Annotated in this window: 51 protein-coding genes and 1 pseudogene (1 of these 52 only partly in view); 28 read left to right on the forward strand and 24 right to left on the reverse strand. The window is 37.0% G+C overall.

Translation table 11 applies throughout. The features are described from left to right. Positions 1-124 precede the first annotated feature (124 nt). The gene (locus tag PCY08_RS04900) at positions 125-1,405 is read left to right on the forward strand and encodes an O-acetylhomoserine aminocarboxypropyltransferase/cysteine synthase family protein (protein WP_301559621.1); all 1,281 of its coding nucleotides are present in this window, start codon (positions 125-127) and stop codon (positions 1,403-1,405) included. Positions 1,406-1,468: 63 nt separating this feature from the next. Further along, the gene (gene radC, locus PCY08_RS04905) at positions 1,469-2,149 is read left to right on the forward strand and encodes a DNA repair protein RadC (RefSeq protein ID WP_301559622.1); all 681 of its coding nucleotides are present in this window, start codon (positions 1,469-1,471) and stop codon (positions 2,147-2,149) included. A 23-nt stretch (positions 2,150-2,172) separates the two neighbouring features. Here radC and PCY08_RS04910 read toward each other — a convergent pair whose 3' ends face one another. The 7 genes from PCY08_RS04910 to PCY08_RS04940 all read right to left on the reverse strand — a co-directional run bounded on the left by PCY08_RS04910 (position 2,173) and on the right by PCY08_RS04940 (position 6,947). Beyond that, on the reverse strand, positions 2,173-2,862 hold the full coding sequence (locus PCY08_RS04910) for a gamma-glutamyl-gamma-aminobutyrate hydrolase family protein (protein WP_301559623.1): 690 nt from the start codon (positions 2,860-2,862) through the stop codon (positions 2,173-2,175). A 15-nt stretch (positions 2,863-2,877) separates the two neighbouring features. Next, positions 2,878-3,519, reverse strand: a complete 642-nt coding sequence (locus PCY08_RS04915; RefSeq protein ID WP_000660647.1) for a redox-sensing transcriptional repressor Rex — start codon at positions 3,517-3,519, stop codon at positions 2,878-2,880. 81 nt (positions 3,520-3,600) lie between these two features. Continuing rightward, positions 3,601-3,816, reverse strand: coding sequence for a DUF4649 family protein (locus PCY08_RS04920; RefSeq protein WP_070460469.1), 216 nt, complete (start codon positions 3,814-3,816; stop codon positions 3,601-3,603). A 9-nt stretch (positions 3,817-3,825) separates the two neighbouring features. Further along, positions 3,826-4,173 carry a DUF1831 domain-containing protein gene (locus PCY08_RS04925; protein ID WP_049526341.1) on the reverse strand — a complete coding sequence of 116 codons (348 nt, stop codon included), beginning with the start codon at positions 4,171-4,173 and terminating at the stop codon, positions 3,826-3,828. A 4-nt stretch (positions 4,174-4,177) separates the two neighbouring features. Then, positions 4,178-5,293, reverse strand: coding sequence for a cysteine desulfurase family protein (locus PCY08_RS04930; protein ID WP_301559624.1), 1,116 nt, complete (start codon positions 5,291-5,293; stop codon positions 4,178-4,180). A gap of 15 nt (positions 5,294-5,308) precedes the next feature. Beyond that, positions 5,309-6,253 carry a ribose-phosphate diphosphokinase gene (locus PCY08_RS04935; protein ID WP_049503350.1) on the reverse strand — a complete coding sequence of 315 codons (945 nt, stop codon included), beginning with the start codon at positions 6,251-6,253 and terminating at the stop codon, positions 5,309-5,311. Between the two features lie 124 nt (positions 6,254-6,377). Beyond that, a complete protein-coding gene (locus PCY08_RS04940) occupies positions 6,378-6,947 on the reverse strand; it encodes a CYTH domain-containing protein (protein ID WP_301559625.1) in 570 nt (189 codons plus the stop codon). A gap of 134 nt (positions 6,948-7,081) precedes the next feature. Between PCY08_RS04940 and PCY08_RS04945 the strand changes: the two genes are divergently transcribed. The 21 genes from PCY08_RS04945 to PCY08_RS05045 all read left to right on the forward strand — a co-directional run bounded on the left by PCY08_RS04945 (position 7,082) and on the right by PCY08_RS05045 (position 28,516). Next, positions 7,082-7,753, forward strand: coding sequence for a GTP pyrophosphokinase family protein (locus PCY08_RS04945; RefSeq protein WP_049529686.1), 672 nt, complete (start codon positions 7,082-7,084; stop codon positions 7,751-7,753). Further along, on the forward strand, positions 7,737-8,555 hold the full coding sequence (locus PCY08_RS04950; protein ID WP_025171265.1) for an NAD kinase: 819 nt from the start codon (positions 7,737-7,739) through the stop codon (positions 8,553-8,555). Before PCY08_RS04945 ends, PCY08_RS04950 begins: the two co-directional genes overlap by 17 nt. Next, the gene (locus PCY08_RS04955) at positions 8,552-9,451 is read left to right on the forward strand and encodes an RluA family pseudouridine synthase (protein ID WP_301559626.1); all 900 of its coding nucleotides are present in this window, start codon (positions 8,552-8,554) and stop codon (positions 9,449-9,451) included. The genes PCY08_RS04950 and PCY08_RS04955 overlap by 4 nt, the downstream gene beginning before the upstream one ends. Positions 9,452-9,466: 15 nt before the next feature. Further along, on the forward strand, positions 9,467-10,441 hold the full coding sequence (gene pta, locus PCY08_RS04960) for a phosphate acetyltransferase (RefSeq protein ID WP_049548636.1): 975 nt from the start codon (positions 9,467-9,469) through the stop codon (positions 10,439-10,441). A 104-nt stretch (positions 10,442-10,545) separates the two neighbouring features. Continuing rightward, the gene (locus PCY08_RS04965) at positions 10,546-10,839 is read left to right on the forward strand and encodes a hypothetical protein (protein ID WP_049509199.1); all 294 of its coding nucleotides are present in this window, start codon (positions 10,546-10,548) and stop codon (positions 10,837-10,839) included. Further along, entirely contained in the window at positions 10,832-11,170 is a 339-nt protein-coding gene (locus PCY08_RS04970; protein ID WP_301559627.1) for a type II toxin-antitoxin system RelE/ParE family toxin, read from the forward strand. Before PCY08_RS04965 ends, PCY08_RS04970 begins: the two co-directional genes overlap by 8 nt. Before the next feature lie 74 nt (positions 11,171-11,244). Beyond that, positions 11,245-11,937 (forward strand): YjjG family noncanonical pyrimidine nucleotidase, encoded by a 693-nt coding sequence (locus tag PCY08_RS04975; protein WP_301559628.1) that lies wholly within the window; start codon positions 11,245-11,247, stop codon positions 11,935-11,937. 561 nt (positions 11,938-12,498) lie between these two features. Next, positions 12,499-13,467, forward strand: a complete 969-nt coding sequence (locus tag PCY08_RS04980; protein ID WP_301559629.1) for a hypothetical protein — start codon at positions 12,499-12,501, stop codon at positions 13,465-13,467. Between the two features lie 434 nt (positions 13,468-13,901). Next, positions 13,902-14,813: a hypothetical protein gene (locus tag PCY08_RS04985; protein ID WP_301559630.1), complete on the forward strand. Its 912-nt coding sequence runs from the start codon at positions 13,902-13,904 to the stop codon at positions 14,811-14,813. A 117-nt stretch (positions 14,814-14,930) separates the two neighbouring features. After that, positions 14,931-15,584, forward strand: a complete 654-nt coding sequence (locus tag PCY08_RS04990) for a uracil-DNA glycosylase (protein WP_301559631.1) — start codon at positions 14,931-14,933, stop codon at positions 15,582-15,584. 9 nt (positions 15,585-15,593) lie between these two features. After that, positions 15,594-16,058 (forward strand): 8-oxo-dGTP diphosphatase, encoded by a 465-nt coding sequence (locus PCY08_RS04995; protein ID WP_001135775.1) that lies wholly within the window; start codon positions 15,594-15,596, stop codon positions 16,056-16,058. Positions 16,059-16,070: 12 nt separating this feature from the next. After that, complete coding sequence (locus PCY08_RS05000; RefSeq protein ID WP_301559632.1) at positions 16,071-17,342, forward strand: dihydroorotase; 1,272 nt, start codon at positions 16,071-16,073, stop codon at positions 17,340-17,342. A gap of 10 nt (positions 17,343-17,352) precedes the next feature. Beyond that, positions 17,353-17,613: a hypothetical protein gene (locus tag PCY08_RS05005; protein ID WP_301559633.1), complete on the forward strand. Its 261-nt coding sequence runs from the start codon at positions 17,353-17,355 to the stop codon at positions 17,611-17,613. Positions 17,614-17,624: 11 nt separating this feature from the next. After that, positions 17,625-18,965, forward strand: coding sequence for an MATE family efflux transporter (locus tag PCY08_RS05010; protein WP_301559634.1), 1,341 nt, complete (start codon positions 17,625-17,627; stop codon positions 18,963-18,965). 179 nt (positions 18,966-19,144) lie between these two features. After that, the gene (locus PCY08_RS05015; RefSeq protein ID WP_000105346.1) at positions 19,145-20,113 is read left to right on the forward strand and encodes a thiamine pyrophosphate-dependent dehydrogenase E1 component subunit alpha; all 969 of its coding nucleotides are present in this window, start codon (positions 19,145-19,147) and stop codon (positions 20,111-20,113) included. A gap of 17 nt (positions 20,114-20,130) precedes the next feature. Next, positions 20,131-21,123, forward strand: coding sequence for an alpha-ketoacid dehydrogenase subunit beta (locus tag PCY08_RS05020; RefSeq protein WP_301559635.1), 993 nt, complete (start codon positions 20,131-20,133; stop codon positions 21,121-21,123). A 552-nt stretch (positions 21,124-21,675) separates the two neighbouring features. Beyond that, entirely contained in the window at positions 21,676-22,719 is a 1,044-nt protein-coding gene (locus PCY08_RS05025) for a dihydrolipoamide acetyltransferase (RefSeq protein WP_045762932.1), read from the forward strand. Between the two features lie 39 nt (positions 22,720-22,758). Next, positions 22,759-24,462, forward strand: a complete 1,704-nt coding sequence (gene lpdA, locus PCY08_RS05030; RefSeq protein WP_301559636.1) for a dihydrolipoyl dehydrogenase — start codon at positions 22,759-22,761, stop codon at positions 24,460-24,462. A 195-nt stretch (positions 24,463-24,657) separates the two neighbouring features. Beyond that, positions 24,658-25,647, forward strand: coding sequence for a lipoate--protein ligase (locus PCY08_RS05035; protein WP_301559637.1), 990 nt, complete (start codon positions 24,658-24,660; stop codon positions 25,645-25,647). 608 nt (positions 25,648-26,255) lie between these two features. After that, positions 26,256-27,464 (forward strand): hypothetical protein, encoded by a 1,209-nt coding sequence (locus PCY08_RS05040; RefSeq protein WP_301559638.1) that lies wholly within the window; start codon positions 26,256-26,258, stop codon positions 27,462-27,464. Beyond that, positions 27,461-28,516 carry an AAA family ATPase gene (locus PCY08_RS05045; RefSeq protein ID WP_301559639.1) on the forward strand — a complete coding sequence of 352 codons (1,056 nt, stop codon included), beginning with the start codon at positions 27,461-27,463 and terminating at the stop codon, positions 28,514-28,516. Before PCY08_RS05040 ends, PCY08_RS05045 begins: the two co-directional genes overlap by 4 nt. 270 nt (positions 28,517-28,786) lie before the next feature. On the opposite strand, the gene xerS is transcribed toward PCY08_RS05045, so the two are convergent. Further along, positions 28,787-29,857, reverse strand: a complete 1,071-nt coding sequence (xerS, locus tag PCY08_RS05050) for a tyrosine recombinase XerS (protein ID WP_301559640.1) — start codon at positions 29,855-29,857, stop codon at positions 28,787-28,789. Between the two features lie 551 nt (positions 29,858-30,408). Between xerS and PCY08_RS05055 the strand changes: the two genes are divergently transcribed. Next, positions 30,409-31,431, forward strand: a complete 1,023-nt coding sequence (locus PCY08_RS05055) for a hypothetical protein (protein WP_301559641.1) — start codon at positions 30,409-30,411, stop codon at positions 31,429-31,431. Positions 31,432-31,946: 515 nt separating this feature from the next. Continuing rightward, a pseudogene (locus PCY08_RS05060) lies at positions 31,947-32,579 on the forward strand (IS982 family transposase); the annotation flags it as partial. Between the two features lie 529 nt (positions 32,580-33,108). Here the strand turns inward: PCY08_RS05060 and PCY08_RS05065 are convergent. The 14 genes from PCY08_RS05065 to PCY08_RS05130 form a co-directional block, all read right to left on the reverse strand. Further along, on the reverse strand, positions 33,109-34,659 hold the full coding sequence (locus PCY08_RS05065) for a ClC family H(+)/Cl(-) exchange transporter (RefSeq protein ID WP_301559642.1): 1,551 nt from the start codon (positions 34,657-34,659) through the stop codon (positions 33,109-33,111). Between the two features lie 15 nt (positions 34,660-34,674). Next, entirely contained in the window at positions 34,675-35,454 is a 780-nt protein-coding gene (locus PCY08_RS05070; RefSeq protein ID WP_301559643.1) for a ribonuclease HII, read from the reverse strand. After that, complete coding sequence (gene ylqF / locus PCY08_RS05075) at positions 35,441-36,292, reverse strand: ribosome biogenesis GTPase YlqF (protein WP_301559644.1); 852 nt, start codon at positions 36,290-36,292, stop codon at positions 35,441-35,443. The genes PCY08_RS05070 and ylqF overlap by 14 nt, the downstream gene beginning before the upstream one ends. Positions 36,293-36,460: 168 nt before the next feature. After that, complete coding sequence (imm40, locus tag PCY08_RS05080) at positions 36,461-36,793, reverse strand: Imm40 family immunity protein (RefSeq protein ID WP_301559645.1); 333 nt, start codon at positions 36,791-36,793, stop codon at positions 36,461-36,463. Between the two features lie 76 nt (positions 36,794-36,869). Continuing rightward, positions 36,870-38,882, reverse strand: a complete 2,013-nt coding sequence (locus PCY08_RS05085; RefSeq protein ID WP_301559646.1) for a glucosaminidase domain-containing protein — start codon at positions 38,880-38,882, stop codon at positions 36,870-36,872. Positions 38,883-39,096: 214 nt separating this feature from the next. After that, positions 39,097-39,543, reverse strand: a complete 447-nt coding sequence (locus PCY08_RS05090) for a hypothetical protein (protein ID WP_301559647.1) — start codon at positions 39,541-39,543, stop codon at positions 39,097-39,099. Further along, complete coding sequence (locus PCY08_RS05095; protein ID WP_070460418.1) at positions 39,524-40,435, reverse strand: phosphodiester glycosidase family protein; 912 nt, start codon at positions 40,433-40,435, stop codon at positions 39,524-39,526. Before PCY08_RS05095 ends, PCY08_RS05090 begins: the two co-directional genes overlap by 20 nt. After that, on the reverse strand, positions 40,432-41,475 hold the full coding sequence (locus PCY08_RS05100) for a bifunctional glycosyltransferase family 2/GtrA family protein (protein ID WP_045763879.1): 1,044 nt from the start codon (positions 41,473-41,475) through the stop codon (positions 40,432-40,434). The genes PCY08_RS05095 and PCY08_RS05100 overlap by 4 nt, the downstream gene beginning before the upstream one ends. A gap of 282 nt (positions 41,476-41,757) precedes the next feature. Beyond that, entirely contained in the window at positions 41,758-43,503 is a 1,746-nt protein-coding gene (locus PCY08_RS05105; protein WP_301559648.1) for an LPXTG cell wall anchor domain-containing protein, read from the reverse strand. Positions 43,504-43,711: 208 nt separating this feature from the next. Beyond that, positions 43,712-44,209, reverse strand: coding sequence for a YkgJ family cysteine cluster protein (locus tag PCY08_RS05110; RefSeq protein ID WP_301559649.1), 498 nt, complete (start codon positions 44,207-44,209; stop codon positions 43,712-43,714). Between the two features lie 127 nt (positions 44,210-44,336). Further along, positions 44,337-45,515: a hypothetical protein gene (locus PCY08_RS05115; RefSeq protein ID WP_301559650.1), complete on the reverse strand. Its 1,179-nt coding sequence runs from the start codon at positions 45,513-45,515 to the stop codon at positions 44,337-44,339. A gap of 16 nt (positions 45,516-45,531) precedes the next feature. Then, positions 45,532-49,173 carry a helicase-exonuclease AddAB subunit AddA gene (addA, locus tag PCY08_RS05120; protein ID WP_301559651.1) on the reverse strand — a complete coding sequence of 1,214 codons (3,642 nt, stop codon included), beginning with the start codon at positions 49,171-49,173 and terminating at the stop codon, positions 45,532-45,534. Continuing rightward, on the reverse strand, positions 49,170-52,421 hold the full coding sequence (gene rexB / locus PCY08_RS05125) for an ATP-dependent nuclease subunit B (RefSeq protein ID WP_301559652.1): 3,252 nt from the start codon (positions 52,419-52,421) through the stop codon (positions 49,170-49,172). Before rexB ends, addA begins: the two co-directional genes overlap by 4 nt. A 130-nt stretch (positions 52,422-52,551) precedes the next feature. After that, positions 52,552-53,223 carry a CPBP family intramembrane glutamic endopeptidase gene (locus PCY08_RS05130; RefSeq protein WP_301559653.1) on the reverse strand — a complete coding sequence of 224 codons (672 nt, stop codon included), beginning with the start codon at positions 53,221-53,223 and terminating at the stop codon, positions 52,552-52,554. A 179-nt stretch (positions 53,224-53,402) separates the two neighbouring features. Between PCY08_RS05130 and PCY08_RS05135 the strand changes: the two genes are divergently transcribed. From PCY08_RS05135 to PCY08_RS05145, 3 genes are all read left to right on the forward strand, one after another. Next, positions 53,403-54,212: a Cof-type HAD-IIB family hydrolase gene (locus PCY08_RS05135; protein ID WP_301559654.1), complete on the forward strand. Its 810-nt coding sequence runs from the start codon at positions 53,403-53,405 to the stop codon at positions 54,210-54,212. 269 nt (positions 54,213-54,481) lie between these two features. Further along, complete coding sequence (locus tag PCY08_RS05140; RefSeq protein ID WP_301559655.1) at positions 54,482-55,390, forward strand: ATP-binding cassette domain-containing protein; 909 nt, start codon at positions 54,482-54,484, stop codon at positions 55,388-55,390. A 10-nt stretch (positions 55,391-55,400) separates the two neighbouring features. Next, positions 55,401-56,159, forward strand: a complete 759-nt coding sequence (locus PCY08_RS05145) for an ABC transporter permease (protein ID WP_301559656.1) — start codon at positions 55,401-55,403, stop codon at positions 56,157-56,159. Between the two features lie 39 nt (positions 56,160-56,198). On the opposite strand, the gene PCY08_RS05150 is transcribed toward PCY08_RS05145, so the two are convergent. Both PCY08_RS05150 and PCY08_RS05155 read right to left on the reverse strand, forming a co-directional pair. Next, the gene (locus tag PCY08_RS05150; RefSeq protein WP_301559657.1) at positions 56,199-57,077 is read right to left on the reverse strand and encodes a sensor histidine kinase KdpD; all 879 of its coding nucleotides are present in this window, start codon (positions 57,075-57,077) and stop codon (positions 56,199-56,201) included. Then, a protein-coding gene (locus PCY08_RS05155) for a response regulator transcription factor (protein ID WP_301559658.1) crosses the window boundary here: on the reverse strand, positions 57,074-57,671 show its 3' portion. Its footprint extends 104 nt past the window's final position; only the last 598 of its 702 coding nucleotides appear in the window; its start codon lies off the right edge, out of view — the gene reads right to left on this strand; its stop codon occupies positions 57,074-57,076. Before PCY08_RS05155 ends, PCY08_RS05150 begins: the two co-directional genes overlap by 4 nt.

Here is a 57,671-nt window from a genome sequence, read left to right on the forward strand (position 1 = left end):
AAAGATTGCTATTTTTCTCAATCAGCCATAGCTATTTCTTATTCCAATATATAACAAAGTTGTATTTGTAACCTAGTGAAATAGGTGATACAATAAACCTAATGAAATCTTTGGAGGTCTGATGATGACTCGTGAATTTAAATTTGAAACTCTGCAATTGCATGCAGGACAAGTGGTAGATGCTACTACCAAATCTCGTGCTGTACCAATTTACCAAACAACATCTTTTGTATTTGAAGATACACAGGAGGGTGCAGACCTTTTTGCCCTTCAAAAAGCTGGAAATATCTATACTCGTATTACCAATCCAACAACTTCAGCCTTTGAAGAACGTATTGCTGCTCTTGAAGGTGGTGTAGGAGCCCTAGCCACAGCTTCTGGAATGGCGGCTCTTACTTATACTATCCTTGGACTTGCTCACGCAGGTGATCACGTGGTTGCAGCTTCAACTATCTACGGTGGGACCTTTAACCTTTTGAAAGAAACCCTTCCTCGTTACGGAATCACCACAACTTTTGTTGATATCGATCATTTAGAAGAAGTTGAAGCAGCGATTGGAGATAATACCAAACTTGTCTTGATTGAAACTTTGGGTAATCCAGTTATCAACATTCCTGATATTGAAAAAATAGCTGAAATTGCTCATAAACATCAGATTCCTTTGGTAGCTGATAATACTTTTGCAACGCCTTATCTTATCAATGTCTTTTCTCACGGTGTAGATATCGCAGTCCACTCGGCTACTAAGTTTATCGGTGGTCATGGTACAACAATCGGTGGTGTTATCGTTGATAGTGGGAAGTTTGACTGGGCAGCTTCAGGGAAATTCCCTCAATTAGTCGAAGAAGATCCAAGTTACCACAATATCAGCTATACTCGTGATGTTGGTGCTGCAGCTTTTATCGTTGCTGCTCGTGTTCAATTGCTTCGCGATATGGGAGCTGCCCTTTCACCATTTAACTCATTCTTGCTCTTGCAAGGGCTTGAAACACTTTCTCTACGTGTTGAACGCCATGTTCAAAATGCTGAAAAAATCGTTGATTTCCTTGTTAACCATCCAAAGGTTGAAAAAGTTAACTATCCAAAATTAGCTGATAGCCCTTACCATGCCTTGGCGGAGAAATATTTACCAAAAGGTGTTGGTTCAATCTTTACTTTCCATGTTAAAGGTGGAGAAGCAGAAGCTCGTAAGGTAATTGACAGTTTAGAAATCTTTTCAAACCTAGCCAATGTAGCAGATGCTAAATCATTGGTGGTTCATCCCGCAACTACAACACATGCTCAGTTGTCAGACTCAGATCTAGAAGCAGCAGGAGTAACTAAAAATCAAATCCGTCTCTCAATCGGTCTTGAAAATGTTGACGATTTGATTGAAGATTTACGACTAGCGCTTGAAAAAATCTAAAAATAACTAGTTTTTATCGAATTAAGCATCCTTCTCACGAATAATAAAGTGAGGAGGATTTTTATGTACAGTATTTCATTTCAAGAAGATTCGCTCTTGCCAAGGGAACGCTTGGTGACAGAAGGAGTAGAGAGTTTGAGCAATCAGGAATTACTAGCCATTTTATTACGAACAGGGACTCGTCAATCGACTGTTTTTGAAATTGCACAGAAAGTATTGTCTCAATTGAACAGTTTAACTGAGTTAAAAAAAATGACCTTGCAAGAACTGCAGAGTTTATCAGGAATCGGGAGAGTAAAAGCTATTGAGTTGCAAGCCATGATTGAACTGGGCCATCGTATTCATAAACAAGAAACCATTGAGGCAGAGAGTATTCTCAGTAGTCAAAGGTTGGCTAAAAAGATGCAAGCTGAGCTCGGAGATAAAAAACAAGAGCACCTGGTGGCGCTCTATCTTAATACTCAAAATCAAATCATTCATCAGCAAACCATTTTTATCGGATCAGCTACTAGAAGTATTGCTGAACCACGGGAAATTCTCCACTATGCTTTAAAGCATATGGCAACATCTGTGATTCTGGTTCATAATCATCCATCTGGTGCTGTCATGCCGAGTAGAAATGATGACCATGTTACGAAGCTTGTTAAAGAAGCCTGCGAATTAATGGGGTTGGTCTTATTGGATCATCTTATCGTCTCACACTCCGATTATTTTAGTTACCGTGAGAAGACGGACCTGGTATAAAAAACCTGTATATGATACAGGTTTTACAATTCATTGACAACATAGTCGAAAAGTGTTTTATCTTTGGGGCGATTTTCAAAGAGAAATTCTGGATGCCATTGAACACCGAGGTAAGGGAAACCATCCGTTGTTGTAACAGCCTCGATAATTCCATCTTTAGGATCATGAGCTACAACCTTGAGATTTGGAGCTAGATCCTTAATACTCTGATGGTGGAAAGAGTTGATATGGGAGATTTCTCCATAGATTTCTCGAAGAATAGTATCAGGCTCGGTGACTAAACGTTGAGTTGTATACTCGGCTGAAGTATCCTGCCAATGGTCTTCAATATCTTGATAAAGAGACCCACCCATAGCCACATTAAAGAGCTGGGTGCCTCGACAAACAGAAAAAATTGGTTTCTTCTGTCTAATGGCTTCTTTTATAAGAGCTAACTCAAAAATATCTCTCTGAAGGTGGTAGTCATCGCTATCGATCGTTTTTGATTCACCATAGAACTTTGGATCGACATTTTGTCCACCAGTTAAAATGAGTTTATCAATCAAGCCAATGTAGTAACTAGCCATTTCTTGATCACCAATTGGTAGGATAATGGGAATTCCCCCAGCTTCCTTGACTCCTTCAACAAAGCCTTTCGCAGCATAGCTCATCATAAGCTCATCATCAGGATGAGCATTTTCGTTTCCTGTAATCCCAATAACTGGTTTTTTCATAAATGCTTTCGCTTTCTAATCCTCTTTTCTCATGAAATAGAGGAGAGTTTGCAATTCACTAGTTAAATCTACATACTGAGCTACCACATCTTTTGGTAGTTGGAGATGAACGGGTGAAAAGCTTAAAATTCCTTTAATACCTGCTTCGACAAGGAGATTAGCTACTTCTTGTGATTTGACACTCGGAACTGTTAAGATTGCAGTTTTAACATCTGCATTCTTTATTTTATCCTTGATTTGGGAAATTCCATAAATTGGGATTCCATCAGGAGTTTTTGTCCCAACTTCAGGATGATCATCCAAATCAAAAGCCATAATGATTTTCATTTTGTTTCGTTCGTGGAAACGATAGTGAAGGAGTGCATGCCCCATATTACCAATACCCACCAACATAACATTTGTAATAGAATTATCATTTAGAAGATCTGCAAAAAACGTCATTAGTTTTTTGACATCGTAGCCAAATCCACGGCGGCCAAGTTCACCAAAGTAGGAAAAATCTCGTCTAACAGTAGCAGAGTCAATACCAATGGCCTCGGCAATTTGTTTTGAGTTGGCTCTTTCAATTTTTTCTGCATGAAATCTTTTAAAGATACGATAATAAAGAGAAAGTCTCTTTGCTGTTGCTTTTGGAATAGCAGACTGTTTTTCTTTCACAAAATCACAACCTTTCTAAATACTATTTTATAGAAAGATTGTGAAAAAATCAACAAAAACAAGAAAAAACTAAGAAAAATCTTAGCTTATCTTCGTAAAATCATAGTGAGATAGAAAACGATAGAGATTTCCCAGAAGCCCCTGATAGATTTCTTTTCCATTATAGGTCAGAGAAGTAATGACAGTAGTATCTGGAAGAGTCACACAGCCTGAAAGTGATAGCATGAGTGCTTCATAATCTTCGTATTCTAAAACGCGATCGACTTGATAGGTGTCTTTGTAAGTTAATCGAAACATGATTGCCTTCTATCTTTCGCTTTTAGTAAAGACATCACGTTCAACAAGACTATCCATCAAGAAGTAAAATTTCTCTTGGTGGATATGAGTTTCTTCTGACTTAAAGATATCGACTAAACGTAGACCAAATTTATCAGTGATGTTGATTTTTGCACCTGTTAAGTCTTTGTTGATGATAATCTTAAGTTGGAAACCTTCCCCACTATTTGGAACTTTTTCAAGAAGACGTGTTAGTTCATAGTTACCAACCTTAGTTTCAAAAAAAGTGTTATCTTTTAGAGTGAACTTTTTGACGGTTGGGCTAAGTGTGTAATCATAACGGCAATTTTTAAGACTAATGGTTTTTTCGAATGCCATTGAGTTAACCTCCAATGATTTCTTTTAGAGTTTGTGCGAGAGTGATTATTTCTTGCTCTGTATTTTGAGGTGAAATGCTTACACGAACGGATTCGTGTAAGCGAGGAGAGTCTTCACCGTAGAAAGCCTGAAGAACATGACTAACCTGAACGACACCTGCAGTACAAGCAGAGCCAGTTGAAATAGAAATACCTTCAAGATCTAGACGAAGGAGTAGTAGATCATTACGTTGACCTGGGAATCCAATATTAAGGACATAAGGTAGCTGGTCTTTTCCTTGGTTGAGGTAATAGTCTGACTCAGCCATTTCCTTTAAGAAGGTGTCTTTTAGTTGTTGAACCTTTTCAAAGTTTTGTGCTTGGTTTTCAAGATCATCCTTTAGAGCTGCTACCATTCCTACAATGGCAGGAAGATTTTCTGTTCCTGCTCTTTTTTTCTGCTCTTGATCACCACCATGAAGATAGGAATCAAAATCTGTAGATGCAGCATAGAGAAAACCAACTCCTTTTGGACCATAAAATTTGTGTGCAGAAGCACTGAGAAAATCAATTCCCAATTCTTCGGGAAGTATCTCTAATTTACCGACTGCCTGAACTGCATCGACATGATAGACGGCTGGATGATTTTTTAGAACCTCACCAATTTCAGCAATAGGTAACAGCGTACCAGTTTCATTATTGGCAAACATAGTAGAAACAAGAATGGTATCTTCACGCAGTGCTTTTTTGACTTGGTCTGCAGTGATTTCTTGATGTTTAGGCTGTAAAATAGTCACTTCAAAACCGAAATTTTCAACCAAGTATTTGATGGGTTCTAGAACAGCATGGTGCTCAATCGCAGTAGTGATAATGTGCTTTCCACGATTTTGATGGCGAAGGCAGTAGCCGATGATAGCAGTATTATTGCTTTCAGTACCACCAGTGGTAAAGAATATATGTTGTGGCTTTGTTCCTAGTAAACTTGCTAGTTCTTGACGAGCTTCTCGTAATAGTTTACCTGCTTGGCGCCCATGTCCATGAATACTAGAAGGGTTGCCATAAGTTTCTTGCATGACTTGAGTCATTGCTGAGATAGCTACTGAAGACATTGGAGTCGTTGCAGCATTATCCAAATAAATCAAAAACTCACCTAATTTCTATTTAAATAGTGGACTAACTGGTTTTCTTTCATGAATACGAACCATAGCATCACCAATCAATTCGCTAGCAGTGATGTATTGTACGTTTTTAGGTTTTCTACTTTCTGTTACAACAGAATCTGTAACCAAGATTTCCTTGATATTTGTTGCATCTAATAACTCTGCAGCACCGTTAACAAATAGACCATGACTTGAAACTGCATAAATTTCAGTTGCGCCGTCACGCTCTAAGATTTTAGCAGCTTCAGAGAAGGTACGACCAGTATTAAGAATGTCATCAATCAAGATTGCCTTTTTACCTTCGACATCTCCGATAATGTAACCTTGACTGCGTTCAGAATCATCTTGTGCATAATCAATGATAGCAATCGGAGCATCAAGGTATTCAGCAAGACTACGAGCACGTTTTACACCAGAGTTTTTAGGACTGACAACAACCACATCTGAACCAGTCAAACCTTTATCGCAGTAATGTTTTGCAAAAAGTGGAATTGTATAGAGGTTATCTACAGGAATGTCAAAGAATCCTTGAACCTGAACGGCATGGAGGTCAAGAGTCAATACACGACTAACTCCAGCTTTCACCAACATATTTGCAACCAGTTTTGCAGTAAGTGGTTCGCGAGAAGAAGCGATACGATCTTGGCGAGCGTAGCCGAAGTATGGAAGAACAACGTTAATAGTATTAGCACTTGCGCGAACACAAGCATCAACCATAATCAAAAGTTCCATCAAGTGGTTATTTACTGGATAACTAGTTGATTGGATGATATAAACATCATATCCACGAACACTTTCTTCGATGTTTACTTGGATTTCGCCATCTGAAAATTGGCGTGAAGATACTTTTCCAAGTGGAACACCTGCAGCATCTGCGATTCTTTGAGCAATTTCCTGGTTGGAAGATAGTGCGAAAAGTTTCATGTTTTTTGTATCTGACATCGATAAACCGTCCTCTTTAAACTAAGTGAATCGCTGTAGTGAAACACTTTTAGTGATAAATGCTCTCTACAACAGATTCTATTATTTTTCATCCCTTTTATTTTATCAAAAAAAGAAGATTATTTCAGTATTTTTTCATATTTTCTATAAAACGAACCAATTTTGAAGGAGCTTTTTTGTAATGGATTTCATTGGCTTGTAAAAATTCTTGGAAATCAAGACTACCTTGGTTGCCATCTTCCACTTCTAATTCAAGCTCATAGTCAACAATATCAAAGTATTGGCTTTGATCAAGTGCCATGAGTCCGATCAGAGTTTGCTTTTCGTAGCGAACAGTAGTTAGGCAACCTAAAACTACCCAGCCACTGGTTGAAAGTCCACGGCTAGTCAATTCGTCAAGAATCATTCCTTGTGGAAGTTTACATTCTTTAAGATAATGGTTTGCTTCCTCAAGGCTTAGATCTTGATTGTACTCCATATTTCCAACTTTTTGTGGGATTTTTATGGTCAATTCAGCGCTATTTTCAAAAGTACGAATGCGCATAGCAATTTTATGTTTGCGAAGGTAAAAATCAGGCGTGTCTAGGTAGTAATTTTTTTGTGTAATAGGTGTGACTCCTGAAAAGTGATCCTGCAATCTTTGATATTCATCCTTGTTTAGAAGTGTTTTCATTTCAATTTCTAAATGTTTCATTTTTTTTACTTTTTCCTTATCTTTGAAAGCGATTGTATGGTATAATAAGCATTGTATTTATTGTATAAGATTTTTCCTAGAAAATCAAAAACTAGATAAATCGAAGTGTATAGAGAATTGGATGAAAAAGATATATGATTACAGAATGGGAAGAATTTTTAGATCCTTACATTCAGGCTGTCGGAGAGCTGAAGATAAAACTCCGAGGTATTCGAAAACAATACCGCAAACAAAATAAACATTCTCCAATTGAGTTTGTAACTGGTCGAGTCAAACCGATCGAAAGTATAAAAGAAAAAATGGCTCGTCGTGGGATCGGATACGATACGTTGGAACAGGACTTGCAAGATATTGCAGGTTTACGCGTCATGGTTCAATTTGTAGATGACGTGAGCGAGGTTGTTGCCATCCTTCGTAAGAGGCAAGACATGAGAGTTGTCCAAGAACGCGACTACATTACTCATCGAAAGGCTTCAGGCTATCGTTCTTACCATTTGATTATTGAGTATACAGTTGATACGATCAAGGGGGCAAGAACGATTCTGGTGGAGATTCAGATTCGTACCTTGGCTATGAATTTCTGGGCTACCATCGAGCATTCTCTCAATTATAAATATCAAGGGGATTTTCCAGAAGAAATTAAGAAACGTCTGGAAATCACAGCAAGGATATCTCACCAATTGGATGAAGAAATGAGTAAAATTCGTGATGATATCCAGGAAGCACAGGCACTCTTTGATCCATTGCATAGAAAGTTAAATGACGGGGTAGGTAATAGTGACGATACCGATGAAGAATACAGGTAAACGAATTGATCTAATCGCTAATCGCAAACCTCAAAGTCAACGAGTCTTATATGAATTAAGAGATCGATTAAAAAAGAATAACTTTATATTAAATGATAAACATCCTGATATCGTGATTTCCATAGGTGGGGATGGGATGCTTTTGTCTGCTTTTCACAAGTATGAAGACCAGCTGGATAAGGTTCGCTTCGTTGGTGTTCACACGGGTCATTTGGGCTTCTATACGGACTACCGTGATTTTGAACTAGATCAATTGCTTACTAATTTACAGTTGGATACTGGGGCTCGTGTGTCTTACCCGCTTTTAAATGTAAAGATTTTTTTGGAAAATGGAGAAGTGAAAATTTTCCGTGCTTTGAATGAGGCTAGCATTCGGAGAGCTGATAGGACTATGGTTGCCGATATTATCATTAACCAAGTGCCATTTGAACGTTTTAGAGGAGATGGCCTGACGGTATCGACGCCAACTGGCAGTACAGCCTATAATAAATCTCTTGGTGGAGCTGTTTTGCACCCTACTATTGAGGCCCTACAATTGACAGAAATTGCGAGTCTTAACAATCGTGTCTACAGAACCTTAGGTTCTTCTATCATTGTGCCTAAGAAGGATAAGATAGAATTGATACCAACTCGTAATGACTATCATACGATTTCTGTTGACAATAGCATTTATTCTTACCGTAATATTGAAAGAATAGAATACCAGATAGACCATCATAAGATCCATTTTGTAGCAACACCAAGCCATACTAGTTTTTGGAATCGTGTCAAGGATGCCTTTATTGGTGAGGTGGATGAATGAGGTTTGAATTTATTGCTGACGAACACGTCAAGGTAAAGACTTTTCTGAAAAAGCATGAAGTCTCTAAAGGATTGCTGGCCAAAATCAAGTTTCGAGGTGGAGATATTCGCGTAAACGGTCATCCACAAAATGCAACCTATCTCTTAGATATAGGGGATGTGGTTGTCATCGACATTCCTCCTGAGGAAGGTTTTGAGACACTGGAAGCAATTGATTATCCACTGGATATTCTGTTTGAAGATGATCATTTCTTAATTCTAAACAAACCCTTTGGTGTGGCCTCGATTCCTAGTGTCAATCATTCCAATACCATTGCTAACTTTATCAAGGGCTACTATGTGAAACAGAACTATGAAAATCAGCAGGTTCACATTGTAACCAGACTAGATCGCGATACTTCGGGTCTCATGCTTTTTGCTAAACATGGTTATGCTCATGCTAGACTAGACAAGCAGTTGCAAAAGAAAGCCATTGAAAAGCGCTATTTTGCACTCGTTAAAGGAGATGGGTTTCTGGAACCTCAAGGTGAAATTATTGCCCCGATTGCTCGTGACGAAGATTCAATCATTACTAGACGAGTGGCAAAAGGTGGTAAATATGCCCATACTTCCTATCGAATAGTGCAGTCTTATGGCAATATTCATCTAGTTGATATTCGACTACATACGGGAAGGACACACCAGATTCGTGTTCATTTCTCCCATATCGGTTTCCCTTTGCTTGGCGATGATCTCTATGGTGGTAGTCTTGAACATGGCATAGAGCGTCAAGCTCTGCATTGCCATTACTTATCGTTTTATCATCCTTTTCTTGAAGAGCAGTTGGAGATGGAAAGTCCACTGCCGGATGATTTCAACACCCTTATTACTCAGTTATCAAATAATAATTTATCTTAAAAGGAGTCAAAACTCATGGAAGTTTTTGAAAGTTTAAAAGCCAACCTAGTTGGTAAAAATGCACGTATTGTCTTGCCAGAAGGTGAAGAACCACGTATTCTTCAAGCTACAAAACGCATCGTAAAAGAAACAGAAGTTATCCCTGTCCTACTAGGAAATCCTGATAAAATTAAAATTTATCTTGAAATCGAAGGAATCATGGATGGTTATGAAGTCATCGACCCAGCCCACTACCCTCAATTTGAAGACATGGTAGCATCACTTGTAGAACGTCGTAAAGGAAAAATGACTGAAGAAGAAGCTCGCGAAATCTTGGTTAAAGACGTGAACTATTTTGGTGTTATGCTGGTTTACATGGGCTTGGTAGATGGAATGGTTTCAGGAGCTATTCACTCTACTGCGGCAACTGTTCGCCCAGCCCTTCAAATCATTAAAACTCGTCCGAATGTTAGCCGTACTTCAGGCGCCTTCCTCATGGTTCGTGGTACTGAACGTTACCTCTTTGGTGACTGTGCCATCAATATCAATCCTGATGCTGAAGCTTTGGCAGAGATTGCGATTAACTCTGCAATTACAGCTAAGATGTTCGGTATTGAACCAAAAATTGCTATGCTGAGCTATTCAACTAAAGGTTCAGGTTTTGGTGAAAGCGTTGATAAGGTCGTTGAAGCAACTAAGATTGCTCATGATCTTCGTCCTGACCTCGAAATTGATGGTGAATTGCAATTTGATGCTGCCTTCGTTCCAGAAACAGCTGCTCTTAAGGCGCCAGGAAGCAAGGTTGCTGGACAAGCAAACGTCTTTATCTTCCCAGGTATTGAAGCAGGAAATATTGGCTACAAGATGGCAGAACGTCTCGGTGGCTTTGCAGCAGTTGGTCCAGTATTGCAAGGTTTGAACAAACCAGTTAATGACCTTTCTCGTGGATGTAACTCAGATGACGTCTTCAAACTTACTCTAATCACAGCAGCACAAGCTGTACACCAATAAAATACAAGATAGCTCCTTTTCTGTTAAAGGAGCTTTTCGTTGAATTTCAAATCTAAAGATGATAAAATGTATTTACAAATCATCTTTACAAAGAGGTATTAATCATGGCAAGTACTCAACCTGTTAATTTTAGAGCAGATTCGACTTTTTACCAACAAACGAAAGAAATCTTAGCTGATGAAAAGTTAACCCTATCAGATATTTTTAATGCTGCACTTCGTAAAATTGCGACAGGTGCAGTTGATCCTAAAGAGTTCGTATTTAGTGATTTACAAGAGACTCAATATCAGGTTGCTTTTGAAGACTTGAAAAAGGAAATCTTGATGGGACATCAAGAAATTGAGCAAGGTAAACTAACGTCTTTGGCAGATGTAAGAAAGGAATTTGGACTTGACTAATCATAAGCGTTACCATGTTTCTCTTACGGATCAAGCTAAGAAAGACTTGAGACAAATACATGATTATATTGTACTGAATTTTTACAGCCAGCAATCTGCCGATAGTAAACTAGACCTTATTCTAACGGCACTAGAAACTTTAGAAACCTTTCCAGAAGCATGTCCTTTGGTTTCAAGTCGAGGTTATGGTGAATTAACAGATGACGGAAAACGCTATCGATATATGCCAATTGAAAATTACTTAGCTTTTTATTATATCGACAAATATGAGGTTTATGTCTCCAGAATTTTAAATTCCAAGCAGAATTGGGCTAAGTTATTCAATAAGTAGAGGTAAAATTTTTTAAATTTTTTTGAATCATTTAGTCCCACTCTTTGTCCCCCCAAGAAAGGAAGTTTTTAAAATTGAAATACAAATTTCTATTATTCGACCTCGATCACACCTTACTCGATTTTGATGCTGCTGAGGATATAGCTCTGACGCAACTCTTAAAAGAAGAAGGAGTAGAGGATATCCAAACTTATAAAGATTATTACGTGCCCATGAACAAAGCCCTTTGGAAGGATTTGGAACAGAAAAGAATCACAAAGGCTGAGTTAATTAACACTCGTTTTGAAAAATTGTTTGCTCATTTTGGAATTGAAAAAGATGGGTCCTACTTAGCAGAGCGCTACCAGTTTTTCCTATCGAAACAGGGGCAGACTTTTCCAGGTGTAGAAGATTTACTAAAAAAATTGATAAGTAAGGGCTATGAACTCTATGCTGCGACAAATGGAATCACCTATATTCAGACAGGTCGTTTGGAGAAATCTGGTATCGCACCATTTTTCAAGGAGATTTTCATTTCTGAGCAACTCCATACCCAAAAACCAGATGCTGCATTTTATGAGAAAATTGGAGCTCGCATCCCTAACTTTGATAAAAATCATGCCCTTATGATTGGTGATTCCTTATCAGCTGATATTCAGGGTGGAAATAATGCGGGCATCGATACCATCTGGTACAATCCTCATCATATGGAAAATAAGACTCAAGCCCAGCCAACTTATGAAATTCATTCTTACAAAGATTTGCTGAATTGTTTGGGGGAACTTTAAAAATCACAAAATATAAAAGATTCTGTAAAACATGGGGCGTAGAGTTCAAGAAATTTTGATAATATTTTGAAAACGTTTTATTTTTTGATATAATAAATCATACAAGGATATAATGACAAGAATATTGTGATTGTCATGTATCGTTAAGCTCTCAATAGTCATTGAAGCGATAGTACTGTTTATCAAATAGATGTTAAAAAAGGGGCATCAAAGCTAGTCAATCATTTGCCTATTAAGCTGCTAGACAAATTGGAAAGCCTTATATAACCAAGAATTTTCAATAGTGATACTAGTAACAAATTTTACTCTTCTTAGTTAGTTTCAACAGGGATTAACCTGTGACTGGAGTAGATATGGGTACCTAAGATTGGGCTTATTCTATTCATCTGTTTGAACGTCTTAAATTGGTAGAAACAAACTATATAGGAGCAAATCAGTATGATATTGAAAAGAAATAAAAGAGCCATGAACTTCATGTTGATGTTAATAAGTGCTTGTTGCTGTCTTTCTTGTTTAAGTGCCTGTCAGTCAAATAAGGTGAATTCGGTAGATGATTATAAAATGGCTATCTGGGATAGCGATAAAATAGCTGTATTTGATGATTATGATTTAAATGAGTTCAAGGGTAATATAGCCAGAAAAGAAAAATACATCTATTGGGCAGAAAGTTTTTCGGAAGCAGGATCCTATTCAACTGCAAAAACAAAAGATACCCCTGCTCTAAAAAGATTTGTATCTAGAATTAATAAGGAAACTTTAAGTGAAACATTTAAATTAGCAGAAGGAAATGATGCTTATGCCTCCATAACAGATGGGGATTATTTATATGCAACTGCTGTCTTTACAGATAGAATTGAATTTTATAAATATGATAACAATTTAGAAGTTGTCACTAATGTTACCATGAAAAATGATGGTCAACTAAATGCCAGTCAACAGTTTGTTATTATAGATAATTATTTATACTTACTTGTAACCACATTGGATTTATCAACTCAAGTTCCTAATGCTGAAATTTGGAAAATGGATAAAGAATTCAACATCGTCGAAACATATAATCTAAACGAAACATCAGCATATATGAGAATGGTTAATGTAGATGATGTCTTGTATATTGTGGAAGCACTTGATGGACGTAATTCTAATGGGGAATATAAGTCAGGAAATAAATTATTGGTTTTTGATATAAAAAGTCAAAACAAGGATTATATCGATATTCCAGATAGGTATCCAACAAATATTCACTATGATGCTAAAAATAACCAATTTATTATAGAGAATGAGGGATTGTATAATGGTGAATTTTCCTATACTACTGTCAATCTAGACAATTTAGAAGAAGATATTATTCATCTAGAAGGCTTTAGTACAGAACAATATATTGCACCGTATTTTACATTTAAAGACAACATCTATTATTTCTTATTTAATGATTCTCTGGTTAAATATGATATTGTTGATAAGAAACAAACCATTATCAATCTAGAAAAATATAAGATAAAAGATGCCCATTATTTGATTGTTAAATAGTTTATTTAGTAAGTTTAATAAAATAAAAGTTTAATCTAAAGGATTTAATTAAGTATAATTCTAGTAATCTAGTTTATTACAGATGATATAGAAAATTCTACAAGGAAAAGACTTGAAAGATTTTATGATAGTTTTTGAAATGCTTAGCTATCTTTCTGATTGGTGAAGCTGTTATAGCGAAGCTTTTGTAAGATTTTTGTATTATCGACAAAAAATAACTGATGAATTTAAGACCTGTGTCACAAAGAAATTGAATAAATAGTTTAATGAAAATCTAAATAATCGAACTCAAATGATTTTCTATGAAATTGGCAAAGAATTTATCCTTACTAATACTTCACAGGGTATTGAATAAATACTCTTTGGTATAGATTCTTTGCAAAACCTAACAAAATATTTAAAACTGTTAAAAAGTAGATTGGAGTCTATAAATTATGGGAACATGGGATGCAACGATTTTTGGAAATGACACCTCCTTAGATATTAAAGAAGAATTCTTCGAGAGATACAATCAAGGAGAAGATGCAAATACAATCAAAAATGAACTGACATCGGATTTATACGATGACGATATGTATGATGTCTTGTTCGCTTTAGCACACTGTTTATGGGAAGTTGGGCAATTAGATGATGAATTCTTGCTTGAAATTAAAGAAATCATTCTTAACAAAGAAGATTTAGAACTAGCCCAAGAATTAGGTGCTGATAGTGAATTTTTAGAACAAAGAGCTGAAAATCTAGAAAAGTTTTTAGAAAAGATAAGTGTAAAAAAAGAAAAGCCCAAAAAGAGAATTGCTCCGCCTGTTCCTGTAGAAAGCAAATATAGGAACGGTGCTGTGATGGTGTTTCAGTATGAAGATGGTATGTATGGTGCTTTGATAGCGGTAGATGGAGCTTTCTTTGATAAGGAAACCTATTATGCTTATCTGCAGACTGATATTAAAATGACCACAAAACCCACCATGAAAGATGTGCGATTAGCACGAATTCTCGATCCAAGTTTTCATAGTGTAGAATTCAATTCATTTCGTGACTCTAAGTATTACTACTCTTTTGTAAATTGTATTTCAGGCTATCTAAAAAGTTCTGCAACTAAAAAATTTGAAAAATACAATGATAGTGTTTTTGAAATAATAGGCTATCTTTCAGATTGGGGGAGTTGCTGTAGTGCGGCTTCTGGAGGATTTGATTACTATAAACAAAAATCAAGTGATGAGTTTAAGATAAGCGTTGTAAAGGAATTGAATAAAAGATTTGATGAAAAACTTAATACTCGAACAGAATTGATTATTGATGAAATTGACAAAGAATTTATCCTTTCTAATATGAGAAATGGGGTTGAATAAAGGTTCTTTAGTATAAATTCTTTCTAAAACTTCTCAAAACTTAATAGATACTTTTAAAAGTGGTTTAGATAGCCACTTTTTGCTATAATAGAGGCAGTATAAACGAAGGAGAAAGCAATGGAGCACTCATCCTGGCATGCTTTGATTAAAGAGCAATTACCTGAGGGTTATTTTGGGAAAATCAATCACTTTATGGAGCAAGTTTATGCTCAAGGAACTGTTTATCCGCCTAAGGAAAAGGTTTTTCAGGCTCTTTTGACGACTCCTCTGGAAGAGGTTAAAGTGGTAATTCTAGGCCAAGATCCCTATCATGGACCAGGTCAGGCGCAGGGCTTGAGTTTTTCAGTTCCAGATTCTATTCCATCACCTCCTTCTTTACAAAATATTTTAAAAGAGCTTGCGGATGATATTGGGGTAAAACCGTCTCATGACTTGACCTCTTGGGCCGAGCAGGGAGTCTTGCTTCTCAATGCTTGCTTGACGGTTCCTGCTGGTCAAGCAAATGGTCATGCTGGGCAGATATGGGAACCTTTTACAAATGCTGTGATCAAGGTTGTCAATAATATTGATAGACCCGTAGTTTTTGTACTTTGGGGTGCTTATGCACGTAAGAAGAAGTCCTTGGTTACAAATCCTCAGCACTTGATTATCGAATCAGCCCACCCAAGTCCTCTTTCAGTTTACAGAGGATTTTGGGGTTCCAAGCCTTTTTCTAAGGCTAATGCATTCTTAAAAGAAAGTGGACAAGAGCCAATCGATTGGCTTAGATAAGGAGAGAATATGCCTCAGTTAGCGACAATTTGCTACATTGATAATGGAAAAGAATTGCTCATGCTTCATCGCAATAAAAAGCCTAATGATGTCCATGAAGGAAAATGGATCGGTGTAGGTGGAAAGTTAGAGCGTGGAGAAACTCCACAAGAATGTGCTGCTCGTGAGATTTTAGAAGAAACTGGTCTAAAAGCAAAACCAGTATTAAAAGGAGTTATCACCTTTCCAGAGTTTACTCCTGACTTGGACTGGTACACCTATGTGTTTAAGGTAACAGAATTTGAAGGAGAATTGATTGACTGTAACGAAGGGACCTTAGAATGGGTTCCTTACGATGAAGTTTTAAGCAAACCGACCTGGGAAGGTGACCATACCTTTGTCGAGTGGCTTCTAGAAGATAAACCCTTCTTTTCAGCCAAGTTTGTCTATGATGGTGATAAGTTATTGGATACCCAAGTGGATTTCTACGAATAAAGGAGTATTGTTATGTTAGTAATCAAAAACGGCCGTGTGATGGATCCAAAGTCTGGTTTGGATCAAGTTTGTGATGTTTTGGTTGATGAAGGGAAAATTGTTCAAATTGCTCCTGAAATCCAGGAAGAAGGTGCTCAAGTAATAGATGCTACTGGTCTTGTAGTTACGCCTGGTTTGGTGGATATCCATGTCCATTTCCGTGAACCTGGTCAGACTCATAAAGAAGACATTCATACAGGAGCACTAGCAGCAGCTGCAGGTGGTTTTACGACAGTCGTAATGATGGCTAATACCAATCCAACTATCTCAGATGTTGAGACTTTGCAGGAAGTTCTTCAATCTGCAGCCAAGGAAAAAATTAATGTAAAATCTGTTGCAACGATTACCAAAAACTTTAATGGCCAAGACCTAACTGACTTTAAAGCTCTTTTAGATGCTGGCGCAGTTGGATTTTCTGATGATGGGATTCCACTTGAAAGCAGTAAAGTTGTCAAGGAAGCCATGGAAAAGGCAAAAAAACTCAACACCTTTATCAGCTTGCACGAAGAAGATCCTGGTTTAAATGGTACGCTTGGTTTTAACGAAAATATCGCTAAAGAGCACTTTCATATCTGCGGTGCAACAGGAGTTGCGGAGTACGCTATGATTGCTCGTGATGTCATGATTGCCTATGCAACCAAGGCTCATGTTCATATCCAGCATTTGTCTAAGGAAGAAAGTGTTAAAGTTGTAGAGTTTGCTCAAAATATGGGAGCAAACGTAACTGCAGAAGTAGCACCCCAGCATTTTTCTAAGACTGAAGCTCTGCTTTTGACTAAAGGAAGTAACGCTAAGATGAATCCACCTCTTCGTTTGGAATCAGACCGTCGCGCCGTCATTGAAGGTTTAAAATCTGGAGTCATTTCTGTCATTGCTACTGACCACGCGCCTCACCATGCTGACGAAAAAAATGTTGAGGATATTACCAAAGCTCCATCAGGTATGACAGGTTTGGAAACTTCTTTGTCACTAGGTTTAACCTATCTGGTGGAAGCTGGCGAGTTGAGTTTAATGCAATTGCTAGAAAAAATGACCTACAATCCAGCCAAACTTTATAATTTTGAAGCAGGTTATCTAACTGAAAATGGTCCAGCTGATATTACGATTTTTGATGATAAAGCTGACCGAATCGTTGACACACATTTTGCTTCTAAAGCAGCTAATTCACCATTCATTGGTGAACAATTAAAAGGGCAGGTTAAATATACTATCTGTAAGGGACAAATCGTTTATCAAGCAGATTAGGAGCTTGAGGATGAATTATTTTCGTAAACTTAGAAATCGAAAACGCAATGCTTGTCATGGAGTATTTTGTCCAGCAGCTAACCGTGCTAAAATTCAGTATGAAACCAAGGAAAAAGCTGATCATGCTGTAGAGTATGATAATGGTGGCTTGGTTAGAAGCTATTATTGCGCCTCATGTAATTGTTGGCACACGACATCAAAAGTTAGTAATCCACCCTTGAGCTTAAGAAAATACGGCTTAAAGCTTTTTGGCTTGGATGAAAAGGAGTAGAAAGAGTAGGTATGCATACAACAAAAACTATTAAAGACAAAATCATCTTATTTTTAAAAATTTTCTTTCCTATTCTAATTTATCAATTCGCTAATTTTTCCGCATCTTTTGTCGATACCACGATGACAGGCCAATATAATACACTGGATCTAGCGGGTGTTTCAATTGCAACTAGTTTGTGGAATCCTTTCTTTACCTTCCTGACAGGGATTGTCTCGGCCTTGGTCCCTATTATTGGTCACCATTTGGGACAAGGAAAAAAGAAAGAAGTTTCTTCGGATTTTTATCAATTTCTTTATTTGGCTTTAGCCTTATCTATCGTACTTTTTGGCTTGGTTTTCTTTTTAGCACCAATTGTCTTACAATTCATGGGGCTGGAAGTGGCTGTATCCAGTGTTGCCATACGTTATCTGTGGCTTCTAGCCATCGGTATTATTCCTCTCTTGCTTTTTAGTGTTATTCGATCGCTACTTGATACGCTAGGACTAACAAAGTTGTCTATGTATCTTATGCTTCTTTTACTTCCTTTAAATAGTGGATTTAACTATTTACTAATATATGGAGTTTTTGGTTTTCCTGAGTTAGGAGGTGCAGGAGCAGGTCTGGGAACTTCCCTCGCTTACTGGGCCTTGTTGCTGATTTCGACTTTGGTCTTAATAAAGCATAAAAAGCTTAAGGAATATCAACTCCAAAAACCTATGCCCCTACAAATCAAAAAAATCAAGGAAGCTATTTATCTTGGTCTACCAATTGGTGGGACGGTATTTGCTGAAGTAGCCATTTTTTCAGTTGTTGGTTTGATTATGGCGAAATTCTCATCACTTATTATTGCCAGTCATCAGTCAGCTATGAACTTTTCAAATCTGATGTATGCTTTTCCTATGAGTATTTCAACTGCCATGGCCATTGTGATTTCTTATGAGGTAGGAGCTAAACGGTTAGACGATGCAAAACAGTATATCCATATTGGTCGTTTAACAGCTATGGTGTTTGCAGTTTTAACACTTAGTTTTCTCTACATCTATCGTGAAAATGTAGCCAGACTATATGGTCAAGATTCAGAATTTATCCAACTGACAGCATCTTTTATGACCTATAGCTTGTTCTTCCAGTTAGCTGATACCTTTGCGGCACCTTTACAAGGTATTTTAAGAGGTTACAAGGATACGATTGTTCCTTTTTGTCTTGGTCTTCTCGGATACTGGGGTGTTGGGATTCCGCTTGGGTTATATCTTGATTATTCGACTAGTTTAGGTGCGTATTCCTATTGGATTGCTCTTATCATTAGTTTAATGGTAAGTGGAATTCTTTATCAGTGGCGTTTACAAGTTATTATGCAAAGATTCAAATAATTTGTTGAAAAATGATGAAAAAACAGCTTGTGAAATTTGTATTTTATATAAAGAAAAGTCTTGATTTTACTGACTTTTCTTTTTTTATATTGTGAAAAATTGCAAGCATATTTTTTGACACTAATTAACCTATAAAGTAAAATAGAACTATAAGAATTTAAACTTAGAAAGGCAAGATTATGTCAACTTTAGATAAAAATCTTTTGCTTGAGATGTTCCGTAAGATGGAAGAAATTCGTCGTATGGACTTAAAAATTGCTCAATTAGTAAAAAAAGGAAAAGTGCCCGGTATGACGCACTTTTCTGTTGGTGAGGAAGCTGCTAACGTCGGAGCTATGTTAGCTCTAAACGCAGATGATCTGATCACTTCAAATCACCGTGGTCACGGTCAAGCCATCGCTAAAGGTATTGACCTTAATGGCATGATGGCTGAAATCCTAGGTAAGTATACCGGAACTTGTAAAGGTAAAGGTGGATCAATGCACATCGCCGATCTTGATGCAGGTAACCTTGGTGCCAACGGTATTGTAGGTGGTGGTATGGGAATCGCAGTAGGTGCTGCCCTTACTCAACAAATGAAAAACACTGGTAAAATCGTTGTCTGCTTCTTTGGTGACGGTGCAACAAACGAAGGTGTATTCCACGAAGCGGTGAATATGGCGTCAATCTGGAATCTCCCAGTAATTTTCTACTGTATCAATAATGGTTACGGAATTTCAGCAGATATTAAGAAAATGACCAATGTTCAACATATCCATGAACGTAGCGCAGCTTACGGTATTCCTGGTATGTTTATCGAAGATGGTAACAATGTAATCGATGTCTACGAAGGATTTAAAAAGGCAGTCGATCATGTTCGCTCTGGTAAAGGTCCTGTCTTGATTGAGAGTGTAACCTACCGTTGGCTTGGTCACTCATCTTCAGACCCAGGTAAATATCGTACACGTGAAGAAGTAGAAGAGTGGAAACAAAAAGACCCAATCGAAAATCTTCGCAAGTACCTTGTTGAGAACAAGATTGCTAGTGCAGAGGAACTTGAAGAAATTCAAGCACAAGTTAAGGAAGCAGTGGAGGCATCTGTTAAATTTGCAGAAGAAAGTCCATTCCCTCCACTAGAATCAGCATTTGAAGATATTTACGCAGACTAAGGAGAAGTAGAGAAAATATGGAAACTAAATTAATGTCTTTCCGCGATACCATTATCCTTGCAATGTCTGAGGAAATGCGTCGCGATAAAAATGTACTCTTGATGGGTGAAGATGTAGGTGTCTTTGGTGGAGACTTTGGTACATCTGTAGGTATGCTTGAAGAATTTGGACCAGAACGTGTACGTGACTGTCCTATTTCAGAAGCTGCTATTTCTGGTGCAGCTGCTGGTGCAGCTATGACTGGTCTTCGTCCAATCGTTGATATGACCTTCATGGACTTTTCTGTAATTGCCATGGATGCTATCGTTAACCAAGCAGCAAAAACTCGTTATATGTTTGGTGGAAAAGGTCAAGTACCAATGACAATCCGCTGTGCAGCTGGTAATGGTGTAGGTTCTGCAGCACAACACTCACAATCATTAGAAACATGGTTTACGCATATCCCAGGATTGAAAGTAGTAGCTCCAGGTACACCAGCTGATATGAAGGGACTTCTCAAGTCTTCTATTCGCGATAACAACCCTGTTATCATTCTTGAATACAAATCTGAATTTAACCAAAAAGGTGAAGTTCCTGTTGATCCAGACTATACTATCCCACTTGGTGTCGGAGAAATCAAACGCAAAGGTACTGATGTAACAGTAGTAACCTACGGTAAAATGCTTCGTCGTGTCATGCAAGCAGCTGAAGAATTGGCTGAAGAAGGAATCTCTGTAGAAGTAGTAGACCCACGTACTTTGGTTCCACTTGATAAAGAAATCATCATTAACTCAATTAAGAAAACAGGAAAAGTAGTTCTTGTCAATGATGCCCACAAAACAAGCGGCTATATTGGTGAAATCTCAGCTATCATTTCGGAATCAGAAGCATTTGATTATTTAGATGCACCTATTCGTCGTTGCGCAGGAGAAGATGTGCCAATGCCTTACGCACAAAATCTTGAAAATGCAATGATTCCGACAGTTGAAAGCATCAAAGATGCCATTCGTAAAACTCACAACAAACAATAATACATAACATAAATTATGTAATATGCATTAGTATTTTATCTTTCGTTTTAAATTGATAAAAAGCGACAAGGAACGAATCGAATCGTTATCATTCGATGAGTGACTTAGTAAGACTACTAGGTTGATCGCTTGATAGCTACAACAGTTGTAACTTGAGATATATTTTGTATCCAAGTTGATTGTATAGTTGCGACAGTTTTTTGACGAATCGATAATATTTGGCAAAAAACTTAGTAAGTCTACTAGGTTGGCCGCTCGATAGCGGCAACCGTAGCAACTTGAGACACGTTCCGTGTCCAAGTTGCTTGTAGAGTTGAATTCGGGCTAAAGTCTGTGTGAAAAAGATAAACTTTCCTAGAAACTAAAGTTTCTTCGTCAAGTTTCCTATTTTCACTGTGACTTTTGACGCCCTTAGTATCATTGTAACTGAATCCGGACGGAGGACTGTGAAAAAAAGATAGATTTCCTCGTGTTCATCGAACACAGCGTCAATCTCCTATTTTTTCTTTGTCCTCTACGTCCTTGATATCTTAGTATAGAATAGGAGAGGTCATGGCTGATGATAAGCTAAGAGCGACTCCTGCGGCTAGAAAATTAGCAGATGATTTAGGAATTAATCTCTACGATGTTTCTGGCTCAGGCGCAAACGGTCGTGTCCACAAAGAAGACGTGGAAACATTTAAAGACACTAATGTGGTTCGCATTTCGCCACTTGCAAAACGAATTGCCCTTGAACATAACATTGCATGGCAAGAAATCCAAGGAACTGGTCATCGTGGTAAGATTATGAAGAAGGATGTTTTAGCTTTCCTTCCTGAAAATATCGAAAACGATACGATTAAGTCTCCTTCTCAAATCGAGAAAGTGGAAGAAGTCCCAGATAACGTAACTCCTTATGGTGAAATCGAGCGTATTCCAATGACACCGATGCGTAAGGTTATTGCTCAACGTATGGTTGAATCTTACTTGACTGCACCAACCTTCACGCTTAACTACGATGTTGATATGTCTCAAATGTTGGCCCTTCGTAAGAAAGTCCTTGATCCAATCATGGAAGCAACTGGTAAGAAAATTACTGTTACAGACTTGCTTTCACTTGCGGTTGTTAAGACTCTTATGAAACACCCTTACATCAACGCTTCATTAACTGAAGATGGTAAGACAATTATTACTCACAATTATGTCAACCTTGCGATGGCAGTTGGTATGGATAATGGATTGATGACACCAGTTGTCTATAATGCAGAAAAAATGAGCTTGTCTGAGTTGGTAGTTGCATTTAAAGATGTGATCGGACGTACTTTGGATGGTAAACTAGCTCCTAGCGAATTGCAAAATTCAACCTTCACCATCAGTAACTTGGGAATGTTTGGTGTTCAATCATTTGGTCCTATCATCAACCAACCGAACTCAGCCATCCTCGGTGTTAGCTCAACAGTTGAAAAACCGGTTGTAGTAAATGGTGAAATCGTGATTCGTCCAATTATGAGTCTTGGATTGACAATTGACCACCGTGTCGTAGATGGTATGGCTGGTGCTAAGTTTATGAAAGACTTGAAAGCTTTGATTGAAAACCCAATCTCAATGTTGGTTTAAAGTATTTATTATTAGAAATATAGATAAAGGAAGTAAGATATGGCCTTAGAAGTAATTATGCCAAAAGCCGGCGTGGATATGACAGAAGGACAAATCGTCCAATGGAATAAAAAAGTCGGAGAATTTGTAAAAGAAGGAGAAATCCTTTTGGAAATCATGACTGACAAAGTCAGCATGGAATTGGAAGCCGAAGAAGATGGTTACTTGATCGCTATCCTTAAAGGTGATGGAGAAACTGTCCCTGTTACTGAAGTTATCGGTTATCTTGGGGAAGAAGGGGAGAATATCCCAACAGCTGGCGCAGCAGCACCTGAAGCTAGTCCAGCACCTGCTGCAAGTGCTTCAAACGATGATGGTAAGAGCGATGATGCTTACGATATCGTTGTTATCGGTGGTGGACCTGCTGGTTATGTATCTGCAATTAAAGCTGCACAATTAGGTGGTAAGGTTGCTCTTGTTGAGAAATCTGAACTTGGTGGTACTTGCTTGAACCGCGGATGTATTCCAACTAAGACTTACCTCCATAACGCTGAAATTATCGAGAATATCGGTCATGCAGCAAATCGTGGTATCGTGATTGAAAATCCTAACTTCACTGTTGATATGGAAAAACTATTAGAAACTAAATCTAAAGTTGTTAATACTCTTGTTGGTGGTGTTGCAGGACTCCTTCGTAGCTATGGAGTTGATGTTCATAAGGGTATCGGTACCATTACTAAGGATAAGAACGTCTTAGTCAATGGTTCTGAATTGCTTGAAACTAAGAAAATCATCCTTGCTGGTGGTTCAAAAGTAAGCAAAATCAACGTTCCTGGTATGGAATCATCTCTTGTGATGACTAGTGATGACATCCTTGAAATGAACGAAGTACCAGAAAGCCTTGTGATCATTGGTGGTGGCGTTGTTGGTATCGAACTTGGACAAGCCTTCATGACATTTGGTTCAAAAGTTACTGTTATCGAAATGATGGATCGTATTGTTCCAGCTATGGATGCGGAAGTATCTAAGAACCTTCGTTTAATCCTTGAACGTAAAGGTATGACAATCTTGACAGACACTAAACTTCAAGAAATCATTGAAGAAGATGGCAAACTTCGTATCAAGGTTGAAGGAGAAGATGATATCATTGCGAACAAAGCTCTTCTATCAATCGGACGTGTTCCAGACCTTGAAGGTATCGGTGAAGTCGAGTTTGAATTAGAACGTGGTCGTATTAAAGTCAACGAATACATGGAAACTTCTGTTCCAGGTATCTATGCACCAGGTGATATCAACGGTACTAAAATGTTAGCTCACGCTGCCTTCCGTATGGGTGAAGTAGCAGCTGAAAATGCACTTAAAGGAAACCACGCTGTTGCTAAATTGAACTTAACTCCTGCAGCTATCTACACACTTCCAGAAGTAGCAGCAGTTGGTTTGACAGAAGAACAAGCTCGTGAGAAATACGATGTCCAAATCGGTAAATTCAACTTTGCAGCAAACGGTCGTGCAATTGCTTCTGATGCAGCTCAAGGTTTTGTTAAAGTTATTGCCGATAAGAAATATGGTGAAATCCTTGGTGTTCATATCATTGGTCCAGCAGCAGCTGAATTGATTAACGAAGCGTCAAGTATCATTGAAATGGAAATCACTGTAGAGGAAATGCTTAAGACAATCCACGGACACCCAACCTACTCTGAAGTAATGTACGAAGCGTTTGCGGATGTTCTTGGAATGGCAATCCATTCACCTAAGAAAAAATAAATAAGTTTTTCAACTAAATTTTCTTAAAGTAGTACGGACGGCAGCAACCTCTATTAGAGTTCCATGCCTAAAAATTGAGCCTCTTGTCTCAATTTTTCCGAGAAATGTAACGATAATACGTTACATTTCTTTTTACCACTTTAGAAAATTGGATTGCTATGAGCAGAATTTAAAAACTAGATTTTTGGAAATACTATGAAATACATTATCAATCATTCAAATGACACTGCCTTTAATATTGCTTTAGAGGAATATGCTTTTAAACACCTTTTGGACGAGGATCAAATATTCCTGCTTTGGATCAACAAACCATCTATCATTGTAGGACGTCACCAAAATACGATCGAAGAAATCAACCGAGACTACGTTCGTGAACACGGAATTGAAGTAGTACGTCGTATCAGTGGTGGTGGAGCTGTTTACCACGATTTGAACAACCTTAACTATACAATCATCTCAAAAGAAGACGAAAATAAGGCCTTTGACTTCAAGAGCTTTTCTACTCCAGTAATCAATACACTTGCTCAACTTGGTGTTAAAGCTGAATTTACAGGCCGTAATGACTTAGAAATCGACGGTAAGAAATTCTGTGGAAATGCCCAAGCTTATATCAATGGACGCATCATGCACCATGGTTGTCTTCTCTTTGACGTGGATTTGTCAGTCCTAGCTAACGCACTAAAGGTATCTAAAGATAAGTTCGAATCTAAAGGTGTTAAATCAGTTCGTGCTCGCGTAACCAATATCGTAGATGAATTGCCAGAAAAAATCACCGTAGAAGAATTCCGTGACCTACTTTTGGAATACATGAAAAAAGAATACCCTGAAATGACAGAATATGTATTTTCAGATGAGGAATTAGCTGAAATCAATCGTATTAAAGATACTAAGTTTGGAACTTGGGATTGGAACTATGGTAAATCACCAGAGTATAACGTCCGTCGTGGAACAAAATTCCCTAGTGGTAAGGTTGAAATCTTTGCGAATGTTATTGAATCAAAAATTCAAGACATCAAGATTTATGGTGACTTCTTCGGTATCGAAGACGTTGCAGCAGTAGAAGATGTCCTTCGTGGTGTTAAGTACGAACGCGAAGATGTTCTTAAAGCCCTTCAAACCATTAACTTAGGCCGTTATTTCGCAGGAATTACTGCTGAAGAAATTGCTGAAGCCGTTGTTGAATAAAGAAAAAAGAAGTTGGTTTTAGGTAAGCAGTCTTGTCTATGGGATTAAGTGAGTAGAACAAATCTACTCACTTTTTTTAACTATTCAAACCAAAACTCCTCATACTCTATGCTTTTAGACCGAGCCAATCGACAAAAATACTCTTCAGCTCGTTCGAGATTTAAAAATTTACAAGCTCCATCTTTATTCAAAGGAATTTTTGTTTTAAATATTGATTTCGAAAATATATCTTCAGGAACATAATCGTGAATTTCACCAAAAGTAGTTAATTGGCATGTTTCGATTTTAGATCGTTTAGACTATTGCTCATTCTGACTTTCTGGACTATGTCTAAAATTTTCCGTTGCCAACTCCTTTACTTTTATTTTTGTCTGTCTGATGATAACTCTGAATATCTAAAGAGTCAAGTGTAAAATCCAGAAAAACAAAAATAGCGTCCAAAATCGCTATTTAAGGGGTTATAGGTATTTATTATTTTGGCTGCTGGGTGACTGGTTGCCTTGGACTGCTCTCTGATATATGGTATAATAGAAAAATAAAAACTGCTAATCAATGCTCTTCTTGTAAGAGAGAGACAAAAGAGTGATTAAGAAAGTTGGAGGTGTTTGTTGGTAAAGAAATTTTTCCTAGACATAAATTATCGTAGGGTAACCACCTATACATTAGTTACATATACAATCCTTGGTTGTTTGTTTAAAATTAATATATTACAGCCGTATTCTGGATATAAGATGATTTTTGCTGTAGTGGCAATGTTGTCCTTTTACTTTTTAATAAATGAGAAGAAGGATGATTTTTTATTTGTAACCATATTGTATGTACTGCTCCAGCCCGTATTGGATTGTCTAATTACCATAGCTAATATCGATTTAAATGTACTACTAATGGCTATTGCCATATTGATTGCTGTGAGTTGGCGGATAGATTCTATCAATAAAATTAATACAGAAGAAGACAATTCTCAATCAAGTATAGACTATTTCAACTTAGTGTATCTGAATTCGGCTAAGTCTTATGAGATTGCTACCCTAATCGATGATACTATCAAGACAACTATTCAGAAAGAAAATAGCAATATAGTAAGTCGTAAAAACTCTTTTAAAATTGGAATGAAGAACAGTTTTTACTCAGGATATGAAAATGACAACGAATTAACTGCAGAAAGCAAAATCAATGAGAGTTTCGAAGTTAAAAGTACTAAATCTACGATTTTTAGAAAAGTCTATGAAATGTCTAAAAATTTTCAAGGTGAGAACCTGGAGCAAGGAGATTTAATAAAATTTGACAGTGTGACTCTTAATCCCGTAAACGCACAAGATATTCCACTTATATTGCAAGTATTACAGGCTAGCAAGTTGGATAATCCTAGCACCGAGGGAATCGAATTAAATATGTCAAATCTACTTTCTACTTTTTTGACTGACTATACGATTGATTATAGCTTCCAACAAGATGGTGAAGAATTCTTGGTTCGTTTCCCTTATGGAGATGTTGAAGGTTTTGAGAATGGATATAGACATAGCGATTTTCAACTTGGAAAACTTAGCTTAGTTGGAATAGATAGAGGCAAGGTTGATTTTTCAGAAGTGGACACCATATCAACAAGATTTTTAGAGTTTATGAGTAAGCAAGCCAAGAAGAATAATGTGATAAAAAATGTAAAAGATATTATCCCAAAATCCTCATTATCTGAAAAGAGCGATGAATCAGGGGCGGAATTCGAAATAGATTTCAAGTATGAAAAATTAAAAGGAACATACCATTTGATAGATGTGATTGCTGTCGTTCAGAAAATCAATGTGGAGAGTGAATCGTGATTTATTTATATGATATTGCAAGAATAGATGATTTAAAAAAACGCTTCTCAGAAAGTAAAAAGATTGATATCACTCGTATTTTATCTCACGATTTCTCTAATTTGAGTGAACTAGAGGATATATGCAAGGAATTTGACACTGTAAAAGGATTAGTTATAGATTTATCTGCCTTGATGAATTTAAATGCCTATAATAGCCAGTATATAGGTCGGCTTTTCTTTTTATTAAGTAAAGTACCTATCTCCCTTATTTTTTGGCTAAATAAGTTAAAATATGAAAGTGTACTAAAAGAGTTGCCACTTCTATTTGAAGATGAAGAAATAAATGAGGATTTTGCTAATCCAGAAGTTCGAAATTTTAATCCTGATGATGACATGAAAGATAGGAGCAATACTGAATTTAGAAATAAAATACAGGAGGCTGCCAGCAAGCTAATCGGTCATGATTTATTTAAGGAAGATTTTGTACAGAAGTATGCAAACTTTATACTACTCGAAAAAATAGGAGTTAGAAAGATTTTTTCTGTGTTTTTAATTGGTGAATCTGGAATAGGTAAGACAGAATTTGCTAAGATTTTATCAAAGTCGCTCTATCCAGATGAGGAGCTTATCAAAATTAATTTTGGAAACTACTCGACAGAAGGAGTGTTGAATAGTTTAATAGGTTCTCCACTCGGATATGTTGGAAGCGATGAGGGTGGTGAGCTTATTATAAAAATTAATTCATCAAAATCTAGAGTTATTCTTATTGATGAATTCGAAAAAGCAACACCAGCTGTATTTAATTTCTTTTATGAGCTACTGGAAGACGGTAAATTTACGGATAGACATGGTGTTGCTCACAATCTTAATGGATATACTATTATATTTACTTCAAATATGACTTCTGAACATTATATTCAGTATATTCCAGCTCCACTGAGGTCTCGGTTTGATTTACTTAGTGATTTTCAAATTCCCAACCTTGACGAAAAACGATTATTTATCCAAGAACAAGCAAATAATTTGGTAGATAAGCTTAATTCTATCAAAGAAGGAAACCTATGCAATTGATGACGAACTAACGGAAAAAATTATGAGATTCTCAGAAGAAAATAATCTTCGTCAAATAAAACGCCTTGTTCAGGATACAATTGCGGAAGATTTCAGAAGAAAATATGAAGGAGAATGAGTTCCGCATTTTTGGGGTGAGTCAAAATAAAAATCACGGTTCTGTGATTTTTTAAGGTTATAGGCTTTTGCTAATTTGAACTGCTGGGTGACTTGATTACTTATCCAGCTTCTTTTTTACGATAACATTCTACATAATTTATATTATGTATTTCACAGACTATCCAAGGCATTCTTTTGCTCATCATTGACAATATGGGTATACAAGTCGGTAACTTGTGTGCTAGCATGTCCTAGCTGGTGACTGACCAGAACCTGTGATTTGGTCGCATCATAGAGACGAGTTGCAAGAGTGTGGCGTAGTTTGTGGGGCGTCACGCGGACTTTGAAGTCTTCTGAATACTTAGCGACCATTTTTTCAACACTTGAAGCATCAATCCGGTTTGGAACACCTCGATACAAAGTTAGAAAGAGGGCTGTATCAGTCTTTTCTGTCTTGTAACGTTTGTCTCGGATAGCAAGATATTGCTCAAGATAAGGCTTAGCAAAGGCAGCAACATTAACCGAGTCTCGTTTTCCACCTTTTCGAGTGACGTCAATGACCATCATCTTAAGATTGAGGTCACGAAGATCTAGGTTAACTGCTTCAGAGAGACGGACACCAGAGGCGAGAAGGAGTGCTATAATGGCTAAATCTCGCTCTTTATTCTTATTAAAGGAAGATAAGGCGCGATTTGAGAGTGTTTGCGGGTACTCCTGGTCGATGTAGTTAAGAAAACCTTCCGTTTCATCCCCTAAAAAGAGCTTTTGTTTGATATTTTCAGCTCTGGCCGCCAAGGTTTCTTTCTTTTTCTTAGTAGCAACCTTCTTCATAACATTGCGATAGAAATAAGGTTCACCTTGCTCATTTTCAACTTCCTCGGTCAAATACTTATAGAGACTAGATAATGCAGAAAGGGTACGGTTAATGGTTGTTTGGGAAACCCCGTTTTTTGTCGTATTAGCATTGAGCAGAGGACGTTCACGTAAGTAAAGAATAAAAGATTCCATGTCTTTCTTGGTCATGTTCTCCAGAACATCCAAAGGAATATTTGCCATGGTATCAGCGTTCGATATACCAGATTCCAAGACCCAGGTGAAAAATCGATCATATTCCTTTAAGTATTCGTACAAGGTCGTAAAACTATAAGGAACGGCCAGTTTAGACTGATAGTATTCAAGAACATACCAGGGCATAACTTGTTTGAGTTTATCAATCCGTTCTAATAAGATCTCGCGTTTCATGTTTTTCTCCAAATCTTTCTATACTAGTAGTATAGCATAGCCAGATATATTTTTCAAGAAAATTATAGTTTTTCGGAAAGATGTCGTAGGAGATATATAGGATTGTCTTAGTAAAATATGATAACCAAAAAAAATTGTAAGCCAATTATATTCAATTTTGTACTTTATTTAATTGAACACTGGAAATTTTTAAAGCTGCTCATCATCTGTAAAATGTACTTTATTTAAGTGAAAACTAAAATTTTTTCAAATGTACATTTTATATAGAAATAAACACTTTTTATTTAAAGTGTTTTTATTTATCTATATCTTTTTAAACTGTACAAAGTGTTCTTGCTTTCTTCTGTAGCCTTTGCAAATGGAACATGCCCTTTTATTTCGTTTTTTGTATGCCATTCTTTCTTTTACTTGAATAAAGAGGTGTAAAGAAAAAATAAATCTGAAAAGCTTGTATACATTATGAATAATTGCTTCATAGAAAACAATTTAAATTTGTGTTATACTGTGGATGTATTTGAAAGATAAGAACTTATTCAAAGAAAAGGTTTTAGATGGAAAGATTAGTTTTTATTGGGTTGCTGGTTTTCTTAGCACTATTATTCATAGGCATAGTTCTTGGCTTGCGCTCATATTTGAAGAGAAACGATGTGAATGGTGTACCTGTGTACGATGCGCCTGCGAATGAGCAAACCAGAACCGGCAAGCTGAGTTTGAAAGAGAACATCTTTTATATCTCGATGATCCTAATCAGTCTTGCGGTTGCTTTATTTATAATGAGCAAGTTTAGACACGGTGCAGCTCCAATTGGTTCTGCGATTGTAACGTCATCGATTATGGCCTACTTCAATGCGCGTAAGAGAACGGGAAAATCATGGATATACATTGTTGCAGTACTTATGGTATTTGTATTTTTGATGTTCGCATACATACTGATAGGTTTACCTGACAAGGCGCCAGCTTTGATGATTAGTAATACGGAGATAAAGTTATCTGAGACGAAGGTGTCGGATTTGATGGATAAGGGGTATGATATATATGTATCAAATAGTAAACAGGACTACTCCGAGTATGATGAGCTTTTGACATCGGGAAGCTATACTAAATACCAAGGTTCCGGTGTAACAGTGCCAAGCGGATTTAAGTCATATGACTCTGCAGTCACACGATCGACTTATCTTCTTGTAAAGAAGAATGTAGTAGTTGGCTGCATAGGTGTTTACGGGCATAAAAAGAGGTATGAGGAACTGAAGGACTGTGTAGTTACGCAGGTTTGCTTCGATTCTGAATGCACAGCTGCTGCTAAAAAATATGGAATTTCATATAATATAGATGGTATAGATTTGCTAGAGAAGCTTGATGAAAATAAGTTTAAGGAAGTATTTGGTAAAAAAATATGGCTGACTCCAAGCAATCCGAGAGGTGAATATTTGGGACATTACGGTGTGCAGTGGGGAACAGGTAACAATGAATTCTTTTGGAATCAATACTTTATGAATTTGGACATTGATTCGAATAATAATTTAGTTAATTTTAGTTTTAAAGTTCATATTGCAGGTGAACGAGAGAATAATTAGCAAGGATAGTTAGATAAAATGAAAAAGAAAAAAGTACTGAGCAAGACAAAGTATGCTATTTATCTTCTGATGGTCCACCTTATATGCATACTTTTCACTATAAGCAAAATAATGATACCTTCATGGGGGCACTGGTTAGAGACGGCACGCTTTCTTTGGACAAACTTTCCTACCTATCTATGCGTGTTAATAGCCGTTTTCCCAATGATATGCTTTTGGCCATATTCAATTAGCGCAGATTTTAAGCCAGGTACATCAAAGACAATACTTGCGACTTTCGGCCTAATAGTAGGTAACGTGACTCTGATTTTAATATATACGACTATTTTGCACAAGGTATTATAGCAATTAAAAAATCCCAGCGAAAAACACTGGGATAAAAGTCTGACTTTGAAGGTCATCTCATGCCTTATTATAGGGATTTTTTAATTTCTGCAAGCAGCTCATCATATTCTTCAAATGCCGGAACCTCAGGATGCTCCTTCTTGATTGATTCGGTGCTTCTAAACAAGAATCCTTGTGGGTGTCTCCTTGAAAGAAGTCGGTTTAATCGACGGTCAAGGCAGTTGATTTGGTTAGTCCAAATTATTCGGCAAGCCATAAATACTCAAATTTCTCCCAATAACATTGTCATCTTAGATAGTTTCCCCTTATCACTTTGTCAACCAGTCCGTAACCATAGAGCACATGTTTTTAATGAACTAGCCGACATTGGTTACAATTCCTCTAAGCACCTTTGGGTCTATGGATTCAAAGTACATATGCTGGTCACCCTATCAGGCTATATTCTGAATTATGTTGTAACTCCTGCCTCAGTACATTATATTAGGGCAGTTGATGACTTACTAGAAAATTGTTCTCAACCCTATGTTTTAGCTGATTTAGCTTATCTTAGCTATGAACTCAGAGAACAGTTGAAACAGAAAGGTTACCATCTTTGGACGCCTTTACGTCAAAATATGGCAAGAGCTAAACAACATAATCATTGGAAACTAATGGCTATGAGACGGACTATTGAAACCCGATTTTCAGAACTTTGTGCTTTTTTTGATGTCGAACAAACACTAGCTAGAGGCTTAACAGGATTGCAGTTGAGAATGGAGCAAATTGTACTGACTTATAATCTGAGATACTTTGAGATTAACTAGCACCACGAGTAAAAATCTATATCTTACTATCAATAAAACCTTAAATGAGTAGCAAAAAATGTACAATTGAACCACTACTTCTTCTGCATCTATTAAAGTAAAAATGTACAAATCAATTCCTTAAATCAGATGATGTTATGAACTAGAAAATATACAAAATAACACTTCAAAATAATGTACAAAATAAAAATAAAGTACACTCCTTAAAGAATGTACTTTATGCTTCTAATTCAGTTGTATCAATAGTTTAACTCACGTTAAGTCAATTGTACATAAACTTTTAATTTTGGAAAAATCGCTTAAAATTTGGTAATTCATTGCTTCATTGAACTTATAGTTTTAAAATTTCTAATCTTCTTCAGTCTATTCGAATATATTATAAAAACTCGATCTCATCATTTAGAGACCGAGTTTTTGTTTTTATATTGTTTTCATCTATAAGAATCTGTCGATCAAATAAATCTGAAAAATCTTTTTCTTAAATCATTATCTGACACAACATAACATAAATTATGTAAATTAATACTACTTATAAAAGCAAATCTTTTACTTTTCCAATTTCACTTCTTGGAATCACGAGATGAATCATATCACCTAGATACATTCTTGTAGAACCATTAACTGTCTTACTTTTACCATTATGTACTTGGGTTGTGATGAGGACATTATGAGGTAAATTGAGTTCGTGTACTTGTTTACCAGCTATTTTGTCTGAAACCGGGATTTCTATCAGTGTAACTTCTCCATCATCAGTTGCTGATTCAGGTAGCATTTTCTCCAACATGGCTTCATAGACAGGCGCTCCTTTTAGCAAATCCATGACGATGTAGGCAAGTAGGGTCACCATCCCTAAAGGCATGAGATTTCGGATGTCACCAACCATTTCAGTTACAAGAATCATAGCTGTCAAAGGTGCTTTTGAGATAGCCCCAAAGTAGCCACTCATTCCAAGAATTACAAAAATAGGAAATTGCTGCTGACTAATAAGTCCAAGATTGACACAAATAACGCCTACTAGGGCACCAAGTAAAGAACCTAAAGCTAAAATAGGTAAGAAAATACCACCTGGTAGTCCACTTCCGTAACTAATCATACTCCAGATAAAACGAATGATGAAGTAAACTAAGAGAATTTGGAAACTATGATCTTGTTCTGTTAAGGATAAGACAACCTGATTGCCCCCACCAAGTATTTGAGGTAGGAATATTCCCACAGGAATAATCAGGATAAAAGCAAAAATTGGATGATAAGCTTTGTCAATGTGAACCTTTTTCCCAATCCAATCATATACTTTTCCGACATTCAGAACGGCTTTTTCATAGAGAAAACCTGAGAGTCCTAGAAAAATTCCCATCACCAGATAAATCCAATATTGGCTCAAGTTCATGAGAGGGATATTGTCCGGCATATCAAGTACAGGTGTTAAGCCAAAGATGAGAAGGGAAACAAAGTTTGCTACTAGACTAGCAGCCAAGGTAGAAACCCAGAAAAATCGTGAAAAATGATGGTAGACTTCTTCTACTACAAATAGGAGTCCTGCAATCGGTGCATTAAAGGCTGCAGCAAGTCCAGCAGCAGCTCCGCTAGCAATCAAGGAACGCTCCTCAACAGGGCTAGACTTGAGCCATTTAGCAATTCCTTTCCCTCCAGCGGCACCTAGCTGAATACTGGGACCTTCACGACCGAGCATGAGCCCACTCGCAATGGCCAAGATACCTAGAATGTATTTCTTCCAGAGGATACTCCACCAATTGAGAGACATGAGACCTTTTAACTCCGCTTCAACTTGAGGAATACCTGATCCTTTAATATCTTTTTCTGAGCGTGTTAATTTTGCACTAACTAAGCAAATTAGCATATAAAACAATAAAATAATCAATAGATTCCGTATCAGATTCTCTTGGTCTTGATAAAATCCTTGAACGATATGAAAGCCTTTTTCGATCAAAAATCGAAATGATCCTACAATAAGTCCTACGACTAATCCAACAATAATACCTCGCCCTACTTGAGCTAAGATCGTACTGGACGCGAAGGCAAATTCTTTCTTGGAACTAAGTATTTCCTTCTGTTCCTCCATAATTCTCTCCTTTAATTATCTTTTACTAGTTTCTGAAACGATCGTTTTAATCGGTTCAAAACTGGTGCGATGAATAGGTGTGACACCATGCTTTTCAATTCCTTCTAGATGCTTAGCAGTTCCATAGCCAGCATTTTGAGCAAAATCATAGCCTGGAAATTCTTCGTCATAGTTAGCCATGATCTTATCTCTTGTAACCTTAGCAATGATAGATGCTGCTGCAATAGATAAGGAGTTGGCATCCCCTTTTATGATGGATGTCTGAGAAATCGGCAAATCCAACTTCATAGCATCAATCAAAAGGTGCTCTGGTTGAGGCTCAAGCTGATAAATAGCTTCTTTCATGGCTAGTTTAGTTGCTTCATAAATATTGACTTGGTCAATGACTTGATTGTCCATAATCCCAATAGCAATCGCTAAAGCATTGTCCTTAACGGCTTGAAAGATCTCTTCATGTTTTTTCTTTGGAATCTTTTTACTGTCATTCAAGCCTTTAATTTTACAATTTTTTGGCAGAATGACTGCTGCAGCAACAACAGGGCCAGCTAAGGGACCGCGACCAACTTCATCAACTCCAGCAATGAAGCTTATTCCATTCTCGTAAAGCTCTTTTTCATAGCTAAGCATAGCTTCTAAGCGGAGATTTTCATCAATGTCAGCTTGAAGGGCTTTTTTCCGCTTTTGAATTTCTTTTTGGACACCTGAACGAGAATCTTTTTCAAATTCCTTGAACAAGGGACTTTCAAGATCAGTTATCTTTGCTAATGCTTCTTTTATTTCTTTAATCGTTGCCATTGAATTCTTCCAATGTATCTAATGTGTAATTACCAAGTTTTCCATCACGAACTTCTTTAACAAAGAGATTGTAAAAACGATCATAATCATCACGGAAACCAAGTATACGAGTCATATCCATAATAATTTCAGGAGCTTCATCATCCAGATTCATTTGTTTAAAACGTTCTTGAAGCTTATCGGGATAATGTGTTTTAAAGTAGTTGAGACCGAAAATAGTCACTTCATCCATTGGAAGCAACTGATCCTTGATTGCTCCAGTAAGGGCAAGTTTAAGAGCGACCGTTTCATCTTCGAATTTTGGCCAAAGAATCCCTGGAGTATCCAAGATTTCAAGATCCTTATTTGTTTTGAGCCATTGTTGACCTTTTGTCACACCAGGCTTGTTACCAACTACAGCAATTTTCTTACCAGCCAAACGGTTCATCAGAGTCGATTTACCAGCGTTTGGAATTCCGATTATCATGGTGCGCAAGGTTTCAATTTGAATACCACGTTCTCTTTGACGAGCAATCTTATCTGCCATAAGTTTCTTAGCAGCATCGGTCACGACTTTAACTGTAATTTGCTCTTTAGAGTTGATAGCAAGTGTCTGAATGCCTTGTGATTCAAAGTGCTGACGCCATTCTTTTGTTAATACTGGGTCCGCTAGGTCTGCCTTGTTTAGAATCAATAGCCTTGGTTTGTCCCCAATGATTTTAGTCAGCATTGGATTTTGGCTAGACAAGGGCAAACGTGCATCTACTAAAACTGTCACAAAATCAACAAATTTTAAATTTTCCTGGACCTGACGACGCGCCTTGGACATATGTCCAGGAAACCATTGAATAGTTGCCATTCTGTAAAATTCCTTTCTTTTATTGGATTTGTATCTATTTTTTCATATTTAAAAATTAAATAGATATCCTTTTTCTAAAAATAAATCACTATCTTTTATTATAACATGATTTCTCATATTTGACGCTTGATTCAATGCCGATTGTAAAATGTTTTCTAAGTCAATCAGTCACAAATTAAATTCCTCATTGTCTAAAACAATTGAAAAATAATAGTGTTCACCATGATCTTTAACATAGTTGCTGATATATTTTTCTGTTTGAATAATGGATTTACTGCTATCAATGGTTGGATCTTGTTTCTCGTAATACCAATGATCACAAGTATGTTTCAATTGGCCATTCTTGTAGCAAAAAACATCCCCACCTAGTATAATTTGATTATTGGCTTTGAGATTATCAAGTATGTCTGGAATTACTAAATAATCATAAGCGTATGCGTTGCTCCCTATGTGATTTAAATTTATCCCTCTTGTATGTATATGTTCAAAATTCTGCTTCATAAAGTTCATTTCTCAAGTTTCTCTTGATAAGCAAAATCGATAACCACTTTGCAGTTGTTATCGATTTTAATGATTTTTAATCTTTTTCACCTAGCTTGCTGTTAATTGACATCATGATGCTTGCAATTTTTTCTCCCCAGTATGGATCTGAAGCATAAAGAACATTCATACCTGATGATTTATTTCCAAGGTATGTTCTGCCATTATCGATGTAATTTTCGCGGATCCACTTGGCTGCACCCAAGATCCCCTTATCAACATCGTCAAATCTTTTAGCTGAATCATATGGTGTTGTATCATAAGCAGCGATACCAAAGAAGTTGTTTTTATCCTTAGCAATTTGGCTACGTCCCCATGAACTTTCTATAGCACTATGGGCGATTAGATAGAGAGCGTTGATCTGATAGCGTTCTTCAGCTTCTTTAAAGATTGCTCCCTTACCTGCCAGACGACTTCCTTTGATATTCATAAGAGAATAGACTTTATCTAATTCTTCAGCTGTATAATTGGTTGGTTTTCTTAAATCTCTAAATAAGAAAGGATTTTCAACTGTAAAGTTTTCAAAATTGATACCATCAGCTGAATAGTATTTTTTGCCAATCGCCATTGATGAACTATGAGGTGCTACACGGATACTTGCGTATGGTGACAATTCGTGGTAGAGATAGTTACCATCAGTGGCATAGTGAGGAATAAAGTCACTATCAGAGCTGACCGCTACTAGATCACTCTTGTTCATATATCCTGAAAGGCCTGAAATTTTTACTGGAAGTCGACCGTCTTTGGCTTCTGCACCATCAATCGCTACAATACTTCCTTGCGAAATATAGCTGAGTTTCTCACCAGAAGCGCTATATACATTTGCTGTAATTGGTTTTACTTTATAGTATGCTGCTGTATCAGAAATCCATTTTCCATTGCTTTGGAACGTATAGTCTTTCCCGTTAATGGTAAAGTTACCAGTTACATAAGCTCCGTCTTCTTTTAGATAATACCAAGCATTGTAGTCCTTATCGAAAATCCATTCATTTTTAGCCATATAACCAAAAGATTTGAGATAGTAAGAACCTACCCATTGATTTTCAGCATAGGTACCGTCTGATTTGAGATAGAACCAGCTCTTGAATTTTTCATCGAAAATCCATTCACTTTTGGCCATGGCCCCACTATCTTTTAGATAGTATTTCTCTTTCCATTGGCTACTTAACATGACACCGTCTTTATTAAAATAGTACCATGAACCGCTGATTTTCTCCCACTTGTCGCGAATAATTTTTCCTGATGCTGTAGCATAATACCACTTATCTTCGAGTTTTGCCCAGGCATTTTCTGCCATAGCTCCACTAGTCTTGAGGAGATAGTCTTTATAAATAGTAGCACTTAGCATGGCACCAGATTCATCAAATCGATACCATAGGCCATCAATCTTTGCCCACTTGTCACGATTGATTTTTCCTTCTTGATTACCGTAGTACCATTTATCACCAATTTTTACCCAGCTATTTTCAGCTAAGACACCACTTGCTTTGAACAGATAATCATCGTAAACTGCATTGCTGATCATGATACCATTTTCATCGAATCGATACCAAACACCCGCTATCTTTTTCCAATTATTACGAGTAACTTTCCCGTCCTCAGTGGCATAATACCATTGGTTGTCAATTTTTACCCAAGAAGATTCTGCCAAAGCACCGCTATTATTCAATAGGTAATCATTAAAAATAGTATTACTAAGCATAATGCCATCTTGATTAAAATAGTACCAGACTCCAGCTATTTTTTTCCAATTTGAAACTGGTTGATTATCCTCATAATAACGCCATTGGTTATTTTCTTTTTGCCAACCTTCTTTGTTAACTACTTCTACTACTGTTTCTTTTGAAGGTTGTTCTTTGGTCTCTGGAGTTTGAGAAGTTGCTTTTTCAGCTTCGCTTTGATTTTTCTTCTCATTGCTTACTGTATTGGTAGCAATCTTTTCTGATGATTGAACATTATTGGTAGCTTGAGAATCCTCGGCATAGACGGTCGTTTTTGCAAAACCTGCCATAGAGAGGGCAACTGTACTTGCCAGCAATATTTTTTTCATTCTTTTCTCCTTACAAATACCTAGATTTTGTATTTGATGTTTCTATATATTGTGTAAAAAACAGTAATTATCCACTATATTATACAATATTCCGTTAAATATAAAAGCAGTAACTTTCAGAAGAAAAGAACTTGTAATATTTTTAAAATATTTTAGAAATAAAAGTCAATAAAAAGTAGTCGAACACCATCTGAACGACTACTTTTTTATAAAATTATACCTGACTATAGACTTCTTTGCGATTTGTTTTAGTTGCTTTAGCAGAATTCTTCCAAAGGTTTGGATTGATGAAAATAGTGACGATTGCTAGTATTGCAACACCGATCCCAACATACCAGTAAGGTGCATCCAAGGTTGTAGAACGCCCTGAAAGATTGACAATCCCGCGGAAAAGTGTACCCGCTGTAATAATCGCTACTGCCGAATTCCATAGGTTTAGACTAATACGAGAAAAATGAGGGAGAACCTTGAGAAAGATTGCTAGTAGAATTCCTCCAATAAGAGGTACTGCAAATAAATAGTGCATATGAACAGAAGTTTCTCCAAAACTAAAAGCTTCGTAAATTCTAGAAAATGCAAAGAAGAAAATGGTAATTAGTGTATAAGAAATGACCGTTTTTTTAAATCGTTTTTTGCCAAGATTAGTAACCGATGTAGACAATGTCACTCACCGCCCTTTCTGAAATTTTGTTTCCACCAGTCGTTGGTTTATTGATAACCTGACCGTTGAAATAAAGTGTAGATGATCCACCGCCATCAAGGTTATAGGCAGTCTTTGCACCATAAGATTTCATGACCTCAGCTAGCTGATAAAGAGAGAGTCCTTCACTTTCTGATGTACGTCCGTCTGAAACTACAATAATATAGTGGTTTTCATCGATAATACCAATAGCTGTACGAGGATTTGATGCCATGGCCTGTCCTACTTCTTGGTTTGTTCCTACTGAAATTTCTCCATTTTCAACCAAGGCTGGTCCAAAAGCCAAGAGATTGACGACACCATCATTGACTAGTTGCTCAGCTGAAATCTGGTCTTCGTAAATAATCTTGAAAGAACCATCTTTATAAATAGCTAAGTCACCATTGCTAGAATCTTCACGAATAGTATCACGATAAACAACACCATTACGGATAACATAGCCTGTAGAGTTAGCACCATAGTAGTCCCCATTTACCGCTAAAATGGCATTGTTGTCAGCTGCGGTTACAGAGGTTTTTGCAGTTACATTTGTCCCATAGGCATTTTGTGCAAAGGCTGTTTTTAGATAATCTGATGAATTCATAGTAACATCTGCAACGTAGACTTGCGTGTTATTGACTGTCGTTTCAATCAAATTAATGGAAATATTGTCATCTTTATAACTGGAATCTGTGACGCTAGCTGTCTTGGCAGCTTGACTTGCTGCTGTAGCATTAGAACTTGTGCTCGTTGTAGCGACTGTTGAGATAGTCTCAGCAAGGACAAAAGTTTTTAGCATGGAATAACTAAAGGATCCTGTCAAGACTAAGCCGAGAACTGAGGCGTAAGCATAACGTTTCTTTAAAAATTTCATAATACAGTTGATGTCCTTTCCTTAAAGATGAATTTCTTCTGCACTGTCCAAGAAACAGCGAAGAGAAGGATGCCGACGATAACTTTAGCAATCAGAAGGTTGATACCAAAGACTGTAAAGAAAAGACGAATCAGTAGCGTGTCTAAGATAAAGAGTCCGACTGCTAGACCAAAGTATCCCATCCCTGTTTTCACAAGGCTATCGTCATTTTTAAAGACTAGTTTCTTATTTGTAGAATAGTTGAAAATAGAGCTAGTCACACGAGCTACTCCGTTTGCTAGAAAGATTCGTAGACTCGTCGGAACTGTCGGCAAAATCAAGATTGCTAGGGCGTAAACGACATAGTCTACAACAAAGCTACTGAGAGATGATAAGGCAAATTTAAAGATATTTTTATAAATCATGAGCCCGTCTTGGATTGGACGGAAGTGTGAAGCCTCATTATCGTTGATATAGACAGTTTCAATCGGCACTTCTAGAATCTCGTATTCTTTCGTTGCTTCGAGCAACATATTCATTTCATATTCATAACGTTGGCCTTCTATTTTTAACATAAAAGGAATCAAGTTTGTCGTAAAAGCACGAAGACCTGTCTGCGTATCTGTTACTCCTACTCCTGTTTGAAGCTTAAAGAGAGCTTTGGTTAAGCTGTTACCAAAACGGCTACGAAGGGGAACTTTTCCAGAAAAGGCACGTACACCCAAGATTAGCTTGTTTGGATTTTCGGAAGCTTTATTAGCCGTGCGAAAAATATCCCATACCTTGTGCTGTCCATCCGCATCTGCTGTGACAACCGTACCATAAATGTTTTGTTCTTGGATATAAGTAAAGGCTGTTTTTAGAGCCTGCCCTTTACCTTGGTTCACTTGGTGACGAATGACAGTAGCAAATTGTTTTGCTTTATCAAAGATTTTTTGGCACTCTGATGAACTGCCGTCGTCTATAACTAAGATATGAAAATCACTCTTTTCGTGAATTTTTTCGATGAGTTTGATAAGTTTATTATCTGGTTGATAAGCTGGAATGACTATGTAGTTCATATCGATACCTCTTTCTTTGATGATGGTATAACTATACAGAATATCGCTTAAAAATACCTTATATCAGTTTTCTTTAAGAAAAAGTTTAAAAAACTTTAAGCTTTAAAAAAGGACTTATCACTTAATAAGAAATTTAGTTTGAATTTTCAGATAAAAATAAATATACAAAAATCTAAAAAATTAAAGCCTATTTTGTATGGAGATTTACTATAGAAAAATAGTTGGCTACAGGCTACACTAAAAAGCCATCCAATTTGGATGGCTTTTTATAAAACTATCTACTTAGCTCTCTGATTTTTTACTTTTTTTGAAAAGTGAAATACCAAAGATTCCAGCTATAATAGCAAGAAGATTCATAGCTGATGGTGACTCAGAAGTTCCTGTATTTGGTAACTGAGCTTTTTCACGAGCTGATTTTTGCTCCAAAGATTGAACTTTTTCTTGTTGAATAGGTTTTGGAGCTGGTTCTGGATTTGGTTTTGGAGCTGGTTCTGGATTTGGTTTTGGAGCTGGCTCTGGATTTGATTTTGGTTTTGGAGCTGGCTCTGGATCTGGTTTTGGAGCTGGTTCTTTCTCATACTCATAGATAACATGAGTTGTCCCTTCTTTTAGCTCACCTGTTTCTGGGGCAGAAGTTGAAGAAATTCCAACTAGATTGTATTTTTGACCATCTACAGTGATAGAAGACGGACGCTCTTCTGTATTTTCAGCAGTATTATAGGTCATAAGCTTTCCATCAGATCCATAAATAGAAGTCAATGGTGTGTCTTTATATGTTTCCTTAATAGATTGATTTGTTCCCTTGATAACATAATCTACTACTACATCTCCATAATGAAGCGTAGAAACATCTTGGTCAGCCATATCTTCAAATTCTGAAGCGTAGTATTTGACATCAGGATTGTATTTCAAAGTAAAAATTTTAACATAATTAAAGAAAGTTTCAGGATTAATATTGGTATCGTGTGGAATAGTTGTCCAATCACCATTATTTGGTGTGATGTAAGTATTTGAATTTGCAACCGACTTAATTAAATGATTATTTTGCACATAAGAGTCATCAACTAAACTTGGATTACCTAGAGCACCATAAGTCACTTCTCCTTTACTATTTGCATAATACGGTTGATAAAGAGAATATTCTTCTAAATGTTGACAACCTTCTTCATAAGAGCTGATTCCACCTTCTTGGCTACATTTCCATTGAAATCTAACATCAATTGGTAAGTACTTAATCTTCTTAGCTTCTTCCAAAGGTACAGTTACTGACATATGAAAAGCTATTGATCTAAGTGTTTTAGAACTGACAGCATATACGTTAACAGTTCCATCACCTAAGTCATCATCTTCCATATTAACAATAGATGGTTTCTTTCCAGTTGCTAGTTCTTCCGCAGTTGGAATAACTGATGAATTTGAGTTTAAATTAGATTCAGGATTAGGATCTGCAATAATCTCATCTCTAGTAATTTCTTTCATTGGAACATTAACAGATACTGGATTTTCATTAGCATCACGTGTTCCAATCAAAGTGAAATCGGCCTTCGAACCTGCAATTTTAGGAATACGAATACGAATATCACGGACTGTTTGGCCGCGATCACTTGAGTGCATTCCCTTAAAGGCCACAGTGTAATTGTAGACCACACTTTTACCATCTTCAGTAAAATGTGCTGGAAGTCCTTCAACATTGACGTAACCACCCTCATCGATAATATTATTATGCTTAGAAGTATCTGTCTCGGTAGTATGCTGAGAAGATGCTTCTGTAGTTTCTACAGGCCTAGTTGAATTTTCAGTAGTTGTTACTTCTACTTTTGTTGAACTATCGCTAGAGTTTGATATCTCAACCAACTTGTCACCTCTTATAGAAGAGTTTTCAGACTCTGATGAACTAGTAGTACCTAATGTCACAGAAGTGTTTGCTACTTCACTTAATTTTTCATCAGCTTGAACTACTGACTGTGAAACCAAATTTAGAGCAAAAACAGACATTGTGATAATGCCAAATTTAGTGAGTTTTTTCATACACTTTTTCTCCTTATATGAAAGGGGATAATGCATAAGCAAAATCCGATAGATTGATAATATTTTCACATATATTATACAATGTAGATGCTTAATTTGCAAACGATTGGTTAATAAATCAAGAAATATTACATGTTTTTTTAGAAAAAGAGAAAGATAATTCAATATTGAATCTTAAAGTATAGAAAAAAACCGAATTAATACTCCTCTATTCTATTTTCTCTCTTAATCTTTCAACAAAGAGATAGGCTGCGGGGCAGGTTAGAGTATTTTTAATAGTTAGATTATTTATTTGGTAAATCTTCTTACGGTCAGTATGTGGAAATTCACGACAGGCTTTGGGACGGACATCGTAGATGGAACAGAGATTATCCCCTCCTAAAAATGGACAGGGCATAGATTTGAAAACCTTATCTCCATCCTCGTCTACCTGCAAAAACTCAGCTTCAAAGGCTGGCAATTTCATTTTAAAATACTTGGCAATACGTGTGATATCTGCTTCTTTGAAGTCTGGACCAAGACTCTTGCAGCAGTTAGCGCAGGCTGTACAATCAATTTCATTAAAAACTTCTTGATGGATTTCAAGCGCAATTTTATCTAAATTTTTAGGAGCTTTCTTCTTTAGATTTCCTAAAAACTTACGATGCTCTTTTTGTTTTTGCAAGGCTAGTTGGTGATAATATTCGATATCGATTTCTTTTGACATAGTTTCTTTCTAATTTTTAATGTTGATACAAACATTTTTGTTTTATACATAAATAAAATTATGTAAAATGATTTAGAGACATAATTTTAACAATAATAAGTCTCTCCATGCAGGACGAAAACTACTGCTATACTAACATTCTTTCTAAAAAAGGTTTGATGCAGTTGGTTAAAATGCCTTCTATCCAAGATTTTTGTGCGGACGATAGATTCTCCGCATCTAAACATTCCTTTAGAAAATCACGTACCTGATCAGGTGCTATTTCAAATTCAAAAGCCTTCATTTTGTAGAAAAAGTCAAACAAAGTGTTAGAGAGATAGTCAGTTGAAAATGGAATTTCTCCAGTTTTTCGATACATGATTAGAAGTCGGGAAAAGCGAGCTTTTTCTTCGGGTATATCCTTAAAATACGAGTTAAGCAACCAGACTTGCTTTTGTTTTCTTTCAAGAGGGTCTTGACTAGCAATACGTTGATCCTTTTCAAGTTCTCTTTGGTACTGTTTTGATTTGATAGAACGTTCTGCACGATTTTTACCAAAGAGAATTTTTTCCCACTTGCGCTCCTCTAGTGTCAGTGTTTCGCTCAATCCAAAGTAATCCTGATAGGCACGTTCAGCTGGTCCCATTGCTAGAACCAGGTTATCCGCATATTGTTTAGCAATCTTGTCCCGCTTCTTTCGCTCCTTTTCAGCTTTGATGCGAAGTTCCTGCTCATAGTCAATTTTTTCTTTTCCTAGTTTAACAAGATAGAGCTGATCGTCAGATTTTCCAAGTAGAAAGGGTTTGATAAATTTTTCAAGGACTTCCTCCATACGAGCTTTCTTCAAAGGCTCTGCCTTACTCCAACTTCCACCTTGAAAAACTTCCAAAAAGAGTTGATAATCCTTTTCTGGTGAAAATTGATTACCTCGATTTGACTTAAAAGCTCCCTTTTCCCATAGCCAGTTGATTAGTCGCTCATCAAAATCTGTTTTATTAACTCGAATGGCTTCTTTTTTCTGGGCCTTTCTGGTTAGATTTTCAAGCTTTCTGAGAAGTTTTTCTTCCTCTTCTAGCTGTTGATCTAGGCTAATTCTTTGGAAATGACGCACACAGTCACTCCCAATGGGAAAAAGTCGTTTGCCAGTAACTCCGTTAAAAAGTTCATAAGCATACTTAATAGCATTACCGCAGACACAATTGCTTCGACCGATTCCATTAAAAATCAAGGAAACTTCACTCCATTCTTTGGTAGCTTGTTCCCAAGTATCGGCTTTAGAGGCCTCTAAAACTGCATCATATAAGTTTTTTCTAACAGGAATGGACATGATGTCTCCTTTCTTTTTAAAGTTTAACGACTTCTACTTGGTCTTTACCAAGTAGAATCAAATATTTTTCAACGGTTTCTATCTGATATGAACGAGATAGAGCCTCTGCATAGAGGTCTAATTGACCACGATAACGTTCAATAAGCTGACTAGCATGCTCATAACGGTCTGTCTTGTAGTCAAAGAGAGCAATCTTATCATCGTAGAGGAGATAACCATCTAAGATTCCACGGACAACAAAGTTTTCTTGACTTTTTTCGTCTCTTTTTAACATTGAGAAAGGTTGTTCTCGATAGAGTTTATCTTGATTTGCAAGAATCTCTTGACCGAGAGCTGTATCAAAGAAGGATAAAATTTTTCCTAGATTGATTTTGGATTTGACATCCGAGCTTACTTGAACTTGCTCCAAGGCCTCTGTTAAAGTCTCTAAAGTGGGTTTCTTAGCTAGATTAATTCTCTGCATGAGTTCATGGGTAGCACTACCAATTTCAGCACCAGTAACTTTCTTAGTTTTAGAGAAATCAGGAAGGTTGAATTGAACAGTGCTTTCTTTTAGTTGACTTTGACCAGCTACTACTACACCTTCCATATCCATGACAGGTTCATAGAATTTTTTAAGCTGACTAGGGGTTTGTACACTTGGAAGATTGATTGCTGCACGGTGGATTTGGTTATAGACTTCCACTTCTTTTAGCATTTCCAACGCATCTTTGATGGTTTCTGACTGTCGATTGTCTGCTTGGGATTGGTCTTGGAGCTGGCTTTTATTTTCCAATTCTCCGATAGCTTCTTTGGTTAAAGATTCTTCACCCTCAAAGCGCACAGTGAAGTGTAAATCCTCCTTAGAAAATGCTTGATAAATGGCCCAAATCCAATCTTGGAAATTACTAGCATCTAGTCTAGTTTCTCGAGTCAAAAGACCTTTTCCATTTGTCGGATATTCTTTTGCTTTTAATTTTTCACGAGATCCTTTTCCAACTAAATATAATTTTTTCTCAGCTCGCGTCATAGCCACATAAAGCAAACGCATGAGTTCAGAATAACTCGCTAACTGAAGTTCTTCTTCGTTTTGCGTATAGGTCAAGCTAGGGATAGATAATTTAATCGTAGATGGAACGTATTCCTCTTTGGCATCTGTAGCAACTCTAGCAACATACTTGAGACCAAGGCCATTTCTTCGACTTAAGATGACCTCAGACATGGAATCTTGCTTGTTGAATTGCTGATCAATGTTAAGGATAAAGACATAAGGAAACTCAAGGCCCTTACTTTTATGAATACTCATAAGTTCTACAGCATCCTTAGGTGGTGCCACAGCGACATTGGCAAGATCATGCTGGGCTTCCAAGACTTGGTCAATCATTCCAATAAAGCGAGATAATCCCTTGAAATTACTCTTTTCAAACTGATCTGCTCTTAAAGCAAGGGCATAGAGATTTGCCTGTCTAGCTTGACCATTTGGCAAAGCACCAACATAGTCATAGTAAAAGCGGTCGCTATAGATTTTCCAAATGAGATCATAAAGTGAGTGCGTTTTAGAATACAAGCGCCAAGCCTGGACGGTTTCCATGAAAAAGCTTAGTTTCTTTTGTAATTCAGCTTTGATTAAATCCTTTTGAAGACCAATTTTCTTCTGAGCATTGACTAGTTTCTCATAAAAGTTTTCTTGAACCTTATCCTCGGATTTTTGGAGAGCTAGACGAGCTAATTCATCCTCATCAAAGCCAAACATCGGAGACTTCATTAAAGCTACTAAAGCAAAGTCTTGAAGAGGGTTGTGGATAACACGAAGAGTATCCAACATAACCTGCACTTCTAGGGATTGCAAATAGTTTGATTGTGCGCCATCTGTCTTGACTGGAATACCATATTCTGACAATGCTAGTAGAACCTGATCATTGCGACTTCTGCTGGCAGTTAAGAGTGCAATATCCTTGAAAGGGACACCTTTATCATTGTGGAGATGCAGTATCTCCTTAAGCACCATGCGCATTTCACCAGTTAATTTGTTGGTTGCAAGTTCCTCATCATCAGAATCGCTATCATCCTTATCATATAAGAGAACTTCTGCCTTGTTTTCAGGATTTATTTGAATATCAGTATTTCCAAAAACAAGTTGATGCATACCGTCATAAGATATCTCTCCTACTTCCTCGTCCATGAGATGTTTAAAGACATCATTCGTAGCATCTAGAACCTCTGAACTACTACGGAAATTTTCTTTAAGTAGAATTAATTGACCTTCTTCACTTTCCTGAGCAAATCTATGAAATTTTTCGTTGAAGATCTGTGGGTCGGCCTGTCTAAAACGATAAATAGACTGCTTAATATCTCCTACCATAAAACGATTATGGCCGTTTGAGAGGAGTTCCAGCATTCTCTCCTGGATGTGGTTGGTATCCTGATATTCATCGACCATAACTTCGTGGAAGCGTTCCTGATATTCTTGTCGAACATGAGGGAAGTTTTCTAATATCTCAATGGTATAGTGGCTAATATCAGCAAATTCGAAGGCATTCTCTTCGCGTTTTCGTTGTCGATAGGCATCAACAAAATCCCTCATGAATACTTGGAAAGTCTTTGCCAAGTCCCAGGAATCTTGATGATAATCTTCTTGGAATTTTAGTAAAGTTATTTGATCATTGAGTGCAATCAACTTTTCAATTTTTGCTTTTCTCTCTTGGTTGTAAGTTTCTTTCAAGTCTTGCAGTTCGGCCTTACGACTAGCATTTGTAAGAGCACGACCTCCCTTATCCTTAGAGATACTAACAACTCGGTCTAAAACATCTTGATATTGATTAAAAGTTGATTCATTGGTTAAAGCTCCGATTTCATCAAGTACTTGTTGAACAGACTCTAAGTAAGTCGCCTTACCGAATTCCTTGGCATCATTATCCAGATGATAACGGAAAAAGCTTTCTAAATCCCAAAGTCTTTCTTTTATATCCTCTGCAAGGATTTCTTTAGCAACTGTAAAATCAGCCTTTTCAAAGCCTTTTAGAAAGGAATTTTCTAGCCAAGCCTGAGGATTGCTGGTAGATTGCAAAAAGTCATAAATCATGTAGACCTGTTTACGAAATCCACGTGCATCCTTGCTTTTACCTGCAAAGTTCTTGACCAGCTGACTAAACTTGACTTGTTCTTTACCTTGGTAGTGACTTTCAAAAACTTGACGAAACACTTCGTTTTTTAAGATAAGTTGCTCACTTTCATTCTCAAGAATCCGAAAATTTGGGGCGAGGTCAATCAGATAACCATGTTTAGCCAGGAACTTCTGAGTAAAAGAGTCCATAGTTCCAATGGCAGCGTTTGGTAAATCAGCTAATTGTCTTCCAAGATGTTTTTTTAGCTCCAAATCTTGAGTCTCTTGGATTTGTTGGCTGATTTTCTTCTCCAAGCGTTCTTTTAACTCGGTTGCTGCCTTTACCGTAAAGGTTGAGATAAAGAGTTGGCGAATTTCTACACCACGCGCTAGTTGATCAAGAATTCGTTCAGCCATGACAAAAGTTTTTCCCGAACCAGCTGAAGCTGAAACCAAAATATTTTGACCAGAGCTATAAATAGCTTGAATTTGTTCAGCTGTTTTCTTTGGTTTCTTGTTAGACTGAGCTTCTGCTACTTGCAAGGCTGCAATCTCTTCTTGGGATAAAAATTTCATCGCTCCAACTCCTCTCTTATTTTATTAAACCATGTTTCCTTATCATTGCTCTTTGCGACCTTATCTAATAATCTAGCCTGACCCAGATGGTAATTGGCTTCAAAACCTGTAATAGCTTGATATTGTTGAACATAAGGTGCAATGCTTCTACCGTTTTCTGTATAGGGATTGATCGCAAATTCACCAGATAAAATCTTCTCTGCTGCTTTCTTATAAATAAGGGCGTTATAGTCCAGCAGTAACTGGAATTCCTCATCAGACAACTGATAAGTCTTATTTTTATTGTAAAACTCTCCTAGGTTTTTTATCTCTTTTTCGAGAAATAACCCTTGATATTTCATACTCTTAGTCGTTTCTGCTAAAGCCTTTGAAAGAGTTTTAACAGTTTGTAAGGACTGAACTGGCTCAGCCATCTCTAAATACATAGCACCAAAGAAATCGGTATTTCCTTCTTTCTTAAGAGCAGCTAGATAGGTTGGTAATTGTGAATTAAGGCCGTTATAGAAGAGAGGAAACTTAAACTGAGTTAGAGAAGATTTGTAATCGACAACACCAATAGCTTCACTTGTCTTTAAGCGATCTATACGGTCAACTTTACCACGGACATAGACATTTCTGCCATTATCTAACTGAACAAAAGCTTGTTCCTTACCACCAAATACTGCCTCTTCCTGAATGGTTTCAATTTCAGAATTGTGACGCAGAATGTGTCCAGTTGCACGAGCAACATCCAAAAGAACTTCCTTGATTAATTGGGCTTCCAAACTTTCTTGATAAATGGCTTGAAATTCTCGCTCTTGACTGGTTTCAGAGATTGCTTGTTCTAAACGACGATCAAAAGGTGTATCAACAGGAAGTTTCATAGCTCGTTCAAAAATACGATGCAAGAAATTTCCATGACTTCGTGCATCAGGTCGTAGACGCAATTCTTCCTGTAAGCCTAAGACATATCGAAGGTAATAGCTGTATTCATTACGATAAAACTCTGTTAATCCAGAAGTTGATAGATAGAAATCCTGACCTTGAGGATACAAGGCATCTAAAGTATCTGCTGCTAAAGTCTTACTTCGTGGACTTGTAGGCAGAACTGGATTATCCAGACCTTTACCCTCCAACTTTTTACCCATAACACGGGCTAAAACTTTGACAAAGGTTAAGTCTTGCTCACTTGTTTCCATCTCACCTTGCTGATGATAGGCAACCAGACTAGACAAAAGACTGTGATAAGAACCGATATCATCCTTTGTTAGGTTTTTTCGGTCAATTCTCTTTTCAATCTTGGTAAAACCAAAGTCTTGTAATTCTTTCAGATAAACTGACTCTTTACTCTCATTTTCATTGAGTAAACTTGGTGCTGATAAGACTAATTGCTTCCTAGCAGAGTTGACCAACGAAAGCATAGTATAGCGATTCTTCTTGAGGTTTTCTTGACTTGCAATCAGTAATTGAGAACCTTCTTGAGTCATTTGATTCAAGGATTCTCTTTCTTCATCGCTCAACAAACTGGTATTTTGAGCAATTTTGGGCAAGTGATCTTGAGTTAAGCCAAGTGCATAGATGTAATCAGATGTCAAGGGTGCAATCAAATCATAATTCTGCACTAAGACAGTATCTACTGTTGCTGGGATTGTACGATAATTGGACAAGCTCATGCCTGAATGAAGAAGAGCCAAGAAATCATCCAAAGTGACCTGAGAACCTTCAAACACGGTAGCAAATTGCTCCATTATGTGGCAAAATGCTTTCCAGACCTCCTCTTGTCTTTCTTGCTCTGCTGCTTCCATCGTTGCAGATAAGGTTTGTAACTGCTTGGTCAAATGAGCATCTTTCAAAAAGTTGTTCCATTTTGAAAGAAGATTCTCAGCTTTTTGCTTACGACTAGATAATAAACTTTCTAGTGGATTTAGAACACGAACACGAAGCTTATTTAATTTTTCTAAATCAAATTTCCCATGATGATTTTTTGTGAATTCTTGTTTAAAACTAGAAAGACCATCAATACCTAGATAACGAAGATATTGTTCAAAGCTATCAATTTCCTCTTGGTTAAGGTCAGTATACAAGCCAGTGCGTAAGAGATTAATCAAATCTTCTTGACGGAAATTGTATCGTTTCAAACGCCCGATGGATTCTACGAATTGAGTTAGAGGATGATGAGCCATAGACTCACTCTTGCCCAAATAAAAAGGAATCTGATATTGATTAAAGATTGTCTGCAAGGAAAGACTATAGGACTCTACATCTCCTAGTAGGATACGAAAATTCTTATAGCTAAGTTCTGGCTCTTGGTGCAATTTCTGGCGAATACTACGAGCAACTAACTCTAGTTCATCTTTTTGGGTTAGACAGGACCAAATTTGCAAATCTTCTCTATCCTTATCATCCACTTCTAAGCTAATTTCAGAATAATCATAAGCACTTTCGAGTAGTTTTGAGGCTTTAGCAAAGGCATCAAGATTTCCGTGTTCTTGACATGCATTTTCTACCTTGGTCTGATATTTAAAAGCTAAATGGCGTAGAAACTCAACACTAGCTTGGTAGAGGTTCCCTTCAGTAAACGGACTTGTATAAGCTTTTTTAGTCGCATAAGCCCCGATAACAATTTCAACACCCTTACGATAAAGTAGATCCACTAGGTGTTCTTCTTCTGCAGAAAATCGGGTAAAACCATCAATGACTAGGGCAATCTGGCTAAAATCACTACTTACTTTATTCTCTTCAATAGCATCAATCAGATACGATAATTGACTTCCTTGCGAAACTTGACCTTGATTCAGATAAGCTGTTACTTTTTCAAAAATCAAGAGTAAATCAGAACGTTTATCAGCGTCAGATAGACTTTCTAAATCCAAAAAACTCATCTTAGCAGTTGTCATTTCATGGTAAATCTCAATCAATTGCTGGATGAATTGCGGATCTTGCTTAATAGCCCCATAAACACGCAAATCCTTAGCCTCTATCTCTGATAGACACTTATAAAAAGCCATACCAAGACCAATATCATCGAGACTTGACTTCGCGGGTATATCGTTTAAAACCAGATAACGAGCCATTTGAGCAAAGCGCGTGACTGTGATCGCAAAAGAAGCCTGCTGACTCAAGCACTCCAGCACGGCACGTTCCTTTTCAAAAGAAAGAGAGTTCGGGGCGATATAAAAGACTCGTTTACCTTGGGCAACAAGTCCTTGAGCCTCCTTGGTTAGGATTTCTGTCAAAGAAGTCCGAATATCGGTATAAAGTAGTTTCATCTCTGCCTCGTCTGTTTTTTCATTACCTTTCATTATACCATTTTTTGACTGCTAATCCTATAAATAGAGAGTTCTTAAACTACTGATAAAAAGTAAAATACCGAAAATTTCCGGCATTGATTGATAAGCACTAGCTTCCTGAAAATAGATTTACCCATAATTCCCAAAATGCTGTAATGTTAATCATGATATGGAGTAAAATGGGATAATAGAGAGAGTGAGTTTTTCGGTAGAGCAATGCTAAAATCGTTCCTCCACTTGCATAGGTGAAAAAGGCGAGTGGTGTTAAACCTGAACTGACATGCACATAGCCAAAGATACAGGCTGATAGTAAAACATCTCCATACCAAGGTGAATCTTTCAAAAATGTATTCATCAGAACTCCTCGATATACCAATTCTTCTGTAATTGGTCCTAGCAGACAAACAATAAGTAAAAGATAAGGTAACTCTTGTCGCCCTGTCATCTCAGTCAATTCATTTAAAGCGATTTGATTGGACGTTGCTGGGGTTAAAAAGGACAATGCAATATCTAAAAGATAATTGACACCATAAGCAAGAAGCAAATAAACTAGATATCTCCATTTCCACTTCAACTCAAGCATTTTTCTACCTTCGAATACTAGTAAATATAGCATAGCTAGAAGAATAACGATAAACTCTAAAAAAGCAAGAATTTGAAAAAATTCTCGACTAGCATCTACAAATCTAGCTGTAAAGTGATTAAAAATCCACCAAAACCATGTCTTCCTATAAATGATTACCAATAAGGCTAGTAAAATCTGTACTACTCTTTTTTTCATGCCAAGTCCTCTGCTTTTTTATCCATTATCAGTATATTGCAAGTTTAGTATAGCATATATTTGCCAAAAAGCTTCTTCAAATCATGAATTGTAATTGAAACGTCCTAAATTGACATAGTAATCCTTATTTCATCCAAAATATGCTATAATATAGACAAAATACGCGAAAAGGAAATACTATGATTAAATTACTTGCTCTTGATATGGATGGAACTCTACTCAACGAAGCCAAGGAAATCCCTCAGGCTCATATTGATGCCATTCATAAGGCTATCGACAAAGGAGTTAAACTGGTTCTTTGTACTGGTCGTCCTCTCTTTGGAGTTCTTCCCTACTATAAGAAACTAGGACTAGATTTGCAGAATGAATACGTCATCGTCAACAATGGTTGTTCTACCCACCAAACTAGTGACTGGGACCTTGTTGACTGGAGAGAACTTAGCAAATCAGACATTGAATACCTGAATGAACTTGCAGAAAAAAGTGATGTTCAATTGACTCTCTTTGACGAGGAACACTACTTCGTTCTCGGAGGCGAACCAAATCCTATCGTAAAATACGATGCGACACTCGTCTTTTCTGACCTGACTGAAATTTCACTAGAGGAAGCTACCAGTGGTAAATATCGCATGTTCCAGGGTATGTTCTTAGGTACAAAAGAACAAACAGATGATTTTGAACAACGATTTGCTGATGAACTTTGTCAGAGATTTAGCGGAGTTCGTTCACAACCAGTGATCTACGAAGCCATGCCACTTGGCACAACCAAAGCTTCTGCTCTTTCTCGTTTGGCTGAGATTTTAGATATCAAACCTTCTGAAATCATGGCAATGGGTGATGCCAATAACGACATTGAGATGTTAGAATTTGCAGGGCTTGGGATTGCCATGGGAAATGCTAGCGACTATGTCAAATCTCTCGCGGATGCCGTAACTGCTAGCAATGAAGAAGATGGTGTTGCACGCGCCATTGAGAAATATATTTTGTAGAAAATGAGCCCAGTCAACTAGCATTTCTAGCCAACTGGGCTTTTATTTTTTTTAAATTTAAAAACTTTAGAAACACTTTAGAAATGCTTGACGATTCTTTGATATCTATGCTTTATACTAGAGTTATAAAAATAAAACATCTTATACTCTTCGAAAATCAAATTCAAACCACGTCAGCTTCGCCTTGCCGTACTCAAGTACAGCCTGCGGCTCGCTTCCTAGTTTGCTCTTTGATTTTCATTGAGTATTAAAGGTTAAAGGAGAAAACTATGAAAACAGTCCTCGAAATCCATGGCTTGTCCAAACAATTTGGCAAACAACCTATTCTACAAGATCTTAATCTCTCAGTAAAAGAAGGAGATATCTATGGACTTATCGGAAAAAATGGTGCTGGTAAAACAACTCTGATTAAAATCATTACCCAATTATTATCTGCTGACCATGGAACTATTTCCCTCTTTTCCAGTCAAAGTTATAAGGAATGCACAAAAGCCCTATCTCGAGTAGGTTCAGTCATTGAATCTCCAGTAGCTCATAATCATTTAACGGCCTATCAAAATCTTAAATATTATTGTACTATTCGACATATCCCAAATTCTGATCAAGTCATTCAGGAAACGTTAAAGTATGTAGGGTTAACAGATACAGGTAGAAAAGTTTTTCGAGATTTCTCTCTTGGGATGAAACAACGTCTAGGCATTGCTATTGCTCTCCTATCAAAACCAGACTTTCTCATCCTTGATGAACCCATCAATGGTCTCGACCCAATCGGTATCAAAGAGTTTCGTCAAATGATTCAACGTCTGAATCAAGAGAAAGGAATGACCATTCTCATCTCTAGTCATATCTTGTCAGAACTTTATCTTGTTGCCAATCGCTTTGGAATTCTGGACCAAGGAAAAATCATTCGAGAAATCAGTAAGACCGAATTTGAGACACTCAATGAAGACTATATCGTCCTAAAAACAATAGAAAAAGAAAAAGCTAGTCAAATCTTAAAAGACAAAGTGCGTCTTGAATTTAAAGTTGTTAATTCAGATAATGAGATTCATATTTTTAGTCATGAACAAGATGTCAAACGAATTCTCAAAGAACTTACTCTAGCAGATGTCGCTGTTGATGAGATTTACTATGCTCGTCAAAATCTTGAAGAATTCTTCACACAATTAGTAAAATAGGAGGAAGATCATGATTCATACAATTCAAGCAGACTTTTACCGTCTTTTCCGTTCCAAAGGTTTTTGGATTACAGAGATTGTTCTCTTTGCACTCATGTTAATGGGAGCTACTATTGGGGCTACAGGACATCTAATGTCAGTTGATACAACGCCCCCAGAATCAGAAATTCCAACCCAAGGTTGGAATGGTGTGCAAGCCCTGATTAACGCATCTAGTCAAGGTTCAAACCTCGTTTTTCTCTGTATTATCCTTGCTTGCCTCGTTCTGGGAGTTGACCTTATCGGAAAACTCTATAAAAACAGTTTGACAGTGGGGGTTTCTCGTACAGAATTCTTCCTAGCCAAATCTGTTGTATTAGCCAGTATCGCTCTAATGCAAATTCTTATTAGCCTAGTTATTGCTTTCGTACCAGCAACTATCCTAAACGGGGTAGGAACGATGCCAGAAGGATTTATTGGCAATCTCCTTCTAACGATTGGTCTTCAATTTCTCTGCCTTCTTGCTTGGCTTTCCATTATTTCTTTCATTCTCTATGTGACGCATTCTTATCTGGCTGTTTTTATCGGGTATTTAATCAGTTCTATCTTGCTTTCAACGCCGATGCTTATCTTTCCAGATATCGAAATTTTACGCTATTTATCCTTAAATGTTGCCTATGCCATGACTGCCTATAGTCAGGCTGTTCTATACACCATTATCGTTACAGTAACTGTTATTCTATTCTTTACCATTAGTGGACTTGCTGTTTTCAAAAAGAAAAGCTTATAAAAATGACCTCCTCTGTTCAAAAAGAGGAGGTTCCTTGTTTTAAAAGAGTATCTTAACTGTAAACCAGGCACCGTCTGTACTTAGTTGTAGTTCTGCTCCAAGGAGATGGGATAGTTCTTCAGTAATATAAAGACCTAAACCAGAGGATTCTTCTGTATCTGAGAGATTTTCAGAGTAAAATCGCTGACTGAGATTTTCAATTTTGCGAATGGGTTGTTTGACCAGATTTGAAATTTCCAAACAAATGTGATTGTCCACTTCCTTCAAAGAAAATCTCGCTTCATCCTTACCATGTTTTAAAACATTGCCAATGAGATTTTGCAACATACGGTCTAATAAATCCGAATCTGTCAGTAAATACAAACCAGGTTCTACTTGCAAATCAAGGTCAATCTTTGCCGTTTGAAAAGAATCATAATAGGTCAGCAATTTTTGCGTCATAAATGTCGAGACTTCTAACTCAGATAAGTTAGGTTTAACTGCTCCTTCCATTAACCGACGATAGTCCAAAAGAGCCTCTAAACGTTTTGAAACTTGATTGAGATGATGGGAAATTTTTTTCAAACTCTCAGACTCAGGATTTTCTGTTTTAAGCAATTGCTGAGTATAACCCGATGCAATCGTTAAGGGCGTTCGAATATCATGTGCAATATTGCTAATAGCCATGTCTAAAGTCTGCTTTTCACGTTTCATAATCAAGCGTGACTGCTCAACTTCTTGAAAGAGATGATTGATTTGCTGGTAAAGATGTAAAAAATCCTTGGAGAAAGTTGACACTCCGATTCTCTTCATACTTCCAGTCAGAATCTTATCTTCAATCTGTTGGCTCAAGTTAACGAGTGCTAGATGATAGCGAATCAACCATATCGTCAATAGGATAATGACCAGCACTATCAAAGATAGTAAAATATAAATCATCGCTCATCTCCTTTTAACCGAACACCAACTCCCCAGATAGTTTCAATATACTCTTGCTCTGGATCCAGTTGGCCTAATTTTTTACGGAGATTACTTAAATGAGTGTTGAGAGTATTATCGCCTGGTAAATAAGTATCCTCCCAGACCAATTCATAGAGTTCTTCTTTCGTAAAAATTTTCTTAGGATGTCCCAGTAAGGTTTGGAGTATCAAACATTCTTTCTTAGCTAGGCGAATAGTTTCCTGGCTATTTTTGATTTCAAAACTATCTGCATCAAATTGAATATTTTTTAACTGTTGAATCAACTTGTCAGCATTTTCGATTTCAGCTGCTTGCTTGTCACTATTTTGACGTAATTGTACCGTAACTCTCGCAAAAACTTCATCCAAATCAAAAGGCTTCACAATATAATCATTAGCACCATCTAAGAGATATTGACTGATGAGCTTTTTATCGCTTAGGGCAGTTAGCATGATGACAGGAACTGAGCTATCTTTTCTAACGGCTTTTAAAACTTGATCGCCATTTTTTCCCGGAAGCATAATATCTAGCAAGATTAGATCAATGCCACCTTGTTCAAATCGAATCATTCCT

It is taken from the genome of Streptococcus sp. SO4 (assembly GCF_030440055.1).
Classification (GTDB): Bacteria; Bacillota; Bacilli; order Lactobacillales; family Streptococcaceae; genus Streptococcus; species Streptococcus nidrosiense.

What these genes read in the sequence shown, in the direction of transcription:
- PCY08_RS04955 (WP_301559626.1), top strand. Translation starts at nt 8,552, where the DNA reads ATGAGGTTTGAATTTATTGCTGACGAACACGTCAAGGTAAAGACTTTT.
- PCY08_RS04965 (WP_049509199.1), top strand. Translation starts at nt 10,546, where the DNA reads ATGGCAAGTACTCAACCTGTTAATTTTAGAGCAGATTCGACTTTTTAC.
- PCY08_RS05140 (WP_301559655.1), top strand. Translation starts at nt 54,482, where the DNA reads ATGAAAACAGTCCTCGAAATCCATGGCTTGTCCAAACAATTTGGCAAA.
- PCY08_RS05135 (WP_301559654.1), top strand. Translation starts at nt 53,403, where the DNA reads ATGATTAAATTACTTGCTCTTGATATGGATGGAACTCTACTCAACGAA.
- PCY08_RS05095 (WP_070460418.1), bottom strand. Translation starts at nt 40,435, where the DNA reads ATGAAATTTTTAAAGAAACGTTATGCTTACGCCTCAGTTCTCGGCTTA.
- PCY08_RS04980 (WP_301559629.1), top strand. Translation starts at nt 12,499, where the DNA reads ATGGCTATCTGGGATAGCGATAAAATAGCTGTATTTGATGATTATGAT.
- PCY08_RS05065 (WP_301559642.1), bottom strand. Translation starts at nt 34,659, where the DNA reads ATGGAGGAACAGAAGGAAATACTTAGTTCCAAGAAAGAATTTGCCTTC.
- addA (WP_301559651.1), bottom strand. Translation starts at nt 49,173, where the DNA reads ATGAAATTTTTATCCCAAGAAGAGATTGCAGCCTTGCAAGTAGCAGAA.
- PCY08_RS05115 (WP_301559650.1), bottom strand. Translation starts at nt 45,515, where the DNA reads ATGTCCATTCCTGTTAGAAAAAACTTATATGATGCAGTTTTAGAGGCC.
- PCY08_RS05110 (WP_301559649.1), bottom strand. Translation starts at nt 44,209, where the DNA reads ATGTCAAAAGAAATCGATATCGAATATTATCACCAACTAGCCTTGCAA.
- PCY08_RS04910 (WP_301559623.1), bottom strand. Translation starts at nt 2,862, where the DNA reads ATGAAAAAACCAGTTATTGGGATTACAGGAAACGAAAATGCTCATCCT.
- PCY08_RS05005 (WP_301559633.1), top strand. Translation starts at nt 17,353, where the DNA reads ATGAATTATTTTCGTAAACTTAGAAATCGAAAACGCAATGCTTGTCAT.
- PCY08_RS05130 (WP_301559653.1), bottom strand. Translation starts at nt 53,223, where the DNA reads ATGAAAAAAAGAGTAGTACAGATTTTACTAGCCTTATTGGTAATCATT.
- PCY08_RS05025 (WP_045762932.1), top strand. Translation starts at nt 21,676, where the DNA reads ATGGCTGATGATAAGCTAAGAGCGACTCCTGCGGCTAGAAAATTAGCA.
- pta (WP_049548636.1), top strand. Translation starts at nt 9,467, where the DNA reads ATGGAAGTTTTTGAAAGTTTAAAAGCCAACCTAGTTGGTAAAAATGCA.
- rexB (WP_301559652.1), bottom strand. Translation starts at nt 52,421, where the DNA reads ATGAAACTACTTTATACCGATATTCGGACTTCTTTGACAGAAATCCTA.
- PCY08_RS05035 (WP_301559637.1), top strand. Translation starts at nt 24,658, where the DNA reads ATGAAATACATTATCAATCATTCAAATGACACTGCCTTTAATATTGCT.
- xerS (WP_301559640.1), bottom strand. Translation starts at nt 29,857, where the DNA reads ATGAAACGCGAGATCTTATTAGAACGGATTGATAAACTCAAACAAGTT.
- PCY08_RS04925 (WP_049526341.1), bottom strand. Translation starts at nt 4,173, where the DNA reads ATGGCATTCGAAAAAACCATTAGTCTTAAAAATTGCCGTTATGATTAC.
- radC (WP_301559622.1), top strand. Translation starts at nt 1,469, where the DNA reads ATGTACAGTATTTCATTTCAAGAAGATTCGCTCTTGCCAAGGGAACGC.
- PCY08_RS04940 (WP_301559625.1), bottom strand. Translation starts at nt 6,947, where the DNA reads ATGAAACATTTAGAAATTGAAATGAAAACACTTCTAAACAAGGATGAA.
- PCY08_RS05145 (WP_301559656.1), top strand. Translation starts at nt 55,401, where the DNA reads ATGATTCATACAATTCAAGCAGACTTTTACCGTCTTTTCCGTTCCAAA.
- PCY08_RS05020 (WP_301559635.1), top strand. Translation starts at nt 20,131, where the DNA reads ATGGAAACTAAATTAATGTCTTTCCGCGATACCATTATCCTTGCAATG.
- PCY08_RS04900 (WP_301559621.1), top strand. Translation starts at nt 125, where the DNA reads ATGACTCGTGAATTTAAATTTGAAACTCTGCAATTGCATGCAGGACAA.
- PCY08_RS04990 (WP_301559631.1), top strand. Translation starts at nt 14,931, where the DNA reads ATGGAGCACTCATCCTGGCATGCTTTGATTAAAGAGCAATTACCTGAG.
- lpdA (WP_301559636.1), top strand. Translation starts at nt 22,759, where the DNA reads ATGGCCTTAGAAGTAATTATGCCAAAAGCCGGCGTGGATATGACAGAA.
- PCY08_RS04985 (WP_301559630.1), top strand. Translation starts at nt 13,902, where the DNA reads ATGGGAACATGGGATGCAACGATTTTTGGAAATGACACCTCCTTAGAT.
- PCY08_RS05015 (WP_000105346.1), top strand. Translation starts at nt 19,145, where the DNA reads ATGTCAACTTTAGATAAAAATCTTTTGCTTGAGATGTTCCGTAAGATG.
- PCY08_RS05070 (WP_301559643.1), bottom strand. Translation starts at nt 35,454, where the DNA reads ATGGCAACGATTAAAGAAATAAAAGAAGCATTAGCAAAGATAACTGAT.
- imm40 (WP_301559645.1), bottom strand. Translation starts at nt 36,793, where the DNA reads ATGAAGCAGAATTTTGAACATATACATACAAGAGGGATAAATTTAAAT.
- PCY08_RS05085 (WP_301559646.1), bottom strand. Translation starts at nt 38,882, where the DNA reads ATGAAAAAAATATTGCTGGCAAGTACAGTTGCCCTCTCTATGGCAGGT.
- PCY08_RS05100 (WP_045763879.1), bottom strand. Translation starts at nt 41,475, where the DNA reads ATGAACTACATAGTCATTCCAGCTTATCAACCAGATAATAAACTTATC.
- PCY08_RS05105 (WP_301559648.1), bottom strand. Translation starts at nt 43,503, where the DNA reads ATGAAAAAACTCACTAAATTTGGCATTATCACAATGTCTGTTTTTGCT.
- PCY08_RS04950 (WP_025171265.1), top strand. Translation starts at nt 7,737, where the DNA reads ATGAAGAATACAGGTAAACGAATTGATCTAATCGCTAATCGCAAACCT.
- ylqF (WP_301559644.1), bottom strand. Translation starts at nt 36,292, where the DNA reads ATGGCAACTATTCAATGGTTTCCTGGACATATGTCCAAGGCGCGTCGT.
- PCY08_RS04935 (WP_049503350.1), bottom strand. Translation starts at nt 6,253, where the DNA reads ATGTCAGATACAAAAAACATGAAACTTTTCGCACTATCTTCCAACCAG.
- PCY08_RS04945 (WP_049529686.1), top strand. Translation starts at nt 7,082, where the DNA reads ATGATTACAGAATGGGAAGAATTTTTAGATCCTTACATTCAGGCTGTC.
- PCY08_RS04920 (WP_070460469.1), bottom strand. Translation starts at nt 3,816, where the DNA reads ATGTTTCGATTAACTTACAAAGACACCTATCAAGTCGATCGCGTTTTA.
- PCY08_RS05000 (WP_301559632.1), top strand. Translation starts at nt 16,071, where the DNA reads ATGTTAGTAATCAAAAACGGCCGTGTGATGGATCCAAAGTCTGGTTTG.
- PCY08_RS05010 (WP_301559634.1), top strand. Translation starts at nt 17,625, where the DNA reads ATGCATACAACAAAAACTATTAAAGACAAAATCATCTTATTTTTAAAA.
- PCY08_RS04995 (WP_001135775.1), top strand. Translation starts at nt 15,594, where the DNA reads ATGCCTCAGTTAGCGACAATTTGCTACATTGATAATGGAAAAGAATTG.
- PCY08_RS05055 (WP_301559641.1), top strand. Translation starts at nt 30,409, where the DNA reads ATGGAAAGATTAGTTTTTATTGGGTTGCTGGTTTTCTTAGCACTATTA.
- PCY08_RS05150 (WP_301559657.1), bottom strand. Translation starts at nt 57,077, where the DNA reads ATGATTTATATTTTACTATCTTTGATAGTGCTGGTCATTATCCTATTG.